The 57671-nt window shown below is 65.2% G+C and carries 47 protein-coding genes, 1 tRNA gene and 2 pseudogenes (1 of these 50 running past the window's edge); 23 read left to right on the top strand and 27 right to left on the bottom strand.

Going from position 1 to position 57671, the window contains the following annotated elements:
• Positions 1-376, bottom strand: a pseudogene (locus U7114_RS05195) (pyruvate dehydrogenase (acetyl-transferring), homodimeric type); the annotation flags it as partial.
• Positions 377-672: 296 nt separating this feature from the next.
• On the opposite strand from U7114_RS05195, the gene U7114_RS05200 reads away from it, so the two are divergent.
• The 3 genes from U7114_RS05200 to U7114_RS05210 are packed head-to-tail and all read left to right on the top strand — an operon-like array spanning position 673 to position 3805.
• Positions 673-2241 carry an NCS1 family nucleobase:cation symporter-1 gene (locus U7114_RS05200; protein WP_323056698.1) on the top strand — a complete coding sequence of 523 codons (1569 nt, stop codon included), beginning with the start codon at positions 673-675 and terminating at the stop codon, positions 2239-2241.
• Positions 2242-2251: 10 nt separating this feature from the next.
• Entirely contained in the window at positions 2252-3019 is a 768-nt protein-coding gene (locus U7114_RS05205; protein WP_157241080.1) for an aspartate/glutamate racemase family protein, read from the top strand.
• 24 nt (positions 3020-3043) lie between these two features.
• On the top strand, positions 3044-3805 hold the full coding sequence (locus U7114_RS05210) for an SDR family oxidoreductase (protein WP_157241082.1): 762 nt from the start codon (positions 3044-3046) through the stop codon (positions 3803-3805).
• Positions 3806-3811: 6 nt separating this feature from the next.
• On the opposite strand, the gene U7114_RS05215 is transcribed toward U7114_RS05210, so the two are convergent.
• From U7114_RS05215 to U7114_RS05225, 3 genes are read right to left on the bottom strand one after another with little or no spacing between them, the layout of a single operon-like run.
• Positions 3812-4189, bottom strand: a complete 378-nt coding sequence (locus U7114_RS05215) for a sterol carrier family protein (RefSeq protein ID WP_157241084.1) — start codon at positions 4187-4189, stop codon at positions 3812-3814.
• 58 nt (positions 4190-4247) lie between these two features.
• Complete coding sequence (locus tag U7114_RS05220) at positions 4248-5264, bottom strand: asparaginase (protein ID WP_157241085.1); 1017 nt, start codon at positions 5262-5264, stop codon at positions 4248-4250.
• Between the two features lie 46 nt (positions 5265-5310).
• Positions 5311-6885 carry a molybdopterin-dependent oxidoreductase gene (locus tag U7114_RS05225; protein WP_157241087.1) on the bottom strand — a complete coding sequence of 525 codons (1575 nt, stop codon included), beginning with the start codon at positions 6883-6885 and terminating at the stop codon, positions 5311-5313.
• 125 nt (positions 6886-7010) lie between these two features.
• Here U7114_RS05225 and purD point away from each other — a divergent pair, with 125 nt between their 5' ends.
• Both purD and U7114_RS05235 read left to right on the top strand, forming a co-directional pair.
• Positions 7011-8327, top strand: a complete 1317-nt coding sequence (gene purD / locus U7114_RS05230; RefSeq protein WP_323056995.1) for a phosphoribosylamine--glycine ligase — start codon at positions 7011-7013, stop codon at positions 8325-8327.
• A gap of 1 nt (position 8328) precedes the next feature.
• A complete protein-coding gene (locus U7114_RS05235; RefSeq protein ID WP_157241089.1) occupies positions 8329-9267 on the top strand; it encodes a phosphoribosylaminoimidazolesuccinocarboxamide synthase in 939 nt (312 codons plus the stop codon).
• Positions 9268-9303: 36 nt separating this feature from the next.
• On the opposite strand, the gene U7114_RS05240 is transcribed toward U7114_RS05235, so the two are convergent.
• Positions 9304-10569 (bottom strand): helix-turn-helix transcriptional regulator, encoded by a 1266-nt coding sequence (locus U7114_RS05240; RefSeq protein ID WP_321214406.1) that lies wholly within the window; start codon positions 10567-10569, stop codon positions 9304-9306.
• Positions 10570-10697: 128 nt separating this feature from the next.
• On the opposite strand from U7114_RS05240, the gene U7114_RS05245 reads away from it, so the two are divergent.
• On the top strand, positions 10698-10925 hold the full coding sequence (locus U7114_RS05245) for a hypothetical protein (protein WP_323056699.1): 228 nt from the start codon (positions 10698-10700) through the stop codon (positions 10923-10925).
• 632 nt (positions 10926-11557) lie between these two features.
• Here the strand turns inward: U7114_RS05245 and U7114_RS05250 are convergent.
• The 8 genes and pseudogenes from U7114_RS05250 to U7114_RS05285 all read right to left on the bottom strand — a co-directional run bounded on the left by U7114_RS05250 (position 11558) and on the right by U7114_RS05285 (position 25065).
• Positions 11558-16018 (bottom strand): hypothetical protein, encoded by a 4461-nt coding sequence (locus tag U7114_RS05250; RefSeq protein WP_323056700.1) that lies wholly within the window; start codon positions 16016-16018, stop codon positions 11558-11560.
• 68 nt (positions 16019-16086) lie between these two features.
• A pseudogene (locus tag U7114_RS05255) lies at positions 16087-17136 on the bottom strand (M48 family metallopeptidase).
• On the bottom strand, positions 17129-17686 hold the full coding sequence (locus tag U7114_RS05260; protein WP_323056701.1) for a hypothetical protein: 558 nt from the start codon (positions 17684-17686) through the stop codon (positions 17129-17131). The pseudogene U7114_RS05255 and the gene U7114_RS05260 overlap by 8 nt, the downstream one beginning before the upstream one ends.
• A 175-nt stretch (positions 17687-17861) precedes the next feature.
• Positions 17862-17938 (bottom strand) — tRNA-Pro (locus U7114_RS05265).
• Between the two features lie 104 nt (positions 17939-18042).
• A complete protein-coding gene (locus U7114_RS05270) occupies positions 18043-19869 on the bottom strand; it encodes an ABC transporter ATP-binding protein (RefSeq protein WP_323056702.1) in 1827 nt (608 codons plus the stop codon).
• Positions 19866-21686: an ABC transporter ATP-binding protein gene (locus U7114_RS05275; protein WP_323056703.1), complete on the bottom strand. Its 1821-nt coding sequence runs from the start codon at positions 21684-21686 to the stop codon at positions 19866-19868. The genes U7114_RS05270 and U7114_RS05275 overlap by 4 nt, the downstream gene beginning before the upstream one ends.
• A gap of 139 nt (positions 21687-21825) precedes the next feature.
• Positions 21826-22773, bottom strand: coding sequence for a metallophosphoesterase (locus U7114_RS05280; protein ID WP_157241099.1), 948 nt, complete (start codon positions 22771-22773; stop codon positions 21826-21828).
• A 6-nt stretch (positions 22774-22779) separates the two neighbouring features.
• Positions 22780-25065, bottom strand: coding sequence for a transglycosylase domain-containing protein (locus U7114_RS05285; protein WP_321214402.1), 2286 nt, complete (start codon positions 25063-25065; stop codon positions 22780-22782).
• Positions 25066-25102: 37 nt separating this feature from the next.
• Between U7114_RS05285 and U7114_RS05290 the strand changes: the two genes are divergently transcribed.
• Genes U7114_RS05290 through U7114_RS05300 form a run of 3 tightly spaced genes read left to right on the top strand, consistent with a single transcriptional unit; the run spans position 25103 to position 26721 of the window.
• Positions 25103-25258, top strand: coding sequence for a DUF4177 domain-containing protein (locus U7114_RS05290; RefSeq protein WP_003797879.1), 156 nt, complete (start codon positions 25103-25105; stop codon positions 25256-25258).
• Between the two features lies 1 nt (position 25259).
• Positions 25260-25793 (top strand): RidA family protein, encoded by a 534-nt coding sequence (locus U7114_RS05295; protein ID WP_321214401.1) that lies wholly within the window; start codon positions 25260-25262, stop codon positions 25791-25793.
• Positions 25794-25809: 16 nt separating this feature from the next.
• Positions 25810-26721 (top strand): NUDIX hydrolase, encoded by a 912-nt coding sequence (locus U7114_RS05300; RefSeq protein ID WP_323056704.1) that lies wholly within the window; start codon positions 25810-25812, stop codon positions 26719-26721.
• A 189-nt stretch (positions 26722-26910) separates the two neighbouring features.
• Here the strand turns inward: U7114_RS05300 and U7114_RS05305 are convergent, their stop codons facing one another.
• Positions 26911-27588, bottom strand: a complete 678-nt coding sequence (locus tag U7114_RS05305; protein ID WP_050684013.1) for a Crp/Fnr family transcriptional regulator — start codon at positions 27586-27588, stop codon at positions 26911-26913.
• Positions 27589-27840: 252 nt separating this feature from the next.
• Here U7114_RS05305 and U7114_RS05310 point away from each other — a divergent pair, with 252 nt between their 5' ends.
• Complete coding sequence (locus tag U7114_RS05310) at positions 27841-29025, top strand: MarP family serine protease (protein WP_323056705.1); 1185 nt, start codon at positions 27841-27843, stop codon at positions 29023-29025.
• 3 nt (positions 29026-29028) lie between these two features.
• On the opposite strand, the gene aroQ is transcribed toward U7114_RS05310, so the two are convergent.
• The 5 genes from aroQ to U7114_RS05335 form a co-directional block, all read right to left on the bottom strand.
• Positions 29029-29490, bottom strand: coding sequence for a type II 3-dehydroquinate dehydratase (gene aroQ, locus U7114_RS05315; protein ID WP_157241108.1), 462 nt, complete (start codon positions 29488-29490; stop codon positions 29029-29031).
• Positions 29491-29608: 118 nt separating this feature from the next.
• Positions 29609-31804, bottom strand: coding sequence for an alpha-galactosidase (locus U7114_RS05320; protein ID WP_323056706.1), 2196 nt, complete (start codon positions 31802-31804; stop codon positions 29609-29611).
• A 140-nt stretch (positions 31805-31944) separates the two neighbouring features.
• Entirely contained in the window at positions 31945-33285 is a 1341-nt protein-coding gene (locus U7114_RS05325; RefSeq protein WP_157241112.1) for an ABC transporter substrate-binding protein, read from the bottom strand.
• 48 nt (positions 33286-33333) lie between these two features.
• Positions 33334-34260: a carbohydrate ABC transporter permease gene (locus tag U7114_RS05330; protein WP_323056707.1), complete on the bottom strand. Its 927-nt coding sequence runs from the start codon at positions 34258-34260 to the stop codon at positions 33334-33336.
• Positions 34261-34272: 12 nt separating this feature from the next.
• The gene (locus tag U7114_RS05335) at positions 34273-35217 is read right to left on the bottom strand and encodes a sugar ABC transporter permease (RefSeq protein WP_323056708.1); all 945 of its coding nucleotides are present in this window, start codon (positions 35215-35217) and stop codon (positions 34273-34275) included.
• Between the two features lie 206 nt (positions 35218-35423).
• Between U7114_RS05335 and U7114_RS05340 the strand changes: the two genes are divergently transcribed.
• A complete protein-coding gene (locus U7114_RS05340) occupies positions 35424-36629 on the top strand; it encodes a Gfo/Idh/MocA family oxidoreductase (protein ID WP_323056709.1) in 1206 nt (401 codons plus the stop codon).
• Positions 36630-36639: 10 nt separating this feature from the next.
• A complete protein-coding gene (locus tag U7114_RS05345; protein ID WP_157241120.1) occupies positions 36640-37695 on the top strand; it encodes a LacI family DNA-binding transcriptional regulator in 1056 nt (351 codons plus the stop codon).
• Positions 37696-37777: 82 nt separating this feature from the next.
• Here U7114_RS05345 and U7114_RS05350 read toward each other — a convergent pair whose 3' ends face one another.
• The 4 genes from U7114_RS05350 to U7114_RS05365 all read right to left on the bottom strand — a co-directional run bounded on the left by U7114_RS05350 (position 37778) and on the right by U7114_RS05365 (position 43078).
• Positions 37778-39109, bottom strand: coding sequence for an ABC transporter substrate-binding protein (locus U7114_RS05350; RefSeq protein ID WP_157241122.1), 1332 nt, complete (start codon positions 39107-39109; stop codon positions 37778-37780).
• 72 nt (positions 39110-39181) lie between these two features.
• Entirely contained in the window at positions 39182-40015 is an 834-nt protein-coding gene (locus tag U7114_RS05355) for a carbohydrate ABC transporter permease (RefSeq protein WP_157242935.1), read from the bottom strand.
• A 77-nt stretch (positions 40016-40092) separates the two neighbouring features.
• The gene (locus U7114_RS05360) at positions 40093-41028 is read right to left on the bottom strand and encodes a carbohydrate ABC transporter permease (RefSeq protein WP_157241124.1); all 936 of its coding nucleotides are present in this window, start codon (positions 41026-41028) and stop codon (positions 40093-40095) included.
• A complete protein-coding gene (locus tag U7114_RS05365; RefSeq protein WP_323056710.1) occupies positions 41015-43078 on the bottom strand; it encodes a beta-galactosidase in 2064 nt (687 codons plus the stop codon). The genes U7114_RS05360 and U7114_RS05365 overlap by 14 nt, the downstream gene beginning before the upstream one ends.
• Positions 43079-43290: 212 nt before the next feature.
• Here U7114_RS05365 and U7114_RS05370 point away from each other — a divergent pair, with 212 nt between their 5' ends.
• A complete protein-coding gene (locus U7114_RS05370) occupies positions 43291-44307 on the top strand; it encodes a LacI family DNA-binding transcriptional regulator (protein ID WP_323056711.1) in 1017 nt (338 codons plus the stop codon).
• Positions 44308-44314: 7 nt separating this feature from the next.
• On the opposite strand, the gene U7114_RS05375 is transcribed toward U7114_RS05370, so the two are convergent.
• A complete protein-coding gene (locus tag U7114_RS05375; protein ID WP_157241130.1) occupies positions 44315-45100 on the bottom strand; it encodes a DeoR/GlpR family DNA-binding transcription regulator in 786 nt (261 codons plus the stop codon).
• 100 nt (positions 45101-45200) lie between these two features.
• Positions 45201-47225 carry an acetate--CoA ligase gene (gene acs, locus U7114_RS05380; protein WP_323056712.1) on the bottom strand — a complete coding sequence of 675 codons (2025 nt, stop codon included), beginning with the start codon at positions 47223-47225 and terminating at the stop codon, positions 45201-45203.
• Between the two features lie 410 nt (positions 47226-47635).
• Between acs and U7114_RS05385 the strand changes: the two genes are divergently transcribed.
• From U7114_RS05385 to U7114_RS05395, 3 genes are all read left to right on the top strand, one after another.
• Positions 47636-48982 (top strand): hypothetical protein, encoded by a 1347-nt coding sequence (locus U7114_RS05385; RefSeq protein WP_323056713.1) that lies wholly within the window; start codon positions 47636-47638, stop codon positions 48980-48982.
• Positions 48983-49050: 68 nt separating this feature from the next.
• Complete coding sequence (gene nth, locus U7114_RS05390; protein ID WP_323056996.1) at positions 49051-49845, top strand: endonuclease III; 795 nt, start codon at positions 49051-49053, stop codon at positions 49843-49845.
• Complete coding sequence (locus tag U7114_RS05395; RefSeq protein WP_323056714.1) at positions 49842-50519, top strand: NUDIX hydrolase; 678 nt, start codon at positions 49842-49844, stop codon at positions 50517-50519. Before nth ends, U7114_RS05395 begins: the two co-directional genes overlap by 4 nt.
• Positions 50520-50521: 2 nt before the next feature.
• On the opposite strand, the gene U7114_RS05400 is transcribed toward U7114_RS05395, so the two are convergent.
• Both U7114_RS05400 and U7114_RS05405 read right to left on the bottom strand, forming a co-directional pair.
• On the bottom strand, positions 50522-50713 hold the full coding sequence (locus U7114_RS05400) for a YegP family protein (RefSeq protein ID WP_157241136.1): 192 nt from the start codon (positions 50711-50713) through the stop codon (positions 50522-50524).
• A gap of 166 nt (positions 50714-50879) precedes the next feature.
• Positions 50880-52598 (bottom strand): bifunctional 3'-5' exonuclease/DNA polymerase, encoded by a 1719-nt coding sequence (locus U7114_RS05405; protein WP_323056715.1) that lies wholly within the window; start codon positions 52596-52598, stop codon positions 50880-50882.
• Between the two features lie 263 nt (positions 52599-52861).
• Here U7114_RS05405 and ssd point away from each other — a divergent pair, with 263 nt between their 5' ends.
• The 7 genes from ssd to U7114_RS05440 all read left to right on the top strand — a co-directional run.
• Positions 52862-53926: a septum site-determining protein Ssd gene (ssd, locus tag U7114_RS05410; protein WP_323056997.1), complete on the top strand. Its 1065-nt coding sequence runs from the start codon at positions 52862-52864 to the stop codon at positions 53924-53926.
• A 128-nt stretch (positions 53927-54054) separates the two neighbouring features.
• On the top strand, positions 54055-55203 hold the full coding sequence (locus U7114_RS05415) for a TadA family conjugal transfer-associated ATPase (protein WP_323056998.1): 1149 nt from the start codon (positions 54055-54057) through the stop codon (positions 55201-55203).
• Entirely contained in the window at positions 55200-55991 is a 792-nt protein-coding gene (locus tag U7114_RS05420) for a hypothetical protein (protein WP_323056716.1), read from the top strand. Before U7114_RS05415 ends, U7114_RS05420 begins: the two co-directional genes overlap by 4 nt.
• The gene (locus tag U7114_RS05425) at positions 55988-56596 is read left to right on the top strand and encodes a type II secretion system F family protein (RefSeq protein ID WP_321214388.1); all 609 of its coding nucleotides are present in this window, start codon (positions 55988-55990) and stop codon (positions 56594-56596) included. The genes U7114_RS05420 and U7114_RS05425 overlap by 4 nt, the downstream gene beginning before the upstream one ends.
• A gap of 165 nt (positions 56597-56761) precedes the next feature.
• Entirely contained in the window at positions 56762-57106 is a 345-nt protein-coding gene (locus U7114_RS05430; protein WP_321214387.1) for a DUF4244 domain-containing protein, read from the top strand.
• 119 nt (positions 57107-57225) lie between these two features.
• Complete coding sequence (locus U7114_RS05435; protein WP_321214386.1) at positions 57226-57549, top strand: TadE family type IV pilus minor pilin; 324 nt, start codon at positions 57226-57228, stop codon at positions 57547-57549.
• Positions 57546-57671, top strand: the 5' portion of a protein-coding gene (locus U7114_RS05440; protein WP_321214384.1) for an Rv3654c family TadE-like protein. The gene runs 309 nt beyond the window's last position; only the first 126 of its 435 coding nucleotides appear in the window; its start codon is at positions 57546-57548; its stop codon lies beyond the right edge, outside the window. The genes U7114_RS05435 and U7114_RS05440 overlap by 4 nt, the downstream gene beginning before the upstream one ends.

Here is a 57671-nt window from a genome sequence, read left to right on the forward strand (position 1 = left end):
TGGAGATGTGTCCGCCCACGCCGATGTTCGCCCGCTGGGCCCGGTGGACCATCACCGCAGCGTTCCAGCGCATGTAGGCCCGGTAACGGCGCTCGAATTCCTCGTTGCCCGGGAATTCCGCTTCCTGGTCCATCGGGATGGTGTTCACGTAATCGGTGGTGGTCACCATCGGCACCCCGACGCTCTGCGCGCCGGCACGCTGCAGCAGGCTCCGCATGATGAATTGGGCACGCTCGGTGCCCTGTTCCCTGATCAATGCATCCAGGGACTCAACCCACTCGGCGGTCTCTTCGGGATCACGATCAGGCAGCTGGTTAGTCAACCCGCTGAGGATATGGGAGGTATCTTCTCCTGCAGCCACGGCAGCCTCTTTCATCTTTGAATGCTGGGCACTTGTTTTCATAATGTGGGAAAACATTATTGCTATACGAGATTAGTGAGCCGGTCACGGCCGGTCAAACGCTCCCGCCCCTTCACTCCGGGAAGAAGGCCGCCCGGCGGGAAGATCGCATTTGTGACTGGCGCCGTTCGCTGGGCACCTTGACGGCGGGTGATCCACGTCATAACCTTTTTTCACCATTCAATATCAAGATTTCGCAATACGGAATAACAGAACCGGCCTGTCCAGCCAGGGCTCACCGCAGCGAAACCTTTCCAGAACTGGAGTTCCCCATGCAGGCCCCTCCCCCGACGGGCGTTGATATGGCTCCTGACCTGACAACGCCGTCAGATTCCTCAGCCCACTCCGCCGAACGTGTCGAAGCCCTGTGCGAATCAGCCAGCGCAGCATCAGGGCAGGCCATCAGCCCCACCCTTTACAACGCGGACCTTGCCCCCACCAAGCGTGCCGGCCGCAGCTGGTCCGGCTACAGCATCTTCACCCTGTGGGCCAATGATGTCCACAGCCTCGGAAACTACGCCTTTGCCATCGGACTCTTCGCCCTGGGCCTTGGCGGCTGGCAGATACTGCTGGCACTCGGCATCGGAGCCGCCCTGCTCTTCGGCCTCCTGAACCTCTCCGGATTCATGGGCGTCAAAACCGGCGTCCCATTCCCGGTGATGAGCAGGATCAGCTTCGGCATCCGCGGCGCCCAAATCGCCAGCCTGCTCCGCGGCGCCGTCGCCGTGGCCTGGTTCGGCATCCAGCCCTACCTGGCCTCGGTGGTCTTCCGGGTGATGCTCGTGGCCGTGTTCCCGCCCCTCGGTGAGCTGGACAAGGACTCCATCCTGGGGCTGTCCACCCTGGGATGGATCGCGTTCATCATCCTTTGGGTTGTCCAGCTGGTCATCGTGAGCTTCGGCATGGAAATGATCCGTAAGTATGAGGCCTTCGCAGGCCCGATCATCCTGGTCACCATGGCCGCCATCGCCGTCTGGATCTTCATGGAAGCGGGCGGCGCCATTGCCTGGTCCTCGGACAACGCCCTCGAAGGGCCGCAAATGTGGCTGACAATCTTCGCCGGCGGCGCCCTCTGGGTCTCCATCTACGGCACATTCGTCCTGAACTTCTGCGACTTCACCCGGTCCGCCGTCTCCAAGAAGGCCGTGGTCAGCGGAAACTTCTGGGGCATTCCCATCAACATGCTCGTCTTCGGCGCCATCGTCGTCGTGATGGCGGGAGGGCAGTTCAAAATCAACGGCACCATCATCGAGAGCCCCTCGGACATCGTCCAGACCATCCCCAACACGCTCTTCCTGGTCCTGGCATGCCTGGCCCTGCTGATCCTGACCATCGCGGTGAACCTCATGGCCAACTTCGTGGCTCCGGTCTATGCCCTCACCAACCTGTTCCCCAAACACCTGGACTTCCGCAAGGCTGCCATCGTCAGCGCCGTCATCGGCCTGGTCATCCTGCCCTGGAACCTCTACAACAACCCGCTGGTGATCGTGTACTTCCTCGGGGGCCTCGGCGCCCTGCTTGGCCCGCTGTTCGGCGTCGTGATGGCTGACTACTGGCTGATCCGCCGCGGCAAGGTCAACGTTCCCGAGCTGTACACCGCATCTGCTGCCGGCGCCTACTACTACAAGAACGGCGTCAACCCCAGGGCCATCATCGCCATGGTGCCGGCCGCCGTCCTGGCGCTCCTCATCGCCTTCATCCCGGCGCTGGCGGCGGCAGCACCGTTCGCCTGGTTCTTCGCCGCCGGCATCGCAGCCGTTGTGTACTTCTTCATCGCGGACCGCTCGCAGCGGCTCGAAGACCGCGACGGCGAGGCCATCGCCGTCGCCAGCAAACACTAAGGATCCCCTGATGCGCATACTCGTTGCGAACGTCAACACCACCCAGTCCATGACGGATTCCATTGCGGCCCAGGCCCGCAGCATCGCGGCACCGGGCACGGAGATCGTTGGCATCACGCCGCGGTTCGGGGCGGACTCCTGCGAAGGCAACTTCGAGAGCTACCTGGCAGCCATCGCTGTGATGGACGCCGTGACTTCCTACCCGGAACCGTTCGACGCCGTCGTCCAGGCAGGCTACGGCGAGCACGGACGGGAGGGGCTGCAGGAGCTGCTGGACGTCCCGGTGGTGGACATCACCGAAGCCGCAGCCAGCACGGCGATGTTCCTGGGCCACAAGTACTCCGTGGTCACCACCCTGGACCGTACCGTTCCGCTGATTGAAGACCGGCTCAAGCTGGCGGGGCTGGATGCCAGGTGCGCCTCGGTGCGGGCCAGCGGCATGGCGGTCCTGGAACTTGAGGAGGAACCGGAACGGGCCGTGGAAGCCATCATCAGCCAGGCCATGCAGGCCGTCACGCAGGACAAGGCCGAAGTGATTGTCCTCGGCTGCGGCGGCATGGCCGGCCTGGACGAGCAGATCCGGCAGCGGGCGGGCGTGCCCGTGGTGGACGGTGTCGCGTCGGCCGTGGCCATCGCTGAATCGCTGGTCCGCATGCGGCTGTCCACTTCCAAGGTGCGGACCTACGCTGCGCCCCGGCCCAAGACCGTCATAGGCTGGCCGCTGAACAGCGCGGGAGTCGCGGCACCTCTCGAGGCTGCAGCGTCCACCGACGCGTAGCGACCGGCAGTACAGGAGAAGACTTTGAACCAGTTCCAGCAACCGGGGCGCGTAGCAGTCGTCACCGGAGCGGGTTCCGGAATTGGCCGTGCAGTGGCGCGCCTTCTCCTGGCCGACGGCTACGCCGTCGCCCTCGCCGGGCGGCGGGAACAACAGCTTGCCGAGACGGCGGACGGCCATCCGAACGCCCTGCCGGTCACCTGTGACGTCACCCGGCCCCACGACGTCGAGAATCTTTTCGAGGCCACCCGCCAAAAGTGGGGCCGGGTGGACGTTCTGTTCAACAATGCCGGGGTGTTCGGCCCGGCGGCCAGCGTGGACGAAATCTCGCTGGAGGACTGGAACGCCACCCTGGCAGTGAACCTCACAGGCTCCATGCTGTGCGCCGCAGCCGCTGTGAGGGCCATGAAGGCGCAGGATCCGCAGGGCGGGCGGATCATCAACAACGGCTCCATCTCCGCGCACTCGCCACGGCCCAAAACGGTAGCCTACGCCGTCACCAAGCATGCCATGACAGGGTTGACCAAGAGCATCGAGCTGGACGGGCGGGGCTTCGGGATCACGTGCGGGCAGATCGACATCGGCAACACGGCCACGGAGATCATGGACACCATCGGCGTGGGTGCCGGGGCGCTCCAGGCTGACGGCAGCCGGCGGGTTGAACCCACCTTCCCCGTGGAGGACGCCGCCCGTGCCGTCCTGATGATGGCCAACATGCCGCCCACAGCCAATGTGGGGTCCGTGGTGGTCACCGCTGCCGGCATGCCGTTCATCGGCCGCGGCTGAGCCCGGCTACAGCGGGAGCAGTGCCGAGAGGTCGGCCCGGAGTCCGGAGGCAGCAACCTTGTGCGCGGCCACCGCATCCGCCCAGCCCAACCGGCCTGTAACCATCGCAAGCCAGGTGGCGGCGTCGCACTCTATGACGTTGGGCGGGGTGCCGCGCGTATGCCGCGGACCTTCCACGCACTGGGTGACGCCGAACGGCGGCACCCGCACCTCCACGGAATTGCCCGGTGCCCGCGCTGTGACCTCCTCAAGCGTGTAGCGCACCGCAGTGGCCAGGATGCTTCGCGGGACAGGAACGTCCGACGACGGGCCGGCGGCTTCCTGCCAGGCGGCGAGGGCGGCGGCGCCTTCCTCCGGGTCGATACGACGGCGGGCAACAGCCATGGATCCGGCTTCCTTCACGTTGGGGTTGGCGATAAGGAGAACTTCGAGCGGCAGGAGCCTAGTCCAGCAGCGCCGACACTGCGGGACCCAGCCGAATTTTGCCAACAGGTTTTCCGCCGCCCAGCACAGGGTCAACCACTTTTTCCAACACGCTGGCAACCCCGGGAATCTCCACTGCACCGGCCGCGGCCAGGAGGGTCAAGGCCACCAGCGAGGTGGCACGGACGTTCCCGTCCAGGATCTTCACGGCTACGGAAACACCCTGTGGGGTGGCCATGGCCAGGACGCCTTCCGCACCGATCTTCGCGATGATCTCCAGCTCGTCCATGACCAGTGTGTTGGCCTCGCCCCGTCCCTGGACCGCCCAGGGGTAGTCCAGCATGGACGTTGCAATGGTGGCAGCCCGGGCGCTGAAGCTCTGGTCGCCCGGGGCTTTCGCCAGCAGCGAGTACCCCCTGGCCAGTCCCTTGAGGGAAACTGCCGCCACCGGAGCGCCGCAGCCATCGATGCCCAGGTGGGCGATCTTCTCGCCCGTGTATTCCTCGATGACGGTGCGCACCCGCTGCTGCAGCGGGTGGTTGGGCTCAAGGTAGCTGTGGGTATCCCAGCCGTTTTCGGTGCATGCCCAGAGGAAGGCCGCGTGCTTGCCGGAACAGTTGCAGGCAAGCCTGGATTTTCCCCGCTCTGACCGCACCAGCCAGTTGCGGGCCGTCTCGTCCTGGGGCCAGGCCTCCGGGCATTGGAGCTGGTCCTCGCGGACCCCGGCTGCCTTGAGCATTCCTTCCACGACATCCATGTGGTCCAGGGAACCGGTATGGCTGCCACAGGCCACCGCCACCTGCGCGCCCCGCAGCGGGACGCCGGACTGCATGGATGCCAGGGCCTGGAACGGCTTCAGCGTGGACCTGGCGAAAATCGGGGTGTTGATGTCGCCCAGCTCAGTAACCACGGACCCGTCCGCAGCCAGGAGCACGGCAGAACCGATGTGCCGCGACTCCACAAAACCGCTCCGTTCGATCACGGCCAGTTCCACTGCGGAGTCCACGGTAAAGGTGGCATGCGGGTTGTGCGGCATGGTGCCAGTCTAGGGGCCGCCTGATGGAATGCGGCGGAAGGCCGCCCTACTCGACCGTGACCATCACGGACTGCCAGCCGGACGCGCCGTCGGGAACGGGGTCCGCGCGCCGGTCCGTCTGCACTTCGCCGGACCCGTCGGTGGCACGGACTTTGATGTAGTGCGGGCCGGGGGTCGCGTCCCACTGGTAGGACCACTGGCGCCAGGTAACCAGGGAAGCCTCTGCGGAAAGATCCGCGGCCGCCCAATCGCCGTCGTCCACCTGGATTTCCACTTTGGTGATGCCGCGCGTCTGGGCCCAGGCGGTGCCGCCCACGGCCACTCTTCCTGCGGGGACCTTGGCGAAGGACTTGGGGACGTCCACGCGGGCCATGGTCTTGATGGGGCCGCGTTCGGACCAGCCTCGCTCGGTCCAGTAGGCCTTGCTGTCGGCGAACCGGGTCACTTCGAGGTCCACCACCCACTTGGTGGCGGAGACAAAGCCGTACAGGCCCGGAACCACCATCCGCACGGGATAGCCGTGCTCCAGCGGCAGGGGCTCGCCATTCATGCCGATGGCCAGCATCGCGTCCCGGTCGTCCTGCAGCACCTCCAGCGGCGTGGAGGCGCTGAAGCCGTCAACGGACGTGGACAGCACCATGTCTGCGCCGTCCTTGGGCCTTGCCCGCTTCAGGACCTCCCGCAGCGGCAGGCCCAGCCATTTCGCGTTGCCGGCCAGGTTTCCGCCCACGGGATTGGACACGCAGGTGAGGGTGACGTGGGACTCGATCAGGTCGGCGTCGAGCAGGTCCTGGAAGGTGAGGCGGACCTCCTCCTCCACCAGGCCGTGGACCCGGAGCTCCCAGCTGTCCACGTCGATTTCGGGGATGCTCAGCGCTGTATCAATGCGGTAAAACTCCCCGTTGGGCGTCAGCCACGGCGCAACTCCGGCTACCGGTGACTGGACGCCGGCGGGAACGGCCGGCGCCGCCTTGGCCGGGGCGGGCAGCTTCAGGGCGTCCCGTGCCTGGAGGATGTTGCTGCGGGCCGCGCCCAGCAGCCGGCCTCCGGTGGCGGCCAAACCGGCAGCAGCCGCGGTGATCCCCGCTGCCGCGAAGAACCGCCGACGGCTGGTCCCCGGGTGTCCGTCAGGCTCAGCGGCCTTCGCGGGGGCTTCGGGCCACGCCGCCTGCCGCGGCATGCGATTCATCAGCAGCCGCAGGGCGGCCAGGCCGGCAAAGGTGCCCGCTACCGAGGGAAGGGCATCAGCCGGCGCGACGCCTGCCCGGGTCACCACGCTGGCGACGATGACCGCTCCCATGGCCAGGACCCCCAGCACGCCCAATGCCCAGCGCCGGTAGGCCACCACGCCCAGGACGCATGCCAGCACGGCAATGGTCAGGCCCATGCCCGCGAACAGTGCAGCTTTGTCATTGGTGCCGAAAGTAGCGATGGCGAAGTCCTTCAGCCAGGGCGGCGTGAAGTCGATGAAGGTCGATCCCAGGGCGATCAGCGGTGTGGCGCGGGCGGTGAAGAACGCGCCGAGCAGTTCGGCCACGGCGAGGACGACGGCGGCTGCCACCGCGCCTGCCAGCGCGGCCATGGCAGTGGGTCCTTTGGGCGAGTTCCTCAGCTTCTTCATGATGAGGATTCGGAGCGGCGCGGGCCGCGGATTGTCGCGGCGGCCCTCTACCGGAAAGAACCGCCGAATTGATCCGCCGACACAGCTTAGGAACGGGCAGGGTGCACGAAGTACCCTTGGAGACTGTGAAGGTACTCGTCATCGGCCCCGGAGGCCGCGAACACGCCATTGTCCGCTCCCTGCTCGCCGATCCCAACGTGTCCGAGGTCCACTCAGCTCCCGGCAACGCCGGCATCAGCAAGCTGGTCCCGACCCACAGCATCAACGCCAACGATCCCGACGCCGTCGCCGCCCTGGCCACCAAGCTCGCCGTGGACCTGGTGGTGGTGGGTCCCGAGGCGCCGCTCGCAGCAGGTGTGTCCGACGCTGTCCGCGAGGCCGGGATCCCCGTGTTCGGCCCCAGCAAGGCGGCCGCACAGCTTGAGGCCTCCAAGGCTTTCGCCAAGGAAATCATGGCGGAAGCCGGAGTGCCCACGGCCATGGCCATGGTGGCCACCAACGCGGAGGAAGCCGCCTCGGCCCTGGACACCTTCGGCGCCCCCTACGTGGTGAAGGATGACGGCCTGGCCGCGGGCAAGGGCGTGGTTGTCACCACGAACCGCGAGGAAGCCCTGGCCCACGCGCAGTCCTGCTTCGAAGCCGGCGGCTCGGTTGTCATCGAGGAGTTCCTGGACGGGCCCGAGGTGTCCCTGTTCGTTCTTTGCGACGGACACAACACCGTGGCACTTTCCCCGGCACAGGACTTCAAGCGGATCTTCGACAACGACGAAGGCCCCAACACCGGGGGCATGGGCGCGTACACTCCGCTGGAATGGGCGCCCGAGGGCCTGGTCCAGGAGGTTCTCGACCGCGTTGCCCAGCCCACCGTCAACGAAATGGCCAGCCGCGGCACCCCGTTTGTCGGCGTACTGTTCGTGGGGCTGGCCCTCACCTCGCGCGGCACCCGCGTCATCGAATTCAACGTCCGTTTCGGCGACCCGGAGACCCAGGCCGTCCTGGCCCGGCTCAAGACGCCCCTTGGTGCCCTGCTGCTGGCGGCCGCCAGGGGCGAACTCGACAAGGCAGAAGAGCTGCGGTGGGCGAAGGAAACTGCCGTCGCCGTCGTCATTGCGTCCGAAAACTACCCGGACACTCCGCGCACCGGGGACCGAATCCGCGGGCTCAAGAAGGCGGAGGAACTGGAAGGCGTACACATCATCCACGCCGGCACCTCCTTCGACGAGGACGGTAAAGTGGTGTCCGCCGGCGGACGCGTGCTCGCCGTCGTCGCGCTGGGCAGCGACCTGGTGGAGGCGCGTGAAAGGGCGTACGACGGCGTGGAACTGATCCAGCTCGATGGCGCGCAGTTCCGTACGGACATCGGCGGCAAGGCCGCCCGCGGGGAAGTGAAGGTCCCCTTTAATGCCAGTGCATCCCTCCACAGGACCGAGACGAAGGCCTAGCATGAGCAACGTTCCAGCATCCCGCGGTTTCAGCACCACGGCCCCCGAACTGCCCGGATGGACCCATGTCTACTCGGGGAAAGTCAGGGACCTGTACGAGCCGGCGGACGAGTCCATCCTGCAGCGCGTCGGCCAGGACTGTGTGCTGGTGGTGGCCAGCGACCGGATCAGCGCGTTTGACCATGTCCTGTCCAGCGGGATTCCGGACAAGGGGCGCATCCTCACCCAGTTGAGCCTGTGGTGGTTTGACCAGCTGGACGTGGAACACCACGTACTGGGATCCACCGTGGAGGACGGCGTCCCCGCCGCGGTGGAGGGCCGGGCCATGATCTGCAAGAAGCTGGACATGTTTCCGGTGGAATGCATCGCCCGCGGCTACCTCACCGGCTCCGGCCTGGAGGAATACAAAGCTTCGGGGACCGTGTGCAGCATTCCGCTGCCGGAGGGACTGGTGGACGGTTCGCGCCTGGACCACGCCATCTTCACACCCTCGGCCAAGGCGGAGGTGGGGAAGCACGACGAGAACATCACCTACGACGCCGTGGTGGCCATGGTGGGCGACGACATCGCTGGACGACTGAGCGAGCTCACCTTGAAGATCTACTCCACTGCCGAAAAGATCGCCCGGGAGCGTGGCATCATCCTGGCAGACACCAAAGTGGAATTCGGCTACGACGCCGTTTCGGGGTCGATCACGCTTGGCGACGAGGTCCTGACACCGGATTCCTCACGGTTCTGGGACGCCGCAACATACCAGCCGGGCAGTGCGCAGCCTTCCTTTGACAAGCAGTACGTCCGGGATTGGCTCACATCGGACGAATCGGGCTGGGACAGGTCCTCGGACACCCCTCCGCCGGCCCTGCCGGCCGAGGTCATCGAGCGCACCCGCAGCCGCTACGTTGAGGCGTACGAGAAACTCACGGGGAAAACCTTCGCCTGACGGAGCCCCAGCGGCTCCCGGCGAACGGCGTGCCGGCTAGCTTGCCTTCGCAGCGGCCGCGGCGCGCCGCTGGGCCAGCTTTATTTCCAGGACCGCGTCCATTGCCTGCTGGACGCGGTCAGCGGCTCCCGCGGCGCTGAAGGCTTTCTGCGCTTCTTCGAGGTGCACCAGGGCTTCTTCTGCCTCGCCCGCGGCCTTAAGGGACTTCCCCAGCAGCAAAGACACTTCCCCGGCGGTGTGCTTCGCAAGGTTGTCCCGCTCGGCATGGATTTCCCGGAGCTTCTCGACGGCGGCAACGATGTCCCCGGTCAGGTACAGCCACCGGGCGCGGATGAAGGCAACTTCCAGCTCATCACTCTTGGTGCCGCTGACGATTGAAAAAGCAAGCTCGGCCCGCTCAATGGATGACAGCGTTTCAGGCTCCACAATTCCGGAGGACAGCCGTACCGCGGCGGACGCTTTATTGAAACGGGCCCACAGCTCGATGTCATTTGCCGGTGACAGCAGTTTCGCTGCCCGTTCGTGGTGTTTGACGCCCTCCACATAGTCGTGGCGCATAAACGCCACATTGCCGATGACCCAGGCCACCTCGCCGGCCAGCTGGGACATCGCGTGCTCATCCACCTGGGCGAGCAATTCCTGGCAGTACTTCCACGCCTCATTGAGGCGGCCGCTTTCGGCCAATGCACCGATCAGGGCCCGGAGCGCGCCGATGGTGATCACTGAGCCCCTGGGCAACTGCTCCGCGAAGGCCACTGCCTCCGTTGCATGCTCCACGGCAGCCGTCAGCTGGCCCTGGCGCTGGCACACAACCGCGAGCATCTGCCGGGCACGCGCGCCCAGCCCCACGGATTCCCTGGCCATCGGGTGCTCGAGCAGCCTTTCCACAAGCTCCCTGCACTCCAGCAGGTCGCCGTGCTTCAGCAGGCACTCGGCCTGCATATAGCTCATGTTCCACCAGGCGCTGGTGTTTCGTCCGTCCAGGGCTATCTGCGCTGCTGAAGCCGCATGGCTGGCGGCGAGGGGATAGTCCCTCAGGTCCCAGGCCTGGCGGGCGTAGAGCCCTGCAAGTACGTACTCGGCGTCGCTGACCGAGATGGGCTGGCTCCATGCCTCCAAGGCCTTCGGTGCAAGCTCCAGCCTGCGTGCCAGTTCTTCAATGACCTCCGCAGTTGGTTCCCTGCGGCCTGTTTCGAGTAGGGAAATGTAGCTGGGTGAATACAGGTCCTTGCCCAGTTCCGCCTGTGTCAGCCCCCGATCGAGCCTCTCCGCCCGGAGCTTCTCCCCGAATCCGTTGCCCACAGGACTCCTCCTTTCTCCACAGGTTTCCCATTGGCGCTTGACAGCCGCTGTGGAAAACATTTTACAATGTATGTCAACAAGGACAGTGCTGGCTTTGTAACGAATCCGACTCGTATTGAGGAACTTATATGTTGAAGAAGATTGCAGCTGCAGCCGCCTTGGCTGGAGCCTTAGCGTTTTCTGCGGCGGCTCCGGCTGTCCTGTCTGCAGGTTCCATTGCCGACACGGAACGAGTGGCTGTAGCCGGAACCGGAAACTGGCCGGATCCCGTCTCCAAGGAGACCAAGGGCAAGAAGGCCGACAGCACCGAAACCAGCTACACCACCTACACGGGCAACTGGCCCGACCCGGTGTAAACAAGCTTCCTCACACAGGAGGCGAGGAAAGCCCCGGAGCATCCACTCCGGGGCTTTTCCTTTACCAAAAAGTTACCGATGCTCCGGATTCCAGGCAACATAAAAGAGGGCCTCCGTAAGGAGACCCTCTTCAGTTGTGGTCGAGGTCCTAGGATGTTACTCGAACCGGGCCAGATGGACCGTCGACAGGTTCGATGCCATTCACCAACGCCTAGGATCAGATCGATGCAGGGAAGCTCCACCGTCCTGCCGCTAACTCAGCGATATCGCCTGACGGATCGCTTCACGCCTGACGAACTCCGTCAGCTTGTCGCTCGCTACCAAGCCGGTGAAATGAGCACGACGCTGGCTCGGGAGCAGGTATCGCCAAATCGACATTCCTCCGACTGCTCGCCGAGTATGGCGTCGGCACCAGACCTCGCGGCCTGACCCCGGCCAAAGAGAAAGAGATTCTCCGGCTCCGTAAAGGGGATGGTTATCCGCGAAATCGCTAAGCGCGTTGGCTGTAGCTATGACGCTGCCCGACTGTTTCTCCTGGCCAGTAGAGCGGACTAGTGCTCCGATCGGTCGTCAAAGATCCTGCGCAGCCTATGTGACGCGCATACAAGCACAGGTTTGTTTGTCTACGGTTTCTACAGCCGCTCAGCTTCGGCAATTGCGGTATCTACGCCGTATACGCCGAGCTCAAGGAGGGTGTCAAGCACGTCGAGCAGTGCCGCGCGATGGCCTCTGCTACGAGATTGGGCCAAGCCACGGACTACAAGCTCGCTGATGTAATGCGCGTCGCCAGCGGCACCGGTCCTGATGTCTTTGGCATCACTGCCAAAGACGGAAATGAACTGTTGCGACGCTTTCAAAACGAGTTCATCAATCTTGTCTGGCGCGTGCTGCAGTGTGATCAGTAGCTGCGGCGTGGCATGGTTGTAGGCCGGCGATTCAATGAGTGCGGTCAGCAGGCCAGCGAAGGGGCGTAGTGGACGGTCGCGTAGATGAGGAGCAACATTCGCGGCCGCCCTTAGGACTTCTTCATCGTCGTCATTCATTAGGTCGATGAGAGTAGAACTTGCAAGCTCAGCGTTCAATGTGCGGTCAACTCGATTGGCGCACATCTCCGCGGCCCCCTTGCGCGTCTTGGCGTCACCCGCCAACACTTGCCTCATCAAGTCCGGACGGCTCCATTCAAGGGCAGCGAATGCGGCGAGGGCCCCACCCGCCTCCCGCGCTTCTGCGTCGCGAGACTCGAGCATCCGTTGAATGACTGGGGCGATGATCTCTGGATCGACATTGCCAATGTAGAGCATTAATCGCTGCACCATCACTGCCGCCAAGATTCGATCGTCGGCATCGATCAACTTCTCGAACGCCGCGACGGCATCCGGACGAGCGTGTCGAAGTGATGCGGCCACCGTATGTGCTACACAAGAGCGGACGAAGAGCACTGGGTCGCTAGCGAGGGTGTCGAGATGCGGTCGGACGATCTCGGTTCGCTCGCCCTCAGCGTCATAGACCAGCAGATTGCCAAGCGTCTCGGCAAGACTGCCTCTCGCCGTGTTGATGGCGTTGTTGTGCATATCGGCAGCACTTCTGCCGTCGTCTCCCTCGCGAGTGAAAATTGGCGAGTCGTCTTCTGGGTCTGAGGACTGAAGTGCGCGATCGCGGAGAAGTTCGACTAGATCAATCGGCACGTCCCGGTAGTAGTGTCGCAGCGCGTTGCCAAGCCAACGGTCGACGTCATTATGCCCCAGGGACGCGATGTGTCGAACAGCGTCATAGATCAGAGGTGCCGTCTCGTCCGCGTGGTTGGCATCCGCGAAGCCCATGAGGATGCCATCGGCATAGGCTGCATTGTGTTCTGGTGTCAGCCTGAGTGCCAGACGTGCGAAGCGGTTTGGGTTGGCAGCAGTTTGCTGCCGTAGAACATGCGACAATTCGCGGGCTCCACCAGTGAAGGTACCCCAATTCGTTTCGTCAGATTTGTACTTGACTATGGCTTTGAGCCACTGCTCATCGGTCATCTTGCTGGCCGGTTCTGACCCGATTGGCGACCCGATAGTGCCGCTAATAATGCCCTGTGGCTTTGAAGGTTCGTCTTCCTGGAACCTTCGGCGATACTCTCCCAGCCGACGCACACCGGCTGGGCTTAGTCGCCGCTCCTCAAGGGCCGAAAGGAAGGTGAACGCACACCGTCCGGAGCTGAGTCGACTCTCGTGTTCATTACGCAGGTCGCGGAACTGGTCTTCAAGCTGCCGATGAAATTCATCGCTAAGGTGCGGAGCAATGGCTTTGACCAATTCACGCGCGGCCCAGTCCGAGTCTGACATGTACCCACAATCAAGACGAGCGCCGCCTTCAAAGATCAGGGTCGCTGCCCAGTCAGCGAAGTTGGCGGCACCGGCAGTAAGCGCGCGGTAGAGCAAGAACTGTGCCGCATCGTGAGGATCGGAGGCAAGTTCCTCAAGTAGCGCTTGAACTTCCGGACGTGGGGTCCGAGCAAGTGCTTCGAGTGCACGGATTGAGCCGGTGAAGAGCGCATCGTCAAGCTCTCTGTCATTTGGATCGTCGACATCAAACCGCGCGGAGAAGTGTCGGTCACGAATGGGGGCACCGCGCCGCGGCTCATAGGCCGTGGCGGCCATGACCCTAAGTAGATACGGTACGACCGCCTGGGCGAAAGCTAGAGGCTCGGCTGCGGCGGATTCACGCACCAGCTCTGCTGCGCCGTACTCGCGAAGATTGAGGAGAGCCACCTTCCCGCTGTTCTCAAGCATTAAACCTTCTGCGTGGTTAACAACACGTGCTTGGAGCAACTCAATCGCCCAAAGTGGCTTGTGCTTCGCGAGGTCATGGACCGATAGCCATAACTCATGATCAGCGGCATCGAAGCCACCTTCGACGACCGCCGCGAGTACTAGGTCGAATAGCGCACGACTCTCGTGGGCATCAGAGAACCGGGTGATCCAGCGCAGCCAATTGAGATACTCTGGCGCAGTTCGACGTGCACCTAGAAGCTCAGCGACTTCGCCCGGTGCTTCCTTGATAGCGCTTGCCATCAGATTTACTGCGCGTTGCTGAAGAGCTGGCTTTCCGCTATCAAGCCAGGCGGCGATCGTGTGGTCTTCGTAAAACCTTTTGAACCACGGAGCTCGGCGTGTGTGCAACCAAAGTTGCACCGCGAGCTGCGGCGCCGTTGCGGCAATCTCGAAGACCGCTTCGGCGTCCTCGCTGGTTGGAGCGCTCAGGTTCGAAAGGACTGCCAGCGCTGTCGCCTTGATGTGAAAGCGTATCTGTTCACTCGTCAACACGGCCGATGCTTCAACTCGGAAACGTTCGGGTTCGCGTTCATATAGGTGATGAAGGATCTGACGAACCTGAGCTCTGCGGAACAGCTCTTGCTCGTCCCGAAGCAGAAAGTCGACCAATGATTCTGATCGCGACACCCATTGTCGAGCAAACGCGTAGTCGAAGAACGTCTCGTGGAAGAATGCGATTCGGTCTCCTTCACGTGCCAGGACGTGCTCCGAAACGAGTACGTTCGCATCCTCGATCAGTTCACCGTCATCAAGGATCTCGACTGGAACGGAAAGCGTCTGGCGGTCACTCGCCGCGTTCGCGACCCGGCTTAGGACCTCGTTGAATCGCACATCAGCTCGCCTTGCGCGAGAAGTTTGTCGTTTACGTTCCCAGTAAGCCTCAAACAGCGAGCCCTTGGATTGAAACGCAAACGCTCCATCTTGCCCAGCGATAGTTTTGAGTAGAACGAGGTGCATTGGAGTTCGAAGGATCAATCGCTGCGAAGCAGTCAAGCGTGTGGGATCGAGACCCATGTCAGTGACGGCAGTGTTGACTACTTCATCAGAGAGAGGGCCAACCGACACCTTCGCCGTATCTGGTCGGTCAGTTAACGATCGGATCCGATAGTCGTTGTCGATGTCGAACTCCCGGCAGGCGAGGATGACGTTGACGTTCGACACCGACAATGCCTCTTTGATGAGGTCTGCAATGACATCAAAACTCTCGGGCATTCGTCCCGAAGCGAGGCTGACCGCATCAAGCTGGTCGATGACAAGAGTCGCGTCCCGGTTCTCGGCGGCCCTCGCTAACGCAACAGCCGGGGAGGTTTCTAATCCAATTTGTCGGCCTAAGTCCGTCGTCGACGCGAACGAGTCTAGGCGGTCAAGCCGAATCGCGAGTACTTCTGCGCCTGTCGCTTCAAGTAAAGCGATAGACTGCTCCAAAACGGAACTCTTGCCACCACCCGCCGTACCGGTGACAAAGCCCATCCGATAATCGCGAAGCACGTCTATTAGCTGAGCGGCCTCTGCACGCGTGATAGTGGGCTGGAGTAGTTCGCGACGGACCGACTCGCGCCAACTGTTGGTGAGGGCATGTACCTGCTCGCGTGCGCTCTGGTGGGAGGTAGCCTCAATGGGATGGATGCCTTGCCGGGCGAGCATCTCCCGAAGATCAGTGCCGGAAAGACGGCGGCCGAGGTTTTCGAGAAGGATGTCTCCGATCGCGAGCGCAATCAAATGTCCCGTAGCTCCACCCAAGTGACTTCCGGCGAACATCGCGTTCATTCGGACGATATCGTGTTCGTCCTGCACTGAGAACCACATGCCCCGCAAGGTGTCCCATGTCCTTTGTGGACTGCCAAGAATGCTCGCGGCGGATAACTGATCAAAGATATCGCGGAGCTTTTCTGTCAGCCAGGACTGGGTGAATGACGTCAGGTCAGACGACCTGCGGGCTCGCTCCGTCAGTTCCTGTAGTGGACGGTAAGGGACCAGGGATACGAAGTGAAACTCACGACCTGCCGCCACATGATTGGCCGCCGCCTCGAAGACGTGGAGGTCAGCAAGGGACTTCACAGTCCAGCTATTACTGCTTCCGTTCTGGCGCTTGAGCTGATGAACCTCGCTGGATGTACCGCTTTCAAAGGTGAACTCCGAACCCTTGCCGACTTCGATATCCACGTCTTCTAGAGTCAGTGAATGGCGGTCATCGGCGATGCAGTAGAGCGCATGCCGAATTGCCCATGCAGCCTCGTACTTGTTGCCCAGCTTGTCGGCTTCACCTCCCGGCCTCGGACTCACAGCGACTCCAACCTGCCGGTGGTCCGCGTTTCCGCGTACTCCATGCGCTCAGGCATCACCAGGCCTCCTCACCAAGGGCGCACCGTTGAGCAAATCGCGTCGGCTGCGCCAATCGGGGGGTGCTTGTCCACCAGGCTGGTGAAGCGCTCGCCGTGGTTGCGCTCGAAGTAATGAGCCATTTCGTGGACCACGATGTACTCCAGACAGTCGGGGTGCTTCTTGACTAGCTCAACGTTAACCTACAGATGACGCGTCTCGCGGTTGCATGAACCCCCTTTGGTCTTCATGCGGCGGATCGTCCATTTGGGCACTGACACTTCGAAGTTCTGTTCCCAGGTATCGACGAAGGTAGGAATGGCTTCGCGTAGTTGCTGTCGGTGCCATAGGTCGAGTGCAGCGCGGCGCTGTTCGGCCGTTGAATGGCTCGTCGTGTACAGCACAAGTCGTTCACCATCGATTTTGAAATGGGTGCGGCCCGGTCGTTCGACCACCTTCAGCCGATACCGCCGCCCCCAGATGTAGTGGGACTCACCGGTGACCATCTCACGTTCGGATTGACGAACAGCATCGCGAAGCTGCTGCCGCTGCTTCTTGATCCACGGCAATCGTTGTACCACTGCGAGTCTGACAGTGTCGTCATCCAGTCGCGTTGGCGCTGCCACGCGGACGCGGCCTAGGGGAGGGTAGACGGCGATATGCAGATTCTTGATGTTCTTATAGATGACATCGACATCGATGCCTGAAACCTTGAGATAGGCGCTAGCGGTACTCATTTCGGGCTTTACCAACTCAAAAAGTTCATCGAAGCGATCGAAGTCAGCCGGTAGGACGAGGCGGATGGCCCGGGCGACTTCCTCTTCTTTGAAGGTGTTGCCGACCCATTCATGCGGTTTGCTGGCATTGATGGCTGTATCAACTTGGATTGGTGTCGCAGGATCTGCCCAACCGAAGTCGACTATGGCTCGCTGTGCACCGTTTACCCCCCAAGCGGGGTAGATGGTGTCGGATTCCTTTGAACCGACCTTTTTTGCGTGTGTAATCAATTGCTCGAGGTACTTCTTGTAATCGAGAGCACCTTGTCGGCGTTGCTCGATGATCGCGTCAAGCAAGCTAGACATGTTCTCGTAGTACTTCGGGGTTCATCGCATTTTCATCGATGATGACTTTGCGGATGTTATTGGCGATGGTTTCGGCGACGGCCTCAGGGTCCTTCTTGATACCGCTGGGCAGCTTGTCGAGGGCGGCCGATCCCTGCTCAACAATGAGCTGCACAAGCCCGACATCCTGGAAGTCGGCGACCGCTTCGGAGGCATCGGCACGGATGTAGGTATCGAGTAGGAACCGCATGCCGGCTTCGTATTGCTTGAAGTCGACGTTCTCGCCAGCACCTAGCTTGACCTCGTCTCGAACGGCAACGTAATGGGCTACTTCCTTGGCGATTGACGATGTTTCATTTTCGTCGTACCCAGCTTCAGTCATGTCATTAGCGATGGCACCGTAGGTGCGCACTAGAGCCGCAACAGACTTGTAGAGCTCGACGCGCTTGGCTTCACCTTCTTCCTGCGATTCTTTGTCTATCAAGACGGTGCGGTTGGTGCTGATCTCAACGAACCGTTTGACGACATCTTCGCCGCCCAGACCGCCTTCCGCGCGTCCAAGACGCCGCATGCGGTACCTGGTCCAGGATCGTCCCAATCGTCCCAAATAGGGTCGTTCCCGGGCGATTCAGGCGTACTTGCCGCGCAATTCCGGGGAACCAAAAATGGCGCCGATTTCTCGACGCCATCTCTGTTTTTCAAACTAAAGTCGGTCTATTCAAACCATGGTTCGAATAAAGCGACTCTGGTCGGGATGACAGGATTTGAACCTGCGACCTCTTCGTCCCGAACGAAGCGCGCTACCAAGCTGCGCTACATCCCGATCCGCTGCAAAAGCAACTTTACAAGGATAGCCGATGCCGGGTCCCGATGCGAAATCCTCAGCCCGGACAGGAAGGCCGGCCGGGCAGGGGCAGGGGACCGGGATCAGACCAGCGAGTCCTTCCACGCTCCATGCAGGTCCGCAAAGCGTCCGCCGCCGCCAATGAGATCGGCCGGGCTGCCGTCCTCCACGATGCGGCCGTCCTGCACCACCAGCACCCTGTCCGCGGTTTCCACTGTGGACAGGCGGTGGGCGATGATCAGGGCCGTCCGGCGGGCCGCCTCCGTGCCCGCGAGGAGGCGGGCCAGGCCCTGCTGCACCAGCCGTTCGGAGGGGATGTCCAGCGAGGAGGTCGCCTCGTCCAGGATCAGTACTGCCGGGCGGGCCAGGAAAGCCCTGGCAAAGCTGATGAGCTGCCGCTGGCCGGATGACACCCGCCCGCCGCGCTTGTTGACATCGGTGTCATAGCCCGCGGGAAGTTCCCTGATGAAGTCGTGGGCGCCCACTGCCTTGGCTGCTTCCTCGATCTCGGAGCGGGAGGCTTCCGGGCGGCCCAATGCGATGTTGTCCGCCACCGAGCCGCTGAACAGGAACGCCTCTTGGGTGACCATGACAATGTTGCGGCGCAGGTCGGTGGTGCCGAGGCTCCGGAGGTCGATGCCGTCGAGCGTGATCGAACCCGACGTGACGTCGTAGAAACGGGCTATCAGCTTGGCCAGGGTGGATTTCCCTGCTCCCGTCTGGCCCACCAAGGCTACGGTTTGCCCCGCAGGGATGCGCAGGTTCAAGTTGGGGACGATGACAGGACCGTCTCCGTACCGGAATTCGACGTCCGTGAAGTCAATTGCACCCTTGGCGTCCTTCAGTGCGACGGGATTCTTCGGCGGCCGGACAGAAGGCACCTCCTCGAGGAGCCCCGAGACCTTTTCGAGCGCGGCCTGGGCACTCTGGAACGAGTTGTAGAACATGGCCATCTGGTCCACCGGCTGGAAGAACCGTTTGGTGGAGAGGATGAGTGCCAGGAGAACCCCGACTTCCAGGTCCCCGCCGAGGACGCGGAAGCCTCCGAAGAGCAGGACCACTGCCACGCACACGTTGCCGATCAGCACCAGCCCGGGCTGGAAGATGCCGTTCAGGTTGATGGAGCGCACGGTGACCCGCCGGTATTCCTCGGCGAGCCGGCTGTAAAGCCCGGAGTTTTCCTGCTCCTTCCGGAAGGCTTTGACTGCGCGGATGCCTGTCATGGTTTCCACGAAATGCACAATCAGCCGGGCGGAGACCACCCGCGATTCCCGGAAGACGATCTGGGAGTGTTTCTGGTACCAGCGGGCCAGGAGGAACATGGGAACGCCCGCGGCCAGCACCAGCAGCCCGCTCCGCCAGTCCAGTGCGAACACGGTGGCTGCAGTAAACACCATGAACAGCACGCCTGAGGCGAGCGAGCTGACCCCCGAGTCCAGGAGCTCCCGGAGGGCCTCCAGGTCCGACGTCTGCCGGGCTATGATCCGGCCGGAGGTGTACTTCTCGTGGAACTCCAGGCTCAGCCGCTGGGTGTGGCGGAACACCCGGAGGCGCAGGTCCAGCAGCATGGCCTGGCTCAGCCTGGCGGTGGACGTGACATACAAGGCCGTGAGCCCCGCCGTCGCAATGGCCGCGAGGAGGTAGGCGACGCCGGTGAGCACCAGGGGCGCGTTGTCCCCGGCCTGGAGGGCGGGAAGTGCGCGGTCGATGCCGTAGGCGATCAGCGCCGGGCCCGCCACGCGTGCCGCCTGGGACAGGACCACCATGGCGATGGTCAGCCAGAAGCGCAGGCGCACCGGCCGGATCAGTGACCGCAGCAGCGCCAGCGAGCGCCGTCGTACCGCCCTGCTGTCGCTCTTGCTGAGGTGGGCGTTGTCTTCGTTGGCGGTGCCGAATGTCGTGGCGCTCATCGGGTGGCCTCGGCTTCCTGGATATCGGCATCTTCCTCGAGGTCCGACAACTCCGAATCCAGGTCCCGGGGTTCCTGGTCCAGGCTGGCGATGACGTAACGGTAATGGTCGTTGCCTGCCAGCAGTTCCGTATGCGTTCCGACGGCGGCGATCCTGCCTTGTTCGAGCAGGGCCACCCGGTCCGCGAGGGCAACAGTGGATGGCCGGTGCGCGACGATCAGCGTGGTGGTGTCCTTCAGGACGGTCCGGAGCCGGTTCTCCACCAGCTCCTCCGTGTGGACGTCCAAGGCGGACAGCGGGTCATCCAGTACCAGCACCCGCGGCCGGGCGGCAATGGCGCGGGCCAGCGCAATCCGTTGGCGCTGCCCGCCGGACAGGCTGAGGCCCTCGTCGCCGATCAGCGTGTCCACGCCGTCCGGGAGGGAGTACGCGAAGTGGGCCTGCGCCACGTCCAGCGCCTCGTCCAGGGCCTCGTCGGTGCGCTCCGGTGCGCCGAGGAGAACGTTGTCGCGGACGGAGTTGGAGAACAGGGTGGTGTCCTCGAAGGCTACGCCCACGATGCGGCGGAGCTCCTCCACGTCGAAGTCGCGCAGGTCCACGCCGTCGATGCTGATGGAACCGCCGGTGACATCGTAGAGGCGGGGCACCAGCTGGATCAGGGCGCTCTTGCCGCTTCCTGTGATGCCCACCAGGGCCATGGTCTCACCGGGCCGGAGTTCCAGGTTGATGTCCTTGAGGATGGGCTTGTCCGGGGCGTCCTCGAAGGCGAAAGTGGCGTTGTTGAAACGGAGCGCGCCCGCGGGCTGGCGCGGGCTCCGCGGTTCCGGGGGACTGGTAATGCTGTTGGCAGTATCCATCACTTCGTAGTGGCGGTCGACGGCGGTCTTGGCGGTAAGTGCCATGGCCAGCAGCATGCCGGAAAATTCAACGGGTGTGGCAATGACCGCCGCGGTGGCGAAGAAGGCCACCAACGCGCCGATGCTCAGCTGCCCGGTGGAGCACAGCAGGATACCCGCCACCAGGCCGGCGCCCAGGGCGAGTTCCGGCAGGAGCGTGACCACCAAGGTGAACGTGGCCTGGTGGCGCGCCTTGGCGATTTCCGTCTGGCGGAGCTCTTCGGCCTGTAACTCGAAGGTTTCGAGTGCTTCCCGGCTGCGGCCAAAGGCCTTGAGCACGCGGATGCCGTGGACGGATTCCTCCACCGTGGTGGCCAGGTCGCCTGCCTGGTCCTGGCTGAGGCGTGCCACTTTGCTGAAGCGGGTCCGGAACCGGAAGCTGTACGCCATGATGGGCACGGCCGCGGCCAGGAAGATCAGGGCAAGCTGCCAGCTCATGGCGAACATGACGGCAATACCGATGATCACGGTGAGGGTGGTGACCACCAGCATGATGGCGCCGAACGCCATCCAGCGGCGCAGGAAGTTCAGGTCGGTCATGGCGCGGGACAGGAGCTGGCCGGAGCCCCAGCGGTCATGGAAGGAGACCGTCAGTTCCTGGAGATGGTCATAAAGGGAGAGGCGCATCCGGGTCTCCACGGTGGTGGCCGGGTTGATGACGAACTGCCGGCGGAGCGCAACCAGGCCCGCTTCAGCGATGCCCAGAACCAGGATGATGCCGGCCGACATCCAGATCGCCTCGGTGTTGCCGCCCGGCTGCAGTGATTCGTTGACCAGGACCCTCAGGACCTGGGGGATGGCCAGGGCTACAACGCTGGCAAACAGCGCGCAGAGGAGTCCCAGCACGAGCCGCGGGATGATGGGCCGGACATGGGGGTAGAGACGACTGATCGACCGAAAAAATGGAGTTTGCCTGGCCATGCCCGCTTCTCAAGCTCTAAAACGAATGTAGTTTCCCGTAGCAACTACCCTATGCCATGGCGTGAGCCGATTCACAGGGTCGTGGTTCCGGAAAGAGCCTGGCCGGTTGTTACGAACGGCAATAGGCGCGCGTACCCGGTCAGGCGGGCGAAGTCAGGGTCAGCAGGACAGCTTCCGGACGGCAGGCGATCCTTACCGGGGCGAAGCGCGAGGTGCCGATGCCGCCCGACACGTTGACCGGCGTCGTGCGTCCATTGCTGCTCCAGTCATGCAGGCCTTTTGCCCGCCAGGTGGGAAGGTCGCAGTTGGCCACGAGGGCGCCGTAGCCCGGGATGCAAAGCTGCCCGCCATGGGTGTGGCCGGCGAGCAGGAGATCCGCGCCGTCCTCCGTGAAGTGGTCCAGCACCCGCTGGTAGGGCGCGTGGATGACGGCCACTTTGAGGTGGTCTGCGGCGTCCTGGTTCACGGTCCCGCGCGGCCATCCGGCGTACCGCTCGCGTTGCAGGTGGGGATCGTCCACTCCGGAGAAGTCGAAGCGCATGCCGTTCATGACCAGGGACTGGTGGCGGTTGGTCAGGTCCACCCAGCCGCCCATCCCGAAGCCTGAACGCAGCCGCGGCCAGTCAAGCGCCGTCGGCTTGGGCTTGGCCTTGGACGGCCCCAGCAGGTAGGAAGCGGGATTCTTCAGGCTCGGGGCGAAGTAGTCATTGGATCCGGGGACAAAGACGCCGGGGAACTCCAGCAGCGGACGGAGAGCGGCCAGGAGGGGATCCACCGCTTTGGCGTGGCTGAGGTTGTCTCCGGTGTTTACTACCAAGTCCGGCTTGAGTTCGGCCAGTGACTGCAGCCACGCAGCCTTCTTTTTCTGGCCGGGAACGAAGTGGATGTCGCTCAGGTGCAGGATGCGGAAGGGGTTCTTCCCCGGGGGCAGGATGGCCAGGGTCTCTTCACGGAGGACAAACTGGTTTTTCTCCCACAGGCCGTACCCGAAGGCGGCCATTCCGGCGGCAGCCCCGGTTCCGGCGGTGACGGCAAAGCCGCGCCCGATGGTCCGGGCGCGGCTGGCCAACTCGCTGGATGAAATCATCGGCGGCTAGTTCTTCTTGTCGCTGTTGCCCGGCGCGGGTGCGGGGGCGGGCTGGGTGGCGGGTGCCGGGGCCGGTGCCTGGGTTGCCTGCGGTGCCGTCGTGGCGGGCGTGCGGGTGTTCGTGCCGCCGTTCAGGAGGTTGCTGGGCGGGGCCGGGAACGGATTGGTGCCGTAGGCGGGCGCGATCCGGGACATGAAGTTCGAGAACATGGGTCCGGCGATCATGTAACCGTCGATACCGGGGTAGAACTTGCCGTTGACCGTGATGTTCTGGCCGGCCCGGTCCTGTGCGCCGAGTGCGTCGCCGAACCAGGCAGCCGTGGCCAGGCCTGTGGTGTGGCCCACCACCCAGGTGGACCCGTTGTTGTTGGACGTACCGGTCTTGGCGCCGATGGGGAAGCTGGTGCGGGTGGAAATCCGGGGCTGGATCAGCGAGCCGGAGCCGCGGTTCAGGACTTCCTGGAGTGCGTAGTTCACGCCGCGGGCAACCTCCGGCTTGACCGCGTCCCGGCAGCTGCTGGACTGTGCCGGCAGGGTGGCCCCGGTCTGGTCGGTCACGGCAGTGATGGCGATGGGCTCGCAGTACTTGCCGTCGTTGGCGAAGGTAGCGAAGGCGCTGGCCATGGTCAGCGGGGCGGTCTGGGTGGAACCCAGCAGGTTGCCCAGCGTGGACATATTGATCTTCGGGTTGGGTTCGCCGTCAGCCGGAAGCCCGCCATGGAGTCCTGTTGCATCCACGATCTTCTGGATACCGCAGAAGTCCAGCTGTGCCGCCGAAGCGAAAGTGACCGTGTTGATGGAGTTGTAGAGGCCTTCGAGGACCGACAGCGGCCGGTACCACTGCGGTTCGGCGTTCTGCAGGTCGTCGGCGGCGCCAAGTGACTTCTGGGCCGTGTTGTAGGCGCCTGTCACCTTGCCGCAGGTGTTGCGCCACGGGAAGTTCAGCGGGTAGCGGCGCTGTGCTGCGTTGACCACGGTGTTCATGGATTTGCCCTCGTTGAGCCACTCCGCGAAGGTGAACGGCTTCATGGTGGAGCCGGGCTGGGCACCGCCGAGGCCGTTGAGGTCGTTGCCGTCCTTGTCCAGTTTGTCCACGTTGAAGTTCACCTGGGAATCAAAGGCGCCTTCGGCGGGCAGGAAGGAGGTGTTCTGGGCCATCGAGACGATCTTGCCCGAGTTGGGCTGCACTGAGACCATGGCCGCACCCCACTTGTCCGGGTTGGCGCCGGCGGAGGCGTTGACCTGCTCCTGCGCGACTGCCTGGGCGTTCGGGTCCAGCGTGGTGGTGATGGTCAGGCCGCCACCGTAGATGAGGCGCAGGCGTTCTTCGCGGTCCGCACCGTACGCCGGGTTGTTCTCCAGCAGGTGCAGCACGTAGTCGCAGAAGTAGGGGGCGGTGGACGCGTAGGCGCAGCCTTGCTTAGGCTGCGTTACCTTGGTCTCCACGGGGGTGGCCACCGCGGCGTCGTGGTCGGCCTGGGTGATCTTGCCCTGGTTAAGCATCAGGCCCAGTACCAGGTCGCGGCGCTGCTTGGCGTTCTCCGGGTTGTTGATGGGGTCAAACGCGGACGGGCTGTTGACGAGTCCGGCCAGCAACGCCGCCTGAGGGAGCGTGAGGTCCTTGGCGCTGGTGCTGAAGAAGAAGCGGGACGCGGCCTCGATGCCGTATGCGTCGCGGTTGAAGAAGACGATGTTCAGGTAGCCCTCAAGGATCTGCTCCTTGCTGAACTCCTTTTCCAGGGCGATGGCAAGCTTCATCTCGCGGAGCTTGTCGCCCACGCCCTTGTTGACACCGTTGAGCTTGATCTGGTCCTCGTTGCCCTCGGCGGCGAGGTTGGCGTTGAGGACGTTGTTCACGTACTGCTGCGTGATGGTGGACGCGCCCTGCTTGTTGCCGCGGGCGGTGCTGACCAGCGCGCGGAGGATGCCTGTGGTGTCCACGCCACCGTGGTCATAGAAACGGCTGTCCTCGACGGCGATGACAGCTTCCTTAACGAAGGGCGAGATCTGGTCCAGGGCGACTTTGGTGCGGTTCTCGGTGTAGACGCTGGCGATCTCGCTTCCGTCCGCAGCCAGGATCCTGGTGGTCTGGTTGGGCGGGTCAACCTTCAACTCGGCGGGAAGGGTGTCGAAGAACTCGATGGAACCGCTCGCTGCGCTGCCTGAAACGGCCGCTGCGGGAACCAGCAGGCCTGCTACCAGGACACCGCAAATAGCACTCACGCCAAGGAAAACGAGGATCTTACCGAGGGTGGTGGCAGTGTCGAATAATGGGTTCGTACGAGTCGCCATGTTTTCCACTTTACCGGCAAGGACTAGTCTTTCTCTCATGACCAAATGGGAGTACGCGACGATTCCGCTCATTATTCACGCCACCAAGCAGATCCTGGACCAGTGGGGAGACGACGGCTGGGAGCTGGTGCAGGTGGTCCCCGGACCGGACGGAAACGGCCTGGTGGCCTACCTCAAGAGGGAGAAGCAGTAGCATGGGCACCTCCGCAGAGGCCACGCCCGGCGCAGCAGCGGCGCCTGTTTCGGCTGTTGAGCAGCGGCTCGCAGACCTTGGGCTCACCCTTCCCGAGGTCGCTCCGCCTGTGGCCGCCTATGTCCCCGCCGTGATTTCCGGCAGCCACGTGTACACCTCGGGACAGCTGCCGTTCATTAACGGCAAACTCCCGGCAACCGGCAAAGTGTCGGCCGGAACCGAAGGCTATGCTGACGAGCCCACGGTGTCCCCCGAAGACGCCCAGCGGTTCGCAGCCATCTGCGCCGTCAACGCCCTGGCAGCCGTCAAGAGCGTCATTGGTGACCTTGACCGGATCACCCGCATCGTCAAGGTTGTGGGCTTCGTCTCGTCCGATCCGTCCTTCACAGGACAGCCCGGCGTCATCAACGGCGCGTCGGAACTGCTGGGGCGCGTCCTCGGTGATGCGGGCCAGCACGCCCGTTCCGCCGTCGGCGTTTCCGTGCTGCCGCTCGATTCTCCTGTTGAGGTCGAACTCATAGCGGAATTCAGCTAGGACCGGTAGGTCTCCCTTGCCTCAGCTAGCTCGACGGCTCTTTGCTCTTCCCCAGGACCTTGAAGGGGCCGCCCAGAGCTGGCTCGAACACGGCGAACGGACGCCCCGCGCGGCGCGCCTTGCGTCCTCGGTGGTCCTCCTGCGCGATTCCCCCACAGGCCTGGAAACCTGGCTGGCCTACCGGCCGGGGTCCTCGCCGTTGGGCGTCCTCGCCTTCCCCGGCGGATCGCTGGACGCCGCCGACGACGATCCCGTGGGCTGGCTCGGCCCCCCGCCCCAGCATTGGGCTGAGCAGATGGGAACGGACGACGTCGGGCTGGCGCGGCGCCACGTGCTGGGCGCCATCCGCGAGCTCTTCGAGGAAACCGGCGTGCTGCTGGCCGGCCCTGACATGGCCAGTACGGTGGAAGCGACGTCGACCCCGGAGTGGATGCGCGCCCGCATTGCCGTGGCTGAGCAGGAGAAGACCTTCCCGGAGATCCTGGCAAAGCGGGGACTGTCCGTCCGGGCGGACCTGCTGAAGTCACTGGTCAACTGGCGCAGCCCGGACTTCGCGCACCGTCGGTTCGACACCCGCTACTTCGCCGCCACCGTGCCCCTGAACCAGCAGCCCACCCTGCTGGACGGGAAGGGCGTCTGGGGGCGCTGGGTCAATGCTGCCGACGTGATCGCCGAGCGCGATACCACCGCCCTGGGCGACGAGGTTGGCCAGGAGAATACAGTGGGCCGCACCTTGGGTGAGCTCCTGGTCCCCGGCTCTGAAATCATGCTCGAAAAGATGGCCATGGCCAACGGCTGCATCGCCTACCTGAGCTACAAGCGCAAGGCCCACGTGTACCAGCCGGTCCTGGTTGAAGAGGACGGCAAGCTCATGCTCGAGGTCGAGGCCGCCAAGACAACCCCGGACGATCCCCAGCGCGAACGGTAGGTCCGCGGCGGGTTTCGGTCCGGTTGGCGGGCTGCCGCCCACGTGAAACGCTCTCTCACTTGATGCTGGTTTTCCACCGACGCTCTCTCGCTTTCCTTAGGAAAGTGATAGAGCGTCGGCCGTTTTAGCGCATCAAGTGAGAGAGCGTTCGCGGGGAAACAAGGGCCCGGGGCCGGAGGCGGCGGGTTGCTAGCGGGAGCGCTGGCGGAGGCGCTGCATGTCCAAAATGACGACGGCGCGGGCTTCCAGCCGGAGCCAGCCGCGCTGGACGAATTCGGCGAGGGCCTTGTTGACGGTTTCGCGGGATGCGCCGACGAGCTGGGCGAGCTCTTCCTGGGTGAGCTCGTGGGCTACCAGGACACCGTCCGTCGCCGGCCGCCCGAAGCGGTCTGCCAGGTCAAGCAGCGCCTTGGCAACGCGGCCCGGAACGTCGGAGAACACCAGGTCGGACAGCGAATCATTGGTGCGGCGCAGGCGGCGGGCCAGGGCCTGCAGCAGCTGCGCGGAGACCTCGGGACGGGTGCGGAGCAGTGTGTTCAAGCTCTCGTTCCGGAGGCCGGCAAGCCGGGTCTCGGAGACGGCGGTTGCCGTCGCGGTCCGCGGGCTGGGATCGAAGAGGGCCATTTCGCCGAAGAGTTCACCCGGGCCCAGGATGGCCAGGAGGGATTCACGGCCATCGGGAGAGGTCCGGCCGAGCTTCACCTTGCCGGAGACGATGAAGTACAGCTGGTCGCCTTGGTCGCCTTCACGGAACACCGAAGCGCCGCGGGACAGGTCCACCTCGGTGAGCTCGTCCGTCAGCAGACGGAATGCGTCGTCGTCGAGCGTGGCGAAAAGGGGTGCTCGGCGCAGTACCTCGATGTCCATGAAATCTCCTGAATAAAAGTGTCGGCTGTGGCGCTTGTGCCATTGTTTCAGAATTTTCAAGGTTCTGTGACGAACTTGGCAGGCAAAACGCCCCGATGCAGGGCTCCAACGGCCGGTCGGGACCTATTTCGGGCGGCCGTGAAGGCGGCGGGCAGCGGGACTCCACACGGCCCCGCAGGGCGGGGAGCTGTCCAGAATATTGTCAGCATCCAACATTAGAATGAAGGTTCAACTGCTTAATAAGGAGCCTCATTGGTCGGCTTGACTGTCTTGGACCTGGTCCTGATCCTGGCGCTGCTGTCCTATCTGGTTTACGGCCTGCGCAATGGTTTCCTGGTGACAGTCGGCGGCATTGCGGGATTCGCTGCCGGCGCAGTGGCAGCCTTTTTTGCAGTCCCCCTGGTGAGCGGCTTTGTCCAGGACTCCGGATGGAGGCTGACCGCCATCGTGGCAGCCGCCGTCGTCCTGGTGGTCCTGGGGCACGGCCTGGGGACGATGGCAGGCCGGCAAATCCGCGGCGCCGTGCGGATCCGGCCCTTGCGTGCGGTGGACCGCCTGGTGGGCGGGGCCGTGAACGTGGTGGTATCCGCGCTGGTGATGTCCATGCTGGCCTTCAGCATCGGCTCCCTGGGCGTGCCGCTTGTGTCCCAGCAGCTGGCCGAATCCAAGGTCATCCGCTTTATCGACGGCCTGACCCCGGACCCCGTCAAAGCAACCATGGCGCAGCTTCGCTCCACGGTGATCGGCAACGGCATCCCTACCCTGCTCGAGGGACTGGAGCAGGGCCCGGCAGTGGCGGTACCGAACGCCAGCACCGATACGCCGGCCCTGAACCGTGCCGCCGATTCCGTGCTCAGGATCGCGGGGACCGCCTACCAGTGCGGCCAGAACCAGACAGGCACCGGGTTCGTGGTCTCTGCGGACCGTGTGATCACCAACGCGCATGTCGTGGCGGGCGTGTCGGAGCCGGTGGTGGAACTGCCTGACGGCGGGGCGATGCCCGGGCGCGTCGTCTACTTCGACACCAAGCACGACCTCGCGGTGCTGGCCGTGGACAACCTCCCCGCGGATGCGCTGGCGCTTAGCCCCGACCTGCCCAACGGCAGCCCCGCCGCTTTTGCCGGCTACCCCCACGGCGGACCGTTCCAGTCCAAGCCGGCTACCGTCCAGGACATCACCACCGTGATGGTGCCGGACATCTACGGTAACAATGCCTCCCCTGAGGAGATCTACCGCCTGGCCGGCGACGTGCAGCCCGGGAACTCCGGCGGGCCGCTGCTGACCATGGAGGGGGATGTGGCAGGGGTGATTTTCGCCAAGGCGACCGCAGACACGGAAATGGGATTCGCCATCACCATGGATGACCTCAACCCGGTGGCCTCTCAGGCGGCGTCGTTGAGCGCGCCGGTTTCCTCCGGGCAGTGCATCCAGAAGTAGCGGTTAGAGGACCTCTGCGAGGTAGTCAATCGCCAGCCGGTACCCCACAACGCCTGCGCCCACGATGACCGCCGAGCAGACGGGGGACAGGAACGAGTGGTGCCGGAACTCTTCCCGCTGGTGCACATTGGTGATGTGGACCTCGACGGCGGGCAGCTGCACGGCAGCGAGGGCGTCACGGAGAGCCACTGAGGTGTGGGTGAACGCCCCCGCGTTGATGACGATGCCCGCGGCGTTGCTCCGGGCGGCGTGGATGACGTCGAGCAGGACGCCTTCGTGGTTGGACTGGACGCATTCGACCGTAAAACCGTGGGCCTCGGCGGCTGCGGCCGCCAGCTGCTCCACATCCGCCAGGGTGGAGGTGCCATACTTTTCCGGCTCCCGGGTTCCCAGCAGGTTCAGGTTGGGCCCGTTGATTACCAGAATGGTGCGGCGGGCGGCAGGGTCGGTGGAGGCTTCAGTCATGAATGACAATCTATCGGCTGGCTTCGGGTGCCGCGCATTCTTACGCCGGCACCCCCATCGATCGCTCCGTAAATGCCGTTTTGAAGCGTGAAAACGACGTTTACGGAGCAATCGACGGTCACTGGAGTGCGGTGAACCGCACGAGCAGCCCGTGCTCGGGGTTGAGGTTGGGCATGGGCAGGCCCACCTCGGCGAAGAAGCGTCCGGTTGCCTCCGCCCCGTCCGCCAGCCAGGCCGGCGGCTGCACCTGGGTGTAGGTGTGGCCGTAGTCGGGGTCATCCGGAGTGGGGAAGATTGCCTCCGCGCGGTAGCTGCGCTCAGGGTCCAGCCCCGGGATGCCCAGCCGGCCCGCTACCTCGGCGGCGGAGGTGCGCGTGCTCACCAGGGCGAACAGGGCCGCCGTCGTGCCTTCAGCCGCAGGGGCCTCGGTGACGACGCCGTGCAGCAGCAGGGCATCGCCGGCAACGTCCGCGTGGACGCGGCGGCCGCTGTGGATCAGCGCGCGGTGTTCCTTGAACAGGGCGATGAAGCGCTTGAGCTCCTCACGCTCAGCCCCGGTGACCTGCCGGACATCCCACTCCATGCCGAAGTGGCCGAACAGCGCGGAAATGGCCCGGAAGGAGAGATCGTGCGTGCGGGCGGTGGTGTGCGAGGTGGTGGGGCCGATGTGGCTGCCCACCAGTTCCGGCGGGACCACCGCGCCCGTCCAGCGCTGGATGGTCTGCCGCTCCAGCGCATCGTTGCAGTCGGACCCCCAGATCCGGTCCGTCCGCTCCAGGATGCCCAGGTCCACGCGTGCCCCGCCGGAGGAGCAGGATTCAATTTCGACGCCGGGGTGCGCCTTCCGGAGCTCGTCGAACAGCCGGTAGGCGGCCAGGGTCTGCTCGTGGACGGAGGAGCGGCCGGCGTGGCCGTGCTCCAGCAGGTCCCTGTTCTGGTCCCACTTCAGGTAGCTGATGTTGTTCTCGCGCAGGAGCGCATCGATGCGGCTGAAGATGTACTGCCAGGCTTCAGGATTCACCAGGTCGATGATGTGCTGGTTGCGCCATTCCAGGGGAAGCCGTCCGCCGTCCTTGTGCTGGACGGCGGACGGGCCAACGATCCAGTCAGGATGTGCCCGGGCGATGTCTGAATCGAGGTTGACCATTTCCGGCTCCACCCACAGCCCGAACTCCATGCCGCGCGAGGTGACCGCCTCAATGAGCGGCGTCAGCCCCCTGGGCCACAGGCTTTCATCCACGTACCAGTCGCCGAGGCCGGCGTGGTCGTCGCGGCGGCCGCGGAACCAGCCGTCGTCGAGCACGAAGCGCTCCACGCCAAGATCGGCCGCGGACTCGGCCAGCTCAATCAGCGTGTCCAGGTTGTGGTCAAAGTAGACGGCCTCCCAGGTGTTGAGCACCACCGGGCGCGGCTTGCCGGCGGGCCGGCCTGTGGAAGCGGCGGGCAGCACGTGGTGCGGACGGGACCGGAACCAGCTGTAGAAGGCTTCGGTAATCCCGTCCAGTCCCTTGTCCGAATAGGCGGCGAACAGCGCGGGCGTTGTGTAGCTGCCGCCGGCTTCAAGGATGACTTCGGCAGGTCCCAGGAGCTCTGAACCGCCGATCATGGTGCGGCCGTCACCGATGGTGTCGGCGAACTGCTCGTGGTTGCCGCTCCAGGCCAGGTGCGTGGCCCAGACTTTCCCGTGCCGGTTGCCGAAACCGGCGGTGCCGGCGGCGAACAGCAGGGAGGAATCATGGCCGGTGCGGCCGTGCCGGCCCGTCCGGACCCAGGTCCCCTGCTGGATGGCCCGGCGCTGCGGGTGGCGCTCGCGGCACCAGCGGCCGGTGAGGTCGAGGAGCTCGACGGCGTCAGGCGCCACGGGGAGGACGGTCGCCAGTTCGTCGAGCTGGTAGGGGGTGGTGCCGTCATTGGTGACGGTGTGCCGCAGTTCCAGCAGGCCGCCGTCGTGCAGGGCCAGGGTGGATTCCACCGTGAGGCCGGCATCCGGGTCCGACTGGACGATGACGGCGGAACCGCCGTTGGCGCTGGCTGTGGCAACGCGGAGGCGGGCCGAGAAATCCAGCCCGGAGACGCCGTCGGCCATTCGGGAACCGCGCAGGGCGGCCCTGCCGCGCCACGACGACGAAGCCTGGGGGAGGAGGCCCGCCGGAACGCGCGCATCGATGGCGGAGTGCGGGACCGGGGCGGTGAGGATGGCGAGGTCCGGCAAGGTGGTGCCCAGGTCCGCGCCCCAATGGATGACCTCGGCCTCTCCGCTGTCGAAGCTGATCACCAGGCTGGTGCCGGCGGAACGGAGGTGGAGGGGGTCCATAGAGATCTCTTTCGGTTTTGTGGGGTGATGCAAAGCAGGGTGGTGGATGCCGCCGCCGCGAGGAGGGGACGGCGGCATCCAGCCGGGTGGCTGCGACCACATACGCAGCCACGGATTGGGGGCGTTGCCGAAGCAGGGGCCTACTTGAAGAGGGCGTTGACCTGTTCGTTGGCCTGGGTGAGGGAGCTCGCCGGCGCCTTGCCGGAAACCACCGCGTCCATGGCGGGTTCCATGATGCCCTTGACCTTGGCAGTGTTGTCCGTGATCGGGTACAGGAAGGTGGTCTTGTTCCTGACGTGCTCGGTGAAGGCGGTGACGTCCACGCCCTTGGCCTTGAAGGCCTCCGACGCCTTCTCGGACGAGGCCTTCAGGGCCGGGAAGACAACAGCCTTGGACGCGACGACGTCCTGGCAGTCAGCCGAGGCGAGGTACTCCACCCACTTGATGGACGCGTCCTTCTTCTTGGTACCCGCCCAGATGGAATCGGCCAGGCCGTTGAACATGGAGGCGCGCTTGCCTTCGGGGCCCACCGGGGTAGGCGCGATGCCCACCTCGACGCCCTTGTAGCCGGTGTACTGGCCGATCATCCAGGAGCCGTGGGCGTTGATGGCAGACTTGCCCGCTGCGAAAGTGTCAGCCATGGCCGCACCGACGGTGGTCTCCAGCTTGGGCATGTAGCCCTTGTCGGCCAGCCCGGAGAACCAGTCCATGCTCGCCTGGAACTTGGGGTCGTCGTAGTTGTAGCGGGTGCCCCACGGGTTTTTGTCCGTGTGGGACCAGCCGGTGGTGTTGGTGAGGTAGCTCCACTCGGTCTGGCCCGAGGAGTCGCCGCCGCCGTTCAGGCCCAGCCCGTAGACCTGGACGTTGTTCTTGTCGAAACCTGGCTCGTCGCCTCGCTTCCCGCTCTTGTCCACGGTGAGGTGCGCGATGACCTTTTCATAGGTGCCGCCGTCTTCCGGGTTCCAGGTGAGGTCCTTCATCTGCTCCTCGGTGATACCCGCGCTGGCGAGCATGGCCTTGTTGTAGAAGAGGCCGATGGTGTCCCAGTCCTTGGGCAGGCCGTAGCGCTTGCCGTCCTGGCCCACCCAGAGATCGGCGAGGCCTTCGTTGTAGGCGGTCAGGTCGATGTTGTCCTTCTTGACGGCGTCGTCGATGGCCAGCAGCTGCTTGTTTTCTGCCAGTTCGCCGTAGCGTCCCAGGTGGTTGGTGAACACGTCCGGGGCGGTGCCGCCAACAAAGCCGTTGGTGAGGGTGCTCCAGTAGTCATCCCAGCCGCGCTGGGTGATCTTCACCTTGATGTCCGGGTTGGCCTTGGTGAAGTCATCGGCGCACTGCTGGTAGGCGGGGAGCTGGTTGGCGTCCCAGAGCCAGTAGCTGATCTCGCCCTTGGCTGATTCAGCCGAGGAGGAGGATCCGCTGCAGGCGGAGAGGGAGAGCGCCACAGCGGCGGCAACGGCAACGGCGCCGAGGGATTTCTTCATGGTTCTACTTTCCTTTTGGGGATGGGAGGGAGGCGGTGAATGAGGTTCTTATTTGATGCCGGAGAAGCCGATGGAATTGACGATCTTCTTGCCGAAGGCGGCGAAGAGGACCAGCACCGGCAGGGCCGAGATGAGGGTCGCCGCCATCAGGCCGGACCAGTCCGGTGCGCCCTGGGGTGACTGGGACTTGAAGACGCCGAGCCCCACCTGCAGGACGCGGACATCGTCCTGCGACCCCACCAGCAGGGGCCAGAAGTATTCGTTCCACTGGCCGATGAAGGTGAGCAGCGCCAGGGTGGCGATCGGGGCGGCGGCGTTGGGAAGCACAATCTGGAAGAAGATGCGCAGGTGCTTGGCGCCGTCGAGCATGGCCGCCTCCTCCACCTCCCGGGACATGTTCAGGAAGAACTGCCGGAGGAAGAAGATGGCGAACGGCGTCATGAAGATGTACGGGAGGACCATGCCGAGCATGGTGTTGAGCAGGTCCAGGTTCTTGATCAGCAGGAAGTTGGGCAGTGCGGTGAAGATCGGCGGGACCAGCATGGTCCCCAGGAAGAGGCTGAAGACCGCATTCCGGCCCTTCCAGCGCAGCCGGGCAAAGGCGTAGGCGGCCATCGCGCTGAAGAACACGGCGCCTGCGGTAGTGATGGAGGAAAAGATGATCGAGTTCCGCAGGTAGAGCCAGAAGCTGATGGCTGCACCGGAACCGCCCTCTGCGACGGCGTCGGCCGGGCTCTGCAGGCCGAAGACCCGCAGGAACGCGCCGAAGCTGAACTCAGCGGGAAGGAGGCTGGTTGCGTTGGCGGCAAGCGCGTTGTTGGTGGACAGCGCCGTGCGCAGGACCCAGAAGAACGGGAGGACGGAGACGGCGATGGCGAGGACAATGAGGGCCCAGGCGCCTGCGCGGCGGGCGTTGAACGGACGACGGCGGCGGGCTGGCGCCGGCAGCGTTGCGCGGCTGGTGGTGGTGGTCATGCGGGAGGCTCCTTAGTCCAGGTCCGACTCGTTGCCCTTGAGGAACTTCATCTGGATGAAGGCCACCAGGGCGAGGATGAGGAAGAGAATGACGGCGATGGCTGATCCGTAGCCGAAGTCCGACTCGGTGAAGGCCCGCTGGTAGATGTAGTACTGGATGACGCGGGTGGCGTTGACCGGCCCGCCGCCGGTGGTCACTGCGACAGTGTCGAAGACCTGGAAGGAGCCGATCACCGTTACGACGAGGACGAGGACCAGGACCGGCCGCAGCAGCGGAAGGGTGATCTTGGTGAACGTCTGGAACGGTGAAGCGCCGTCGAGTTTGGCAACTTCATAGACGTGGCCCGGGATGGCCTGCATGCCGGCGAAGATGAGCAGGGCGGTGTAGCCCATGTGGCGCCAGGTGTTGATCAGGGCCTGGGTGGGGATGGCCCACTCCTCGCTGCCGAAGAACGCGACGCGGGGGAGGCCGGCCCACTCGATGAACTGGTTGACCACGCCAATCTGGTAGTCCAGCATCCAGAACCACAGCAGTGCCGCGATGATGTTGGACATCATCCAGGGCAGCAGCAGGGCTCCCCGGATGAGGGTGGACTTGGCGACCCGGTTCATCAACAGTGCCAGGCCCAGGGCCAGGGCGGTCTGGAGGACGATATTGAGGAAAACGTACTGGCCTGTGACGGCCAGGGAGTTCCAGAAGAGTGGATCCTTGGCGATCGCCGTGTAATTGTCCACCCCCACCCACGTGGGGTCTCCCAGGATGTTGTACTCCGTGAAGCTGAGGTAGACACCGCGGATGGTGGGCACCACGTAGAAGACGACGAAACCGATCATTGCCGGGGCGATGAACAGCAGTGCGATCTTGAGATCGCCGAGCCGGCGGAGGCTGCCCCGCGGCTTGGCTGCAGACACCGCTGCGCCGGTGGCGGATCTCGGGTTTTTGGCAAGGGTGGTCATCTTCGACCCTTTCCTGACTGTGATGGGGGTAACAACTAGGGAAGAATCTACACGAGTAGATTTGAGTGGGCAAGGGGCTAATTTTTCTTTTTGTCGGTAAGCATTAATCCATTCACCGGACTGTTGACTCGAGTAGATTGCAATGAAACACTGGGAATCCTCCGGAGAGCGCTTGCCGCGCCCCTGCAATCCTCGAAAGGCAGACGATGACGTTTTCGATCGGCGTAGTAGGAGCCGGCCAGTTCGGCAGCCAGTTCGCGCACCTGTTCAATCTCCACCCGGGCGTCAGCAGCGTCTTCGCTGTTGACGACGTTGCCCATCGCGCAGCCGAGGCCGCCGGGCGCTACCATTTGGCCGGCACGATGGCGACTTTTGAAGACCTTCTGGCTTCCGACGTCGACGCCGTTGCCATCTTCACGCAGCGCTGGACGCATGGTCCGCTCGTGGAGCAGGCGCTCCGGGCGGGCAAGCACGTCTACTCAGCCGTTCCCATGGCGATTTCAGAAGAGGAAATAGCGCGGATCATCGAGGCCGTCCGGGAAACCGGCCTGGTGTACATGATGGGGGAGACCAGCTACTACAACCCCGCCACAGTCTTTGCCCGCAAACAGCTGGCCGAGGGAAAATTCGGGCGGATCTTCTACGCCGAAGGCGACTACGTCCACGACATGGACCTGGGCTTCTACGAGGCCTACCAGTACAGCGGCGGCGAGCGCTGGAAGGAAACCGCCAGCTACCCGCCCATGCTGTATCCCACCCACGCTGTGGGCGGCGTGCTGGGAGCAGTCCCGGCCCACGCAGTCAGCGTCAGCTGCGTGGGCGTCAGGGATGACCGCAACGACGGCGTCTTCGACAAGGACGTCAGCATGTTCGGCAATGACTTCTCCAACGCCACCGCGCTGTTCGAGCTGAACGACGGCGGCGTCATGCGCACCAACGAGATGCGCCGGGTGGGCTATCCCTCGCACATCCGCGAATCGCGGTTCCGGTTCTTCGGGACGGAGGCCAGCTTCGAGCAGCTCGCCACGGTGTCCGTCTGGCAGGACAAACAGAACGTCCACGACATCTCCGAGCAGATGGAGACCCGGCCCAGCATCGCCCTCGATGACCCTTCCCTTGCGAATGTTGCGCCAGAACTGAGGGATGCCTTCGTCTCAGGCCTGGCTCCGGTCCATGATCCCGGGCGGCTTCCGGAGGAGTTCCTGGGCGCGCCCAATGGCCACGAGGGCAGCCACCACTTCCTGGTGGACGACTTCGTGACTGCCGTGAACAACCGCACCCTGCCTCCGGTGAACGCCTGGATGGCCGCCCGGTTCACCCTTCCGGGGATCGTTGCCCACCAGTCCGCCTTGCAAAACGGGGCGCGCCTTCCCATCCGTGACTTTGGCGAGGCGCCGGGTACAGGTACCTAATATGGACAGCATGACTACTCCGGCAGTGCAGACTGCGCGCGGCGGCCCCGTGACCCGCAAGGACGTTGCACGCTACGCCGGCGTGAGCACCGCCGTCGTCAGCTATGTGGTCAACGGCGGCCCCAAGAAAGTTGCTCCAGCCACAGAAGCGAAGGTCCAGCACGCCATCCGCGTCCTGGGGTACCGGCCCAACGCGGCGGCCCGGGCTCTCAAGCTGGGCTCCAGCGAGACGCTGGGCCTGGTGATTCCGGACATCTCCAATCCGTTCTTCGCCCAGTTCTCCCACGCCGTTGAAGACGCGGCCGCAGCCCTGGGCTACGCCCTGGTGCTGGGCAACTCGGACGGAAACCTTGCCAAGGAACGGCGCAACATCCGCAACCTCGCCGCCAGGCAGGTGGACGGCGTGCTGTTGGCCAGCGTCCTTTTTGAACCCGACCTGGAGGTCCTGGAAACCGCGGACATCCCGTCGGTGCTGCTGAACCAGGAACGCGACGCGCCGGGCTTCAACAGCATCGGCGTTGACCTCGCCGCCGGCGCCAGGATCGCCGTCGAACACCTGATTGGCCACGGCCATACAAACATCGGCCTGGCCATGGGAACCAACGTTTCCGGCAGTACTGACGGTCGCGAGGTGGGCTGGCGCCAGGCACTGCAGGAGGCAGGTTTGCCGGAGGGGCCGATTGCGTACAGCGGATTCACGTGGCCCGGCGGTTATCTTGCCGGTCAGCGCCTGGTTGCGTCAGTCAACAGGCCGACTGCCATCTTTGCTACCTCGGACACCCAGGCAGTGGGCCTGTTGCGCGCAGTGCATGAGGCAGGTCTGGCTGTGCCGGGCGAAATTGCGGTGGTGTCTTTCGACGGATCCATCGAAGCTGAGTACTCGTGGCCGCCGCTGACCACGGTGGAGCAGCCGGTGGCTGCCATGGCGGAAGCGGCGGTGGCCGCACTGGTGGGAGCCACTCGCGGGGAAACGCCACAGCATCGGATCTTCCCCACCAAACTTCACATCCGGCAGTCCTGCGGCTGCCCGTGGACGCCGTCCGCCGGGGCGCCGCAAGGCGGATAATGCATTAAGGACTGGCCGCCACCTCTGCTGAAAGCGGAGGTGGCGGCCAGTCCTGCCGGAAAGCAATCCCTGGGGGTTGAGGCTACTCCTTCACAGGAATCGACTGTGACTTCAGGGAATCGATAGTCTTTTTCTCGCCTGTCTTGAGCGCGTCCAAGAGGGTGCCGTCGCCTCCCGCGGCCTTGCCGAACCCGTCAGAGACGTCGGTGTACGTCTGGGTCATGGTCGGGCCCCAGGTGAAGTTGGGATCGACGTTTGATGATGCCTCGGCGAAAACTTCGTAGATCTTCTGGCCGCCGAAGTAGTCCACGCCGCCGGTGAACGCAGGGAGGTCCTTGGCCGACTTCGCAGCCGGGTAGAGCCCGCCGAGTTCATTTGCCAGTGCCAGGGCCTCAGGATCCGTGTTCAACCACAGAGCGAATTTCGATGCCTCGTAGGGGTGCTTGGAGCCCTTCAGGACTGCGGTGGAGGAACCGCCCCAGTTGCCGGCGGGCTTTCCACCGTCTTCCCACTGAGGCATCGGGGCGACAGCCCACTTGCCGGCGGTATCTGGGGCACCGCTGGCCAGCGTTGAGGCGCCCCAGACCGCGGAGACCCAGGTCCACTGCTGGCCGGTATTGAACGAGGCATTCCACTCATCGGAGAAGGACGGCAGCGTGGATACCTGGTTCTTGTCCAGCAGGTCCTGCCAGTAGTTCGCCACCTTCTCGGATTCGGCGCCGGTCAGGTTGACCTCCCACTGGTCGTTGGCGCTTGAGAACCACTGCCCGCCTGCCTGCCATACGTTGCCGGCGAACCAGTTGACATCGCTGCGGGGGAAATTGGTGATGTACGAACCGCGGGCTTTGATCTGCTCGGCAGCCGCGGCGTATTCGTCCCAGGTGGTGGGAACCTTGATGCCTGCCTCCTTGAAGAGATCCGCCCGGTAGAACATCGCCATCGGTCCGCTGTCCTGCGGGATGGCATAGACGGAGCCTTCCTCGCCGAAGGTGACCTGGCCCCACGTCCAGTCAACGAACTTGTCCCGGGCGTCGGACACTCCTTCGCAGGCGGCGATGTTCTCGAGGCCGTCCTGGACGCGGAAGTTGGGCAGGGCGTCGTATTCGATCTGGCCGAGGTCCGGGGCGTTGCCGGCCTGCAGCTGGTTGAAGAAGTTCTGGTACGTGCCGGAGTTGCCGTTGGGGCCGGTCTGTACCTTGACCTGGATATTTTCGTTTTCCTTGTTCCACAGATCCACCACCTTTTCCATGCCGGGGACCCAGGTGGTAAAGGTCAGCTCGACCGGACCGGATGAGGGTTCGCAGGATCCGGCGGCCTTGGTTTCCGTGGTGCCTCCGCCGCCTGAGCAGCCGGCGAGGGCCAGCGCTGAAACAAGGGCAAAGGCTGCAGTGGCTTTTCCGTAATGCGCGCGCATTTCTATTCCTATCAGTGGGGGTGCTGTACCGGGGCGGAAGCCGCGGGACGGTTTGCGTGGGAAGGATGGAAGCTATTTGACGCTTCCGGCGCCGAGCCCGCTGCTCCAGAAGCGTTGAAGCGCAAGGAACGTTCCGATAAGCGGGAGGATTGAGACAAGTGCGCCGACGATCACCAGGACGCGGAGCTCGGGAATCTGGCTGATTTGGCTGTTCCAGGCGTAGAGGCCGAGCGTGACCGGAAACAGGACCTGGTCGCGGAGCATAATCAGGGGCAGGAAGAAGTTGTTCCAGATTGCGACGAACTGGAACAGGAAGATGGTCACCAGCGCCGGGGCCATGAGGCGCGTTGAGACCGTGAAAAACGTCCTGACTTCGGAGGACCCGTCGAGCCGCGCAGCTTCCAGGAGCTCGGTGGGCACGCTGGCCGCGGCATAGATGCGGGCAAGGTATACGCCGAAGGGGCTGACCAGGCTCGGAAGGAAAACGGCCCACAGGGTGTTGGTCAGTTTCACTTCGCTGAAAATCAGGAACAACGGAAGCGCGAGAGCCGTCGCCGGGACCAGCACCCCGCTGAGCACGATATTGAAGAGAGCTTCCCGCCCCCGGAATTCGTATTTTGCCAGCGCGTAGCCGCACATAGCCGCGATGACGGTGCCCATGAGGGCGCCCAGTCCGGCATAGAGGGCGCTGTTGGCGAGCCAGCGGCCGAAGACACCGTCACTGTACGTGAACAGGTTGCCCAGGTTTGCCAGGAAGGTAGGGGCCGAATCCATGGTGAACCATAGCGGAGCGGTACTGGTGATCTCTCCGCCCGTCTTGGAGGAGGACACCAGAAGCCACCAAATGGGGGTGAGGAAGTAGAGCGTGAAGACGCCCATGATGAGCATCGCCGCGCTGCGCGACATCACGCTGTGACGGGGCCCGCGGGCATTGGCCGCCCCGTGGGTGGACTTGGGTCCTGCTGCCGTGACCGTTGCTGCACTCACTGGGAGACCTTCCGTTGGGTTGCCTTGAGGAAGACGAAGGAAAGAACGAATGTTGCCAGCGCCAGCACCACCGAGAATGCTGCGGCGAGGTTGTAGTTGGGGACGGACGCTGTTGTGTACACCGCGAGGTTCGGCGTGAATGTGCTGCTGATCGCCGAGCTGAAGCTCCGCAGCGTCTGTGGTTCCGCGAGCAGCTGGAGGGTGCCGATGATGGAGAACACGCCGGTGAGGATAATGGCCGGGACCACCAGCGGGATTTTGATCCGCCAGGCAATCTGCAGGTTGCTGGCGCCGTCGAGCCGGGCCGCCTCGTATATTTCAGTCGGGATGGCCAGCAGGGACGAGTAGATGATCAGCATGTTGTAGCCGACGTACACCCAGGTGACGATGTTGGCGATCGCCCACAGGACCAGTTCTGCGGAGAGGAAGTTCACCTCTGAAGTGACGGCTTCAAAGGGGGACAGCGACGGCGAGTACAGAAACCCCCACATGATGGCGGCGATGACGCCGGGAACTGCGTAAGGGGCGAAGAATGCGAGCCGGAAGAACTTCTTGCCCTTGAGGAGGGGCGAATCGAGCAGCAGGGCAAACAGCAGGGCCAGGCCCAGCATGATTGGCACCTGGACCACTCCGAAAAGGAGCACCCGTCCAACCGACTCCCAGAATTCGGTGTTCTGGAACACCTGCTGGTACTGGACGAGTCCGCCGAAGACCTGCCGGGGAGGGCCGAAGGTCCCTTTGCGTTCAACAGTCAGCAGGGACTGCACCACCGCGAAGATGATGGGTACGGCGTAGAAAGCGAGGAAGAGGACGCCGAACGGCGCAATGAACAGGAAGACGGCGCGGCGCTGGGCGCCGGTGGTTTTGGCTTTCCGGGTCTTCGGCGTCCCCAGGGCCGCTGCCGGAGCGGTGCTTGGTCTAGTCACTTTCATCATCCTTTTGGCTGGCGCTGGGGCCAGCGGTTTGTGGAGCAGGATCGGAGGTGCGGACGACGCGCACGGCGCCCGCGGGAACAACGACGGCATGGGACACGTCCTCGCCCACAATCAGTTCGTGGCCGTGGGCGGCGTACTTGTGGTCCTCGTCGGAGTGGTTGATGAGGAAGACGTAGCTATGGTCGGCGCCGGAGCGGACCACGACTTCAAGGCCGGTGGGGGAGCCCAGGACGTTGATCCCCGCCTCGCCGGCAGCCCCGGTGACGACGTCGCGCAACGAGGCAGGATCAAGGACGGTGCCGAGGTACCAGGCGTTGCCGGCGCCATGGCGGTTGCGCGTGACGGCCGCGGTGCCGGACAGGTGCCCCTCGGTGAAGGTCAGCTGCGCCTCGGCGCCTTCGAGGCGCATCGCTTCACTCCAGAGCGAGGCGGTGGAACCGTTACTCAAAGCCAGGGTCCGTCCGGGCGGCAGGGGGTAGAACTCCTCGGAACGAATGCCAAGCATGGTCCGGAAGGCCCCCGGATAGCCGCCGGCAAGCACCTTCTCGTTTTCATCCACGATGCCGCTGAAGTAGGTCACAAGGGCAGTACCCCCGTTCGCGACGTATTCGGCCAGCGCGGCGGAGTCCTTTTCCCGCACAAGGTACAGGCCGGGAACGACGGCCAGCTTGTACCTGGAAAGATCCGCGCCGGGGGCAACGACGTCAACGGTGATGCCTGCCTCCCAGAAAGCGGCGTACATGGCATGGACCTGGTCGAGGTACCGAACATCCGATGACGGGTGTGACTCCTGGTCGTAGGCCCACCACGCTTCCCAGCTGAACACCAGGGCGGCCTCGGCCTTCACCGTGGTCCCGGCGACCTCCGCAAGCGTCTCCAAAATGCTGCCCAGTTCCAGGACCTCCCGCCAAATACGCGAGTCCGTTCCCGCATGGGGAAGCATCGCCGAATGGAATTTTTCACTGCCTTGCACTGAGGCCCGCCACTGGAAAAAGCAGAGCCCGTCGGCTCCCCTTGCAAGGTGGGCGAGGGAATTGCGGAGCATCTCGCCAGGGCCTTTGGCGATGTTGCGTGGCTGCCAGTTCACGGCCGAGGTGGAGTGTTCCATCAGTAGCCATGGCCGGCCCTGGGCAAGCCCCCGGGTTGCGTCGGCAGCGAAGGCCAGTTCGGTTGCGGGAGCATCAAGCCGGTGGTCCAAATAATGGTCATTGGCGATCACGTCCATATGGGGTGCCCAGGACCAGTAATCCAGGTTGCGGATGTGGGCCGTGACCATGAAGTTGGTGGTGACGGGAACGGTGCTGTGCTGCCGGAGGACTTCAGCTTCGGCCTGGTAGTAGCCAAGCAGTTCATCGGAGCTGAAGCGGTGGAAGTCGAGAACCTGGGTGGGGTTGTTCGTGGAGACGGTGGTCCTGGGCGGAAGGATCTGCTCCCAGCTCGAATACCGTTGGGACCAGAACGTGGTGCCCCAGGCTTTGTTGAGCGCATCCAAAGTGCCGTACCGCGCCTGAAGCCAGCTACGGAAGGCGCCTGCGGAGACGTCGCAGTAGCAGAGGGCGTTATGGCAACCAAGCTCATTGGAGACATGCCACAAGCGGACAGCAGGGTGGGCGCCGTAGCGGCGGACGGTTTCGCCCACGAGCCTGAGGGCGTGTTCCCTGTACTGCGGGGAACTGGGACACCAGGCCTGGCGGCCGCCCGGCCAGGCGCGGGTCCCGGACGCCGACTGGGGAAGAATCCCGGGGTACAGGGTGGTGAGCCAGGCCGGGGTGGATGACGTGCCTGTTCCGAGGTTGACCCCGATGTTGTTCGCATGGAGGAGGTCCAGGATCTCGTCCAGGCGTTCAAACGAGTATTCCCCCGGGAGTGATTCCAGTTCCGCCCAGCCGAAAATGTTTACTGCGACAAGGTTGACCCCCGCCTGCTTCATCAGCCGGACGTCTTCCCGCCAGATGGCGCTGTCCCACTGTTCGGGGTTGTAATCGCAGCCGTAGACAAGCTTTCCGCTGCCGGACAGTGCCTTGACGGGCGTTCTGGTGGGGCTCAACCCTGCTCCTTCAACTTGCAGCAGACGTGCAAGCCGGGGAGAGACCCTGCGGCATTGGACGCTGTTGTCGAATTTCTGTGAACGTTCCCAGGGATGCGCGCCAAAGTGTGATGCGGGTTATCTGGGAACGTTCACAGAATATCTTCGCCCTGCTGGCATGTCAACGGGCGGGCGGAAGCTGCACCGTCCGTTTGCTCCGCTACAGTACAGATATGTCCCTGACACGCACCCGTGCCCGCCGCGCCACCATCAACGATGTGGCGGACGCTGCCGGGCTCTCAAGGGGTACCGTTTCGAGGGTCGTCAACGGGGAAAAATACGTCTCTGACGAGGCCCGGCAGGCGGTGGAAGAAGCCATCGCTCGCGTGGGTTATGTCCGCAACAGTGCGGCACGGAACCTGGTCAAGCAGGAGTCCCGGGCAATAGGCCTGATCATCCACGAGCCGCATTCGCTGCTTTTTGAGGACCCGAATATCGGCTCAATCCTGCTCGGGGCCAACGAGGTGCTGTCCAAGGCTGACTATCAGCTGGTATCGCTGATCATCGATTCAGACCGCGACAGCCGCCGGGTGGCGGATTACCTGCGCGGAGGCCTCGTTGACGGCGCGGTCATCATTTCTGCCCGCGCCTCGGACCCCATCGCGACCGCCGTCGCCGACATCGGACTGCCCGCTGCTTTTGTGGGCCATCCTGACGGTAATCCGGAGCTCCCGTACGCTGCCATCGACAATGTCGCGGCAGCGCGAAGCATCACCAGCAGGCTGCTGGATACGGGGCGACAGCGGGTGGGCATGATTGCCAGCGCCCTGGACCGGGACTCCGGCCAGGACCGCCTTGCCGGCTTCCGTGCGGCAATGGGCGGGCGCTTCGACCCCCGGATGGTGGTGGAGTACCCGCTGTATACGTACGCAGCGGGCCTGGAAGGGATGCAGGAACTGCTCCGCCGTGCTCCCGATATCGACGGCGTCTTCGCCGCCTCGGATGCTGTGGCCGCGGGAGCGATGACGGCACTTCAGGAGGCCGGGCGCCAGGTGCCTGAAGACGTTGGCATCGTGGGCTTCGACGACAGCAGCTGGGCCCTAAGGTGCAGGCCCCAGCTGTCGACTGTGCGCCAGCCGGCCGATCTCCTGGGAAGCGCCGCCGCCGAACTGGTGCTTGCGCAGCTCAGCGGCCAGCCCAGTCCGCCGCGGATCCTGGAAACCGCGATTATGTGGCGCGGCTCAGCCTGAGCGCGGCTTAGGCCGGTACTACCCGGAGCATGGTCCTGTCACTGATGAGGCGCTGCGCTTCCGGCCCTAGCCCGGAATCGCTGATGACCTCATCCACGTCGTCCAGCGCCGCAATGGAACTGATGCCGAGCAGGCCCCACTTGGTGTGGTCCGCCAGCACCACGGTTTTGCGCGCGGCCGCCACGAAGGCACGGTCCGTCTCGGCCTCGAGCAGGTTTGGGGTGGTAAAACCGGCGTCGGCATCCATCCCGTGCACACCAAGGAACAGCACGTCCAGGTGCAGCTGTTTCAGTGCAGCGGTGGCGATGGGTCCCACCAGCGCGTCCGACGGCGTGCGCTCGCCCCCAATCAGGATCACGGTGGAGCTGTACCGGGCGGAGCCGGCCGAAGCGGCGTGATGGAAAAGGTCCGCAATGCGTACCGAGTTGGTGACCACCGTGATCTGCGGTCCGTTGACCAGTTCCCTGGCCAGGGCCCAGGTGGTGGTTCCTGCGCTGAGCCCCACGGCCATGCCTTCGTGGACCTGGGTTGCCGCCTCCACCGCGATGGCGCGCTTCTCCGCCGTCAGCTGCGTGGACTTGAGGTCGAATCCGGGCTCGTGGGTGCTGGTGTCGCCCGGGATCTTCGCGCCGCCATGGATCCGCTCCAGCCGGCCGCCCTCCTCCAGCACCTCGATGTCGCGGCGGACCGTCATCAGGGACACGCCCAGTTGCTGGGCCAGGTCTGACACCCGGACAACCCGCTCCCGCTGGAGAGCGTCCAAAATAGCCTGGTGGCGGGCGACGGCGAGCATCGTAGGAATCCTTCACTAGGCGGTGGGGCTGGTCCCAGCATACGACGACGGCGACGCCGGGCTGTGAGCCGGGCGCCGCCGTCGTGCGTTGATGCTCTACCTATTTCCTGAGGGATGCCGCGATCTGCTGCATGATGGTGGGGTCCGAGAGGGTGGTGGCGTCTCCGGGATCGCGGCCTTCGGCGACGTCCTTGAGCAGGCGCCGCATGATCTTCCCGGAGCGTGTCTTGGGCAGTTCCGGGACCACCAGGATGGCCTTCGGTTTGGCGATGGGGCCGATTTCCTTGCCGACGTGGTTCCGGAGTTCCTGGACGATGGCGTCGCCGGAATCCACGGCATCGCCGCGGAGGATGACGAATGCGACGACGGCCTGGCCGGTGGTCTCGTCCGCAGCGCCCACGACGGCGGCCTCGGCCACGGCCGGGTGCGAGACGAGCGCGGACTCGATTTCCGTGGTGGAGAGGCGGTGCCCGGAGACGTTCATGACGTCATCCACCCGGCCCAGGAGCCAGATGTCGCCGTCCTCGTCCTTCTTGGCGCCGTCCCCGGCGAAGTACATGGTCTCGAAGCGGGACCAGTAGGTGTCCTTGAAGCGTTCCGGGTCGCCCCAGATACCGCGGAGCATGGCCGGCCAGGGTTCGCGGATCACGAGGAACCCGCCGTGGCCGTTGGGCACGGATTCGCCCATCTCGTCCACGACGTCCACGGCGATGCCGGGCAGCGGCACCTGCGCCGAGCCCGGTTTGGTGGCCGTGACCCCGGGGAGGGGTGCGATCATCTGGGCGCCGGTCTCGGTCTGCCACCAGGTGTCCACGATGGGGGCCTTGTCCCCGCCGATGACCTTCCGGTACCACATCCATGCCTCGGGGTTGATGGGTTCGCCCACGGAGCCGAGGACGCGCAGGGAGGAGAGGTCGTACTTGTCCGGGATCTCCCGGCCCCACTTCATGAACGTGCGGATTGCGGTGGGGGCGGTGTAGAGGATGGAGACCTTGTACTTCTCCACGATCTCCCACCAGCGGCCCTGGTGCGGGGAGTCCGGAGTGCCTTCGTACATCACCTGGGTGGCGCCGTTGATGAGCGGGGCGTAGGCGACGTAGGAGTGGCCGGTGACCCAGCCGACGTCGGCCGTGCACCAGTACACGTCCGTCTCGGGGTGCAGGTCGAACACGGCACGGTGCGTGTAGGCGGTCTGGGTGAGGTACCCGCCGGTGGTGTGCAGGATGCCCTTGGGCTTTCCGGTGGTGCCGGAGGTGTACAGGATGAACAGCGGGTGCTCGGAATCATGTCCGACGGCGGTGTGCTGGTTCGAGGCGGCCCCGACGGTGTCGGCCCACCAGTGGTCCCGGCCCTCGGTCCAGTCCACGTCCTGGCCGTTGCGCTTGACTACCACCACGTTCTGCACGGTGTGGTTATCCTTCGCGAGAGCCTCATCGACGGCGGGTTTCAGTGCGCTGGGCTTGCCGCGGCGGTAGGTGCCGTCCGCGGTGACCACGAGCTTGGCTTCGGCGTCGTCGATCCGGGAGCGCAGGGCGTCCGCGGAGAAGCCCCCGAACACCACGGAGTGCACCGCGCCGATGCGGGCGCAGGCCAGCAGCGTGATGACGGCCTCGGGGATCATCGGCAGGTAGACGGCAACCCGGTCGCCCTTGGTGACGCCGAGGGACTCGAAGGCGTTGGCGGCCTTTTTCACCTCTTCGGTGAGCTGGGCATAGGTGTAGGTGCTGGTGTCCCCGGGCTCGCCTTCGAAGTGGATGGCAACCCTGTCGCCCAGGCCGTTCTCAACGTGCCGGTCCAGCGCGTTGTACGCGGCGTTGACCTCCCCGCCCACAAACCACTTGGCGAACGGCGGGTTGGACCAGTCCAGGGGCTGGTCAAAGTCCTTGCTCCAGGTCAGCAGCTCACGGGCCTTCTTCGCCCAAAAAGCGGGATGGTCGTTGCCCGCCTCCTCATACTCCGCCGCGGTGACCACGGCGCCGGCAGCGAACTCCGGCGTGGGCGGAAAGGCGCGGGTCTCATGCAGCAGGTTTTCGAAGGCGTCGCCCTGCTCATCGCTCCCGTGGGTAACCTGCTGCCCTGCGCCTGCGGCAGCGGGTGCAACGGCGCTTGAAGTGTCCTGGGACATGTGAACCTCATCATTCATCGATCTTTGCTGGGCGGGATGTCCGCCGACGTCCGGGCTCCGCCGCCTGCACGACGTCGGGCACCGGCTGGTCACGGACATTCCGCAAAGAGCTGTTCCGGAATCAAGACTAATGCTTGGCCTGCCGCTGATGTGTGCGGTGTCACACGAGAGCCCGTGAACGGCATTTATTAAGCGGTGAATGGTTTGCGGGCCGGCCTTTCCGGCCCGCCGCAGGCTGCGGCCAGCTAGTGATCAGCTGGGCTCTTGACTAGGCTGAGATGGAATTGTGACTTCACTTCGGTCCGCTTCGGCCAGGCAACGCAAGGGCCTGGCAACACCGGAACCGCTGTCAAGACGGCACGATTTCGGGACCATGCAGGCCCCGGTGCCGCCACGCTAAGGAGAGCAGAATGAACCAGCAAGGCTTCGGCCAGAAGACCGGCCCCGACACGGCAGGTTCCGGCCACAGCGCCGGAACAGCCGACGGGCCAGGGTCCCAGGCCACCGCGGGCACCGCCTCCAAGGGAGGCAAGGCTCCGAACGCCAACGAGGCAGTGCTGGGTCCGTTCACCATCCGGGACCTGGCCGTCTTCGCCGGCACGCTCGTCCTTTTCGTTGCCTCCCTGCTGCCAATCTTCGGCGCACGGTACAACCTGTGGAACCTCAACAACCTGTTCTTCCTGGGGCTGGGCATCGTCCTGCCCCTGATCGTGAGCGCGCTTTTCGCCGCGCGCAGGCTGGCGCCCGCCACGAAGCTCCGGATTGGCTCCCTGTCCATTGACCAGTTCGCGTCAGTGGTTGCCTCCTTTGCCGTGGCGTTCTTCTTCATCTCCGTGGCCGGCGCCTACGTGCCGAGCCTCCTTGTGGGCCTGATCGGCTCGCTGGTCCTGTTCGCCGCAACGGTGCTGGGCCGCTTCCTGCCCTACGTCTCCGGTGACTTCCAGGGCAGGGCCGAAGTGCCGGCCCACGTGGTGGCCCGGGATGCGGTTGTTCCCGTCCAGAAACCCCGCGCTCCCAAGATGCCGAAGGACGAGTCCGCCACCGGTTCGAAAGAGTCGAAGCCGGGCTCGAAGCTGTTCTCGGGCGGAGGGCTGTTCGGCGGTGCCGGTGCAGGATCATCAGCTGTCCGGCCCGGTTCAATCGGCAAGGCCGGTTCGCCGGAACAGCACGGTTCGCCGGAGCGGCCGGTGTCAGCAGGGCAGTCTGGCCCCGCCCCGCAGCCCACGGCAGTCCATGCCCCTGCCACCGCTGCCATCCCTACCGGGGCATCGCCTGTTTCCACTGCCCCCGAGGTCTCCGAGTGGACTCCAGCAGGCGACCCGGGGCCCGCAACCCAGCCCGCCGACGTCGTCCGTCCTTCTTCCACTCCTGCTCCGGTTCACGACGGCGGCGCCCCGCCGGCTGCCCCGTCCGGCCAGGGTGCTGCCTCCCCGGTCCAGGGCGGGCAGGCGGGCTGGGAGCCGCCGGCCGCCACCGCAGTGCACCAGCAGGTCCGGATCGAGCAGCCCATCGGCGCCACGGTTGATCCGGCCAGCCGGCCCGACGAATCGGAAGAACACCCCATCCACGAGGCCTTCTGGTTTGCCGTGGCACAGCACCGCACTGCCTATGACCCCCAAACCGGCGCGCCGGCGTTCGTTATTGAACCGGGCGGCTGGGTGCTGGCCCTTGAGGACCGCGGCCACGAGTTCCTGGTGCAGCACACTGACGGGCGCCTGGGCGTCCTGCGGGACCTCAGCAACATCGAGCGCGGCTGACGCCTGTGGCCGGGCCCGGGGCCTCGAAGGCCGGCGGAATCAAGGCACTCGCCAGCCAGGCTGCCGGGATGCCGGTGGTCTCTTCCGAATCGGTGCTGGCGCTGAAACGGCGGGCACGGCGGATCAACAGGGCGTTGGCCGAGAAGTATCCATACGCCCACGCCGAGCTCGACTTCCGCAACCCGTTCGAACTGCTCGTGGCCACGGTCCTTTCCGCCCAGACCACTGACGTGACGGTCAACCAGGTCACCCGGGTGCTGTTCGCGCGCTACCCGGACGCCCGGACCCTGGCCGAGGCGGATCCCGGCGACCTGGAAACGATCCTGAAACCCACGGGGTTCTTCCGGGCCAAGGCCAGGAACGTCATTGCGCTCTGCACCCGCCTTGTGGACGAGTACAACGGCGTTGTACCGGGGCGGCTGGAGGACCTGGTCACCCTGCCGGGCGTGGGCCGCAAGACGGCAAACGTGGTGCTGGGGAACGGCTTCGGCATCCCCGGCATCTCGGTGGACACCCACTTCGCCCGGCTCGCCAACCGCTTTGGCTGGACGCAGTCCGACGACCCCGTGCAGATCGAACGGGACGTGGCCGAGCTGTTCGACCGGAAGGACTGGACCATGCTGTCCCACCGGGTGATCTTCCACGGGCGGCGGGTGTGCCACGCGCGGAAGCCGGCCTGCGGGGCCTGCCCCGTGGCCACGTGGTGCCCCAGCTTCGGGCTGGGCGAAACGGATCCCGCGAAGGCTGCGAAGCTGCTGAAGTACGAGCTCGCTCCCGGCAGCGAGGCACTGCTGGAGCAGCTTTTGGCCGAGACCCACCGCGCCGCCGAAATCCGGATGGAATCCCAGCAGAGGACACCGTGAGCGCGCGCGAAGACCTCCTCGAACTGGTGCGCCGGGCGGAGTCCGGTGCCGATGCGGCGCCGGATCCCCTCTGGGCCGCCCTGACGGTGGACAAGTCCCGGGCGCGGAGGGCGGCCGTCCTGATGCTCTTCGGGGCCCTTGATGACGTCCCCGCAGCTTCCAACAAGCCACTGGCGCCGGCCGATCTTGACGTCCTCCTGCTCGAACGCGCCCATACTTTAGGGTCCCATCCCGGGCAGGTGGCGTTCCCTGGCGGCGCCCTTGACGCCAGGGAAACGCCGGTTCAGGCGGCATTGCGGGAAGCAGAGGAAGAAACCGGCCTCGACTCGGACGGCGTGGAAGTTCTGGGATCCCTTCAGGAACTGGGCCTTGCCCACAGCAATTTCCTGGTTACCCCGGTGCTGGCCTGGTGGCGTTCGCCAACGCCCGTCAGGGTGGTGGACTATGCCGAGTCAGCCCAGGTGTTCCGCGTCCCCGTCCGTGACCTGCTGGACCCGGACAACCGCGTGATGGCAACCGTCCACCGCGCCGGGCGCAGCTTCGACAGCCCCGCCTTCACAGTGAACGGCGTGGTGGTTTGGGGATTTACCGGAATTGTCCTGAACGGGCTGTTCGAACAGCTGGGTTGGGCCGTTCCGTGGGACCGGAGCCGGCTCCACCGCATGGGCGTCTAGCGTCAGGCCTGCTGCTGGCGGAGATCCACCACGATGCCGGTGGCGGCGTTCTCCCGGACTGCCTTGATGCCCTCAAGCAGCGAGTTGAGGGACTTGAACTTGGGTGAGACGGCAACAGTGTTGCCCTCTGCATCAGTGAGCCGCAGTCGGTAGGACTCGTCGCCTACCCGATGAATTTCGAACCTGCCCGCCATAAGCCGGGACCTCCCCTGTGCGTCGTTGCATCAGCTTTTGACCGGTCTGCCTCAGTCGCCGCTATGAACTGTAACGCTGGTCACGGGGGCCGGTCGAGCTACCGCCGGGTAGGTTACTTTGCGGGTCGGCAGGCTGCCAAACGCCCCAATTGCCGCGGACGGGCGGCTATTTCGCATGGTCGTAGGAGTCAACCACTGCAACGCTGACCGGGAACTCAACGGGGATGGGACCGAACAGGAGCTCCCTCGCGGCGCTGGCCGCGTCCTCGATCGCCGCGATGCAGGCGTCCACTGCCTCCACGGGGGCGTGGACCATCACCTCGTCATGCAGGAAGAAGACAAGCTCGGCGTCAAGGTGGCGGTCCTTCCGGAGGGTGCGCAGCCGCCGTCGTAATTCCGCCAGCCAGCAGGCCGCCCAGTCAGCGGCCGAGCCCTGGACAACAAAGTTGCGGGTGAAGCGTCCCCGGGAGCGGGCGATCGATTCGGCGCGGCGCTGCTCCTCGGCGCTGGCCGACCGTTGGCTCTGGAACCATCGCCCGGACGGCGGAGGGCTGCTCCGGCCCAGCCTCGTGGTCACCGTGCCGCCGGACTCGCCCGCCCGCGCAGCCTGCTCCACAAAGTCCACGGCCCGCGGATAAGTCTTCGCCAGCTGCGGCATGAGCCGGCCGGCCTCGCCGGAGGTTGCGCCGTACATTGCGCCCAGCAGCGCCATCTTTGCCTTTGCCCGGTCCCCGCCGAATCCCTTGGCGGCGATGCCCGCGTAGAGGTCCTGGTCGCGGGCAGCCTCGGCCATGGACGAGTCCCGGGCCAGGGCCGCCAGCACGCGAGGTTCCAGCTGTGAGGCATCCGCGACGATCAGCTTGTAGCCGGGATCGGCATGGACAGCGCCGCGGATCTGGCGCGGAATCTGGAGCGCACCGCCGCCGCGGGAGGCCCAGCGGCCGGAAACCACGCCGCCCACCACGTATTCGGGGCGGAACCTGCCGCCGGCCACCCAGGCGTCGAGCCAGGCCCATCCGTTGGCCGTGTGCAGGCGAGACAACTGCTTGTAGGCCAGCAGCGGTTCGATGGCCGGGTGGCTGGATTCCCTCAGCTCCCATTTGCGGGTGCTTTTGACCTCGATCCCGTTCCGGTGCAGGGCACGCATCAGGTCCTGCGGGGAATCGGGATTCAGCGTGGGCGAATTCAGGAGCCGGCGAAGCTCCTGGTTCAGCGCCTCAAGTTTCGCGGGGCGGTGGCCCAGGGGCGGGCGGGGGCCAAGGTGCCCGGCGAGGATCTGTTCGTGCAGGTCTTCCCGCCACGGTACGCCGGCATGCTGCATCTCGGCGGCGATCATGGCACCGGCGGATTCTGCTGCGAGGAGGAGCTGCAGCCGGTTCCGCCGGTTCTCCTCATGGCCGACCGAGGCCAGGGCCGCCTGTTGGGCGGCGTATTCGGCCCGCAGCTCTTCGGGAGTACGGCCAGTGAGGGGCCCGGTCCCGGGATCCTCGAACAGGGCACCCTGGTCCGCCGGGGGAGGCGGCGGCTGCAACGCTTTGGGAGGCAGCAGCGGGTCCTCGACGGCGATCCTGTCCGCGTTCCGTGCGTATTCCGTGTCGGCGGTGAACCGGGAAAAGGCCAGGATGTTCGCGCACAGGCTTAGGTCATGGCACCGCTCCAGTTCGACGCCGGCTGCCAGCAGGGCAGGGTACCAATCCTGGGTGCGGTGCCAGATCCAGCGGGGCGGCTGCCCGTTCGGCCGGCGGTGTTCCAGTTCACGTACGACGGCGGCGAGGTCGCCCGTGCTGATGAGCCTTGGTTCCGGGGTGGACGGCAGCGGGGCTCCCGCCTGCGTGAGTTCCTGCAGTGCCGCGCCGTGGGGGTGGGCGGCGAGCAGCAGGTACATGGTCCCCATTCTGCCTTGTTTCCGGGCTTGCCGGCTCTGGGGCCGGCGGCTGCGCGCGTGGCGCGCCCTGCTTTTCCACATACGGCCCCGGCGCCCTTACCCGCCATCTTTCGGCGGTGGAAAGTGGGTCCATGAGCAGGCATCAGCTGATTCCGTCCCACCCTGAACCGGGCCCCGCCGGCTCCAGCCTTGCAGCAGAGGCTGGTCAGCCATTACGGGCAGCCCTCCCGGTGCACGCCCCGGGAGGAGCCGGGGAAGCCTGGCTGCCGGACAGCGGCGGCGAGGTACTGCTGGTGACCTCGTCCGCTGTCCTCCGGGCCGAGGTGGAGCGGATCGTTGCGGCAGCCGGAGCACAGCTGCGCACGGCAGCCGATGCCGCCGGGGCGGGCAGGCATTGGGACGGGGCGGCGGCAGTCCTGGTGGGCAGCGACATCCGCGAACTGCCTCCCCGGCGACGGGCACCGGCAGTCCTGGTGGGCCTTGACGGTGAAGGCGACAGCCTGTGGCACCTGGCCGCGGTCCTCGGTGCAGAGCGGGTGGCTGTGCTGCCCGACGCCGCCGCCTGGCTTGCGGACCATCTCAGCAGGTCGCGTTCGCCGGGCCCCGGCGGCCTCATCCTGGGCGTGGCCGGCGGCTGCGGCGGCGCGGGTGCCACTACCGCAGCCATCTGGATTGCCCAGGCTGCCGCCGGACTGGGAGCCCGGGTGCTCCTGGTGGACGGTGACCCATGGGGCGGCGGGCTGGAGCTCGCCCTCGCCGCCGAAGAAAACCCCGGGCTGCGCTGGCCCGACCTCTCCGAGGCCAGGGGCAGCATCGATCCGGTCCAGCTTGCGGATTCCCTGCCCGTTGCAGGAGGCTTTTCGTTCCTCTCCTGGCCCGCCAGCCGTGAGCAGCCTGTGACTGTTGCCGCCGCCACCTCGGCGGGCGTCCTTGATGCCGCCCGCCGTGGGTATGAGCTGGTGGTGGTGGACATCGGCCGGGGAGCGGAGCCGATCCACACGTTCGCCTGGGACTGCGACCTCATCACCGTGGTGGTTCCGGCGCAGCTGAAGGCTGCCGTCGCGGCGGTGCGGCTGCTTCAGGAATTCCCTCCGGTGGAGGCTTCCCTCCTGGTTCGGGGCAAGCACGGTGCGGCGCTGGACGGCGCCCTTCTTGCCGAAGCCATCGGCCTTCCCGTCCAAGGGCGCGTGCCCGAGCTGCGGGGCGTCCCGGCGGCCATGGAGTCGGGCCGGCTCCTTGATCTGGGCAAGCGGCGAAGCGTCAGGCAATTCGCTGCCTCCGTGCTGGATCTCCTCGGAGACGGCCTGCCTGCGGGGGATCTCGGGTGAGGCAGCCGCCAGGCTCAGGTGAACGCAGCATCGGGGAACGGCGCATTGGGGAACGCAGATCCGGCGGGCATGCTTCCGGCGAGGGGCGGCGGCGCGAACGCCGTCCGGCCGTCCGGGACGCCGTAGATGTGGGGCTGCTCGAATCGGTGCGGGAGTCCATGATGGCGGACGCGGCGGCTGTGACACCCTCCCGGGTGGCGGCGGCAGTGCAGGCCACCGGCAAACTGCTGGGCACCGCCGGATCATTGGCGGCGGTGGAGCGGATCAGCGCCGAGCTCAACGGGCTGGGACCTCTCCAAAACCTCACCCGCGACCCCGCGGTGACGGATATCTTCGTGAATGCCCCGGACTCCGTCTGGGTTGACAGGGGCCGCGGGATGGAGCGCGTAGCGGTGGCCTTCGACCATGAAGTCCAGCTGCGGGCATTGGCCTGCCGGCTGGTGGCCGCCGGCGGCCGGCGGCTGGATGACGGCTCACCCTGCGTTGACGTGAGGCTGGCCGGCGGCTACCGCGTCCATGCCGTGCTGCCGCCCGTCTCCACGGCGGGAACGCTGCTGAGCATCAGGATCCGGCGCGAACGGGTCTTCACCATGGATGAGCTCCGCGCCGGCGGAATGTTCAGTTCCGGACTGCAGCGTGTCCTGGAACGGGTGGTGGAGCGCAGGCTGAGCTTCCTTATCAGCGGTGCCACCGGGTCCGGAAAGACCACCCTGCTTTCCACCCTGCTCGGGCTGTGCCCTCCCTCGGAGCGGTTGGTCCTGATCGAGGATGCATCGGAACTGAATCCGGCGCATCCGCACATCGTCTCCCTTGAATCCCGCCACGGAAACCTGGAAGGTGGCGGCGCGGTGGACCTGGGGGACCTGGTCCGGCAGGCCTTGCGCATGCGTCCGGACAGGCTGGTGGTGGGTGAATGCCGGGGCGCCGAAGTGCGGGAGCTGCTGACTGCCATGAACACCGGCCACAGCGGCGGGGGCGGAACCATCCACGCCAATACGGCCACTGCCGTTCCAGCCCGGCTCACAGCTCTCGGTGCCCTGGCGGGACTGAACCCCGACGGCGTGCGGCTCCAGGCAGCGAGCGCCCTGGACGTCATCATCCACGTCGAGCGCACGCAACAGTCCCGGAAAGTGACGTGCGTTGGCCTGGTGGGAGACGGGCCGGACGGCCTGACGGTTCTGCCTGCCTGGGAAGGTGGTGAAGGCCCGGTGGGCACAGGCCCGGCGTGGCCGGTCCTGGCCGAACGGCTGGGGCTGGGCCTGGGAGAGCTGCAATGATCCCCCTTCTTGTCATGGTTTTGGGGCTGGCCGCAGTGCTGCTTGCCCGTCCGCCGCACGGCGCTGCCGCCAGGCTGCGCCGTGCAGGAAATGCCGGCCCTGCAGGAAAACCCGGTCCGGCCCCGGCATTACGTGCCCTCAGGGCAGGGATCCTTCCGCTGAGCAGGCGCAGGGCCGGGAAGGGAGGCAAACAGTCTGCGGCGCCCATGACCGTCGTTGTGCAGCAACTTGCCGCCCTGCTCAAAGGCGGGCGGACACCGGCCCGGCTTTGGGAGGAGATCTGGTTGGTTTACGGCTCCTCGGATTCCCGCAGCGATGGCCTCCCAACGGGCTCCAGCGCCATGCTGGGATCGGCACGCGCGGCGGCGGCCGGTGGAACTCCGGTCTCGGACGCCATCCGCCGGTCGCTGCCCTCCGCCTTTCCCCGGCGGGATCGGGAATCCCGCATCTGGGCGGAACTTGCCGCGTGCTTTGATGTTGCGGAAGCAAGCGGCTGTCCGCTTGCGGACGTGCTCACCAGGTTCGCCGCGCAGCTCGAAGCGGAGGACGACGCCGATGCCGCCCGGCAGACCGCCCTGGCCGGACCCAAGGCCACCGTAAGCCTCCTCACCTGGCTGCCGCTGCTGGGGTTGGGCCTGGGAATGGCGCTGGGCGTGGACCCGCTGGCCATCCTGCTGGGAACGCCATGGGGACTGGCAGCGCTTGCTGCCGGAATTGGCCTTACAGCTGCCGGAAGGCTGTGGTCCGCCAGGCTGGTGGCCGCGGCGGCGGGGGCTGGCGTGACATGACCTGGCCTTCCCCTTCAGCGCTCGCTCTTTTCCTCGTGCTTGCTGCGGCCGCCGCCCTGGTGTGTGCCGGGACGGGCAGTCCGGGGAAGAGGTTGCTGGCGCTGTCCGGCAGCCCCCCGATGAGGGGCGCGCCCGCCGGCTCCGGAGGATCCCTGCCGCGCGGGGGACGGGAGGGCCTGACGGACGCCGCCATGATGCTGGAGCTCGTGGCCGCCATGCTGGATGCGGGGTCGGGCATCGGCCGTGCGCTGGACCTGGTGTCGGACTCCGCTTCCGACAGGTACAGGGACGCTCTCCGGCCGGTCGTGGCTGCCTTGGCTATCGGGGCCGACTGGGAAACCGCCTGGCGCAGCAGTGCGGTCCGCCTGCCGGAGGTCCTGGAACTGCGGGACGCCCTGGGGTTCGCGGCCCTGACCGGCGCGCCGTCGTCCGCGATCCTTTACGCCCAGGCTGCCCGGCTCCGCCGCGAGCGGTTCCGGGCGGCAGAAAAACGCGCGGCGTCACTGGGCGTCAAGCTGGTGGTTCCGCTCGGCGTGTGTTCCCTGCCGGCCTTCATCTGCCTGGGCGTGGTCCCGGTGCTGCTTGCGCTGGTGCCCTCGGGCTAGGGCGCCATGAGCCTTTTCCTGCACTCTTCTCCTCCACAGCGGGGTCCACACCACGGAACCACCCGGCTTTTCCACTTAGGAGTCGGCAGGGCTTACCGCTTCCGGCACGGCCCGGAAGAGTCGAGACAGCCGGCAACACCACCGGCCCAACGGAAGGAAAACCACATGCCCACTCATCACCGCCGCCACTACGCCGACGGGACAGCGGCGCTCGCCGCTGCCCGCTCCGCCTCCCGGGGACACCGCAGCAACAGCCACCACACGGGCGGGGCCGGAAACGGTTCCCTGCCGGCCAACGTCGTAGAACTGTACCCGGGCGTGAAGGCGCCAACCAGCCCCAGGCAGGGTCTCCGGCTCCTGGGATCCGAGGCGGGAATGGCAACCGCCGAGTACGCCATAGCCACTCTCGCTGCCGTGGGCTTTGCCGGGCTGCTGGTCTTCATCCTCCGCAGCGAGGAGGTCCGTGGCTTCCTGCTGACTCTGATCCGCACGGCGTTGGCCCTGCCATGACCGTCGCGCCGGCCGTGCTTCCACCCGTTCGTCCGTGCCCCACCCCGCAGGCCGGCTCCCGGCCCCAGGGGCCGGGCAGGCCCTACGTCGGTCCCGGACCGGAGGAATCGTGCGGCGCTGTGACCGCCGAGTTCGCCGTCACGCTGCCTGCGGTCCTCCTGCTGCTGGCCATGCTGCTGTCAGGTGCCTCCGCCGGGGTCACCCAGTTGCGGCTGGAGGAGGGAGCACGCGCCGGTGCCCGGGCCCTGGCCCGCGGCGAAGATTCAGCCGCTGTGGAAAGAATCGTCCATACCCTGACGGGCGGGTCCGCGTCGGCGGCGGTTTCGGCCGACGGCGAGTGGCTGGACGTCACCGTCACCGGCCGGGTGGGCGGCCCGCTCGGTTCGGCCATTCCCTGGCTGCTAACTGCCCGGGCCTCCACCCGCGCCGAGACGGCCGGATGATGCGTGCCGGGCCCTGTGGACGGACTCGCATCGTTCAGCCGCGCCGGGCAGGTGCTGCAGACTCAGGCCGGCGCCGGCAGGCTTCCGCCTGCGGCCGGGAGCGCGGGTCCGGGACGGTCCTG

The sequence above is a fragment of the Pseudarthrobacter sp. C1 genome, assembly GCF_034720455.1.
In the GTDB taxonomy this organism is placed as follows: Bacteria; Actinomycetota; Actinomycetes; order Actinomycetales; family Micrococcaceae; genus Arthrobacter.

Bases quoted from the DNA above. Each gene is read 5' to 3' on its own strand.
- U7114_RS05200 (WP_323056698.1), top strand. From the start codon at position 673: ATGCAGGCCCCTCCCCCGACGGGCGTTGATATGGCTCCTGACCTGACA.
- U7114_RS05205 (WP_157241080.1), top strand. From the start codon at position 2,252: ATGCGCATACTCGTTGCGAACGTCAACACCACCCAGTCCATGACGGAT.
- U7114_RS05215 (WP_157241084.1), bottom strand. From the start codon at position 4,189: ATGGCTGTTGCCCGCCGTCGTATCGACCCGGAGGAAGGCGCCGCCGCC.
- U7114_RS05220 (WP_157241085.1), bottom strand. From the start codon at position 5,264: ATGCCGCACAACCCGCATGCCACCTTTACCGTGGACTCCGCAGTGGAA.
- U7114_RS05225 (WP_157241087.1), bottom strand. From the start codon at position 6,885: ATGAAGAAGCTGAGGAACTCGCCCAAAGGACCCACTGCCATGGCCGCG.
- U7114_RS05235 (WP_157241089.1), top strand. From the start codon at position 8,329: ATGAGCAACGTTCCAGCATCCCGCGGTTTCAGCACCACGGCCCCCGAA.
- U7114_RS05245 (WP_323056699.1), top strand. From the start codon at position 10,698: ATGTTGAAGAAGATTGCAGCTGCAGCCGCCTTGGCTGGAGCCTTAGCG.
- U7114_RS05260 (WP_323056701.1), bottom strand. From the start codon at position 17,686: ATGCGGCGTCTTGGACGCGCGGAAGGCGGTCTGGGCGGCGAAGATGTC.
- U7114_RS05270 (WP_323056702.1), bottom strand. From the start codon at position 19,869: ATGAGCGCCACGACATTCGGCACCGCCAACGAAGACAACGCCCACCTC.
- U7114_RS05275 (WP_323056703.1), bottom strand. From the start codon at position 21,686: ATGGCCAGGCAAACTCCATTTTTTCGGTCGATCAGTCGTCTCTACCCC.
- U7114_RS05280 (WP_157241099.1), bottom strand. From the start codon at position 22,773: ATGATTTCATCCAGCGAGTTGGCCAGCCGCGCCCGGACCATCGGGCGC.
- U7114_RS05285 (WP_321214402.1), bottom strand. From the start codon at position 25,065: ATGGCGACTCGTACGAACCCATTATTCGACACTGCCACCACCCTCGGT.
- U7114_RS05290 (WP_003797879.1), top strand. From the start codon at position 25,103: ATGACCAAATGGGAGTACGCGACGATTCCGCTCATTATTCACGCCACC.
- U7114_RS05295 (WP_321214401.1), top strand. From the start codon at position 25,260: ATGGGCACCTCCGCAGAGGCCACGCCCGGCGCAGCAGCGGCGCCTGTT.
- U7114_RS05305 (WP_050684013.1), bottom strand. From the start codon at position 27,588: ATGGACATCGAGGTACTGCGCCGAGCACCCCTTTTCGCCACGCTCGAC.
- aroQ (WP_157241108.1), bottom strand. From the start codon at position 29,490: ATGACTGAAGCCTCCACCGACCCTGCCGCCCGCCGCACCATTCTGGTA.
- U7114_RS05320 (WP_323056706.1), bottom strand. From the start codon at position 31,804: ATGGACCCCCTCCACCTCCGTTCCGCCGGCACCAGCCTGGTGATCAGC.
- U7114_RS05325 (WP_157241112.1), bottom strand. From the start codon at position 33,285: ATGAAGAAATCCCTCGGCGCCGTTGCCGTTGCCGCCGCTGTGGCGCTC.
- U7114_RS05330 (WP_323056707.1), bottom strand. From the start codon at position 34,260: ATGACCACCACCACCAGCCGCGCAACGCTGCCGGCGCCAGCCCGCCGC.
- U7114_RS05335 (WP_323056708.1), bottom strand. From the start codon at position 35,217: ATGACCACCCTTGCCAAAAACCCGAGATCCGCCACCGGCGCAGCGGTG.
- U7114_RS05340 (WP_323056709.1), top strand. From the start codon at position 35,424: ATGACGTTTTCGATCGGCGTAGTAGGAGCCGGCCAGTTCGGCAGCCAG.
- U7114_RS05345 (WP_157241120.1), top strand. From the start codon at position 36,640: ATGACTACTCCGGCAGTGCAGACTGCGCGCGGCGGCCCCGTGACCCGC.
- U7114_RS05350 (WP_157241122.1), bottom strand. From the start codon at position 39,109: ATGCGCGCGCATTACGGAAAAGCCACTGCAGCCTTTGCCCTTGTTTCA.
- U7114_RS05355 (WP_157242935.1), bottom strand. From the start codon at position 40,015: ATGTCGCGCAGCGCGGCGATGCTCATCATGGGCGTCTTCACGCTCTAC.
- U7114_RS05360 (WP_157241124.1), bottom strand. From the start codon at position 41,028: ATGAAAGTGACTAGACCAAGCACCGCTCCGGCAGCGGCCCTGGGGACG.
- U7114_RS05370 (WP_323056711.1), top strand. From the start codon at position 43,291: ATGTCCCTGACACGCACCCGTGCCCGCCGCGCCACCATCAACGATGTG.
- U7114_RS05375 (WP_157241130.1), bottom strand. From the start codon at position 45,100: ATGCTCGCCGTCGCCCGCCACCAGGCTATTTTGGACGCTCTCCAGCGG.
- acs (WP_323056712.1), bottom strand. From the start codon at position 47,225: ATGTCCCAGGACACTTCAAGCGCCGTTGCACCCGCTGCCGCAGGCGCA.
- U7114_RS05385 (WP_323056713.1), top strand. From the start codon at position 47,636: ATGAACCAGCAAGGCTTCGGCCAGAAGACCGGCCCCGACACGGCAGGT.
- nth (WP_323056996.1), top strand. From the start codon at position 49,051: ATGCCGGTGGTCTCTTCCGAATCGGTGCTGGCGCTGAAACGGCGGGCA.
- U7114_RS05400 (WP_157241136.1), bottom strand. From the start codon at position 50,713: ATGGCGGGCAGGTTCGAAATTCATCGGGTAGGCGACGAGTCCTACCGA.
- U7114_RS05405 (WP_323056715.1), bottom strand. From the start codon at position 52,598: ATGTACCTGCTGCTCGCCGCCCACCCCCACGGCGCGGCACTGCAGGAA.
- U7114_RS05420 (WP_323056716.1), top strand. From the start codon at position 55,200: ATGATCCCCCTTCTTGTCATGGTTTTGGGGCTGGCCGCAGTGCTGCTT.
- U7114_RS05425 (WP_321214388.1), top strand. From the start codon at position 55,988: ATGACCTGGCCTTCCCCTTCAGCGCTCGCTCTTTTCCTCGTGCTTGCT.
- U7114_RS05430 (WP_321214387.1), top strand. From the start codon at position 56,762: ATGCCCACTCATCACCGCCGCCACTACGCCGACGGGACAGCGGCGCTC.